Annotated in this window: 50 protein-coding genes and 1 riboswitch (2 of these 51 cut by a window edge); of the genes, 20 read left to right on the top strand and 30 right to left on the bottom strand. The window is 55.9% G+C overall.

Annotated features, from left to right (window positions below):
• The 6 genes in view from paaF to paaA are tightly spaced (at most 12 nt apart) and all read right to left on the bottom strand, a layout consistent with a single transcriptional unit that may run on beyond the window.
• A protein-coding gene (gene paaF, locus AC2FAK_RS08595) for a 2,3-dehydroadipyl-CoA hydratase PaaF (RefSeq protein WP_013096757.1) crosses the window boundary here: on the bottom strand, nucleotides 1–350 show its 5' end (the start). It extends 418 nt beyond the left edge of the window; the window shows 350 of its 768 coding nt (coding positions 1–350); its start codon is at nucleotides 348–350; the stop codon falls past the left edge of the window.
• The gene (paaE, locus tag AC2FAK_RS08590) at nucleotides 347–1417 is read right to left on the bottom strand and encodes a 1,2-phenylacetyl-CoA epoxidase subunit PaaE (RefSeq protein WP_095454751.1); all 1071 of its coding nucleotides are present in this window, start codon (nucleotides 1415–1417) and stop codon (nucleotides 347–349) included. Before paaE ends, paaF begins: the two co-directional genes overlap by 4 nt.
• 7 nt (nucleotides 1418–1424) lie before the next feature.
• Nucleotides 1425–1922, bottom strand: a complete 498-nt coding sequence (paaD, locus tag AC2FAK_RS08585) for a 1,2-phenylacetyl-CoA epoxidase subunit PaaD (protein ID WP_013096759.1) — start codon at nucleotides 1920–1922, stop codon at nucleotides 1425–1427.
• Between the two features lie 11 nt (nucleotides 1923–1933).
• A complete protein-coding gene (gene paaC / locus AC2FAK_RS08580) occupies nucleotides 1934–2680 on the bottom strand; it encodes a 1,2-phenylacetyl-CoA epoxidase subunit PaaC (protein ID WP_023621630.1) in 747 nt (248 codons plus the stop codon).
• An 8-nt stretch (nucleotides 2681–2688) separates the two neighbouring features.
• The gene (gene paaB, locus AC2FAK_RS08575) at nucleotides 2689–2976 is read right to left on the bottom strand and encodes a 1,2-phenylacetyl-CoA epoxidase subunit PaaB (RefSeq protein WP_003857353.1); all 288 of its coding nucleotides are present in this window, start codon (nucleotides 2974–2976) and stop codon (nucleotides 2689–2691) included.
• A gap of 12 nt (nucleotides 2977–2988) precedes the next feature.
• A complete protein-coding gene (gene paaA / locus AC2FAK_RS08570; protein ID WP_094084503.1) occupies nucleotides 2989–3918 on the bottom strand; it encodes a 1,2-phenylacetyl-CoA epoxidase subunit PaaA in 930 nt (309 codons plus the stop codon).
• Between the two features lie 284 nt (nucleotides 3919–4202).
• Here paaA and paaZ point away from each other — a divergent pair, with 284 nt between their 5' ends.
• The 5 genes from paaZ (at nucleotide 4203) to AC2FAK_RS08545 (ending at nucleotide 11019) form a co-directional block, all read left to right on the top strand.
• Nucleotides 4203–6242, top strand: a complete 2040-nt coding sequence (paaZ, locus tag AC2FAK_RS08565) for a phenylacetic acid degradation bifunctional protein PaaZ (protein ID WP_095454752.1) — start codon at nucleotides 4203–4205, stop codon at nucleotides 6240–6242.
• Nucleotides 6243–6453: 211 nt separating this feature from the next.
• Nucleotides 6454–6936, top strand: a complete 483-nt coding sequence (locus AC2FAK_RS08560) for an Hcp family type VI secretion system effector (RefSeq protein ID WP_013096763.1) — start codon at nucleotides 6454–6456, stop codon at nucleotides 6934–6936.
• A 32-nt stretch (nucleotides 6937–6968) separates the two neighbouring features.
• Nucleotides 6969–7364, top strand: coding sequence for a hypothetical protein (locus tag AC2FAK_RS08555; protein ID WP_095454753.1), 396 nt, complete (start codon nucleotides 6969–6971; stop codon nucleotides 7362–7364).
• A gap of 156 nt (nucleotides 7365–7520) precedes the next feature.
• Nucleotides 7521–9797, top strand: a complete 2277-nt coding sequence (gene tynA / locus AC2FAK_RS08550) for a primary-amine oxidase (protein ID WP_095454754.1) — start codon at nucleotides 7521–7523, stop codon at nucleotides 9795–9797.
• A 115-nt stretch (nucleotides 9798–9912) separates the two neighbouring features.
• Nucleotides 9913–11019 carry a GGDEF domain-containing protein gene (locus tag AC2FAK_RS08545; RefSeq protein WP_094084498.1) on the top strand — a complete coding sequence of 369 codons (1107 nt, stop codon included), beginning with the start codon at nucleotides 9913–9915 and terminating at the stop codon, nucleotides 11017–11019.
• A 99-nt stretch (nucleotides 11020–11118) separates the two neighbouring features.
• Here the strand turns inward: AC2FAK_RS08545 and AC2FAK_RS08540 are convergent, their stop codons facing one another.
• Nucleotides 11119–12618 (bottom strand): aldehyde dehydrogenase family protein, encoded by a 1500-nt coding sequence (locus AC2FAK_RS08540; RefSeq protein WP_094084316.1) that lies wholly within the window; start codon nucleotides 12616–12618, stop codon nucleotides 11119–11121.
• A 241-nt stretch (nucleotides 12619–12859) separates the two neighbouring features.
• Here AC2FAK_RS08540 and feaR point away from each other — a divergent pair, with 241 nt between their 5' ends.
• On the top strand, nucleotides 12860–13768 hold the full coding sequence (gene feaR, locus AC2FAK_RS08535) for a transcriptional regulator FeaR (RefSeq protein WP_095454755.1): 909 nt from the start codon (nucleotides 12860–12862) through the stop codon (nucleotides 13766–13768).
• Here the strand turns inward: feaR and AC2FAK_RS08530 are convergent, their stop codons facing one another.
• From AC2FAK_RS08530 to AC2FAK_RS08520, 3 genes are read right to left on the bottom strand one after another with little or no spacing between them, the layout of a single operon-like run.
• On the bottom strand, nucleotides 13769–14086 hold the full coding sequence (locus tag AC2FAK_RS08530; protein ID WP_028028066.1) for a YdbL family probable chaperone protein: 318 nt from the start codon (nucleotides 14084–14086) through the stop codon (nucleotides 13769–13771).
• A 7-nt stretch (nucleotides 14087–14093) separates the two neighbouring features.
• Nucleotides 14094–14285, bottom strand: coding sequence for a YnbE family lipoprotein (locus tag AC2FAK_RS08525; protein WP_020688201.1), 192 nt, complete (start codon nucleotides 14283–14285; stop codon nucleotides 14094–14096).
• Nucleotides 14282–16921 carry a YdbH family protein gene (locus AC2FAK_RS08520; protein WP_020688202.1) on the bottom strand — a complete coding sequence of 880 codons (2640 nt, stop codon included), beginning with the start codon at nucleotides 16919–16921 and terminating at the stop codon, nucleotides 14282–14284. Before AC2FAK_RS08520 ends, AC2FAK_RS08525 begins: the two co-directional genes overlap by 4 nt.
• Before the next feature lie 210 nt (nucleotides 16922–17131).
• Here AC2FAK_RS08520 and AC2FAK_RS08515 point away from each other — a divergent pair, with 210 nt between their 5' ends.
• Nucleotides 17132–18121, top strand: coding sequence for a 2-hydroxyacid dehydrogenase (locus AC2FAK_RS08515; RefSeq protein WP_095454756.1), 990 nt, complete (start codon nucleotides 17132–17134; stop codon nucleotides 18119–18121).
• A 39-nt stretch (nucleotides 18122–18160) separates the two neighbouring features.
• Here AC2FAK_RS08515 and AC2FAK_RS08510 read toward each other — a convergent pair whose 3' ends face one another.
• The 5 genes from AC2FAK_RS08510 to dcp form a co-directional block, all read right to left on the bottom strand.
• A complete protein-coding gene (locus AC2FAK_RS08510; protein WP_095454757.1) occupies nucleotides 18161–19369 on the bottom strand; it encodes an MFS transporter in 1209 nt (402 codons plus the stop codon).
• Between the two features lie 200 nt (nucleotides 19370–19569).
• Complete coding sequence (locus tag AC2FAK_RS08505; protein ID WP_095454758.1) at nucleotides 19570–22152, bottom strand: bifunctional diguanylate cyclase/phosphodiesterase; 2583 nt, start codon at nucleotides 22150–22152, stop codon at nucleotides 19570–19572.
• Between the two features lie 210 nt (nucleotides 22153–22362).
• Complete coding sequence (asd, locus tag AC2FAK_RS08500; RefSeq protein ID WP_095439394.1) at nucleotides 22363–23481, bottom strand: aspartate-semialdehyde dehydrogenase; 1119 nt, start codon at nucleotides 23479–23481, stop codon at nucleotides 22363–22365.
• A 324-nt stretch (nucleotides 23482–23805) separates the two neighbouring features.
• A complete protein-coding gene (locus AC2FAK_RS08495) occupies nucleotides 23806–24615 on the bottom strand; it encodes a DUF6694 family lipoprotein (RefSeq protein WP_095454759.1) in 810 nt (269 codons plus the stop codon).
• Nucleotides 24616–24838: 223 nt separating this feature from the next.
• Entirely contained in the window at nucleotides 24839–26872 is a 2034-nt protein-coding gene (gene dcp, locus AC2FAK_RS08490) for a peptidyl-dipeptidase Dcp (RefSeq protein ID WP_095454760.1), read from the bottom strand.
• 143 nt (nucleotides 26873–27015) lie between these two features.
• Here dcp and ydfG point away from each other — a divergent pair, with 143 nt between their 5' ends.
• Together ydfG and AC2FAK_RS08480 are read left to right on the top strand one after the other, a co-directional pair.
• The gene (ydfG, locus tag AC2FAK_RS08485; protein ID WP_095454761.1) at nucleotides 27016–27762 is read left to right on the top strand and encodes a bifunctional NADP-dependent 3-hydroxy acid dehydrogenase/3-hydroxypropionate dehydrogenase YdfG; all 747 of its coding nucleotides are present in this window, start codon (nucleotides 27016–27018) and stop codon (nucleotides 27760–27762) included.
• A gap of 91 nt (nucleotides 27763–27853) precedes the next feature.
• Entirely contained in the window at nucleotides 27854–28540 is a 687-nt protein-coding gene (locus AC2FAK_RS08480; RefSeq protein ID WP_095454762.1) for a GntR family transcriptional regulator, read from the top strand.
• 32 nt (nucleotides 28541–28572) lie between these two features.
• Here AC2FAK_RS08480 and AC2FAK_RS08475 read toward each other — a convergent pair whose 3' ends face one another.
• Complete coding sequence (locus tag AC2FAK_RS08475) at nucleotides 28573–29004, bottom strand: universal stress protein (RefSeq protein ID WP_048972389.1); 432 nt, start codon at nucleotides 29002–29004, stop codon at nucleotides 28573–28575.
• Between the two features lie 289 nt (nucleotides 29005–29293).
• Between AC2FAK_RS08475 and ydfZ the strand changes: the two genes are divergently transcribed.
• A complete protein-coding gene (ydfZ, locus tag AC2FAK_RS08470; RefSeq protein ID WP_013096785.1) occupies nucleotides 29294–29497 on the top strand; it encodes a putative selenium delivery protein YdfZ in 204 nt (67 codons plus the stop codon).
• 42 nt (nucleotides 29498–29539) lie between these two features.
• On the opposite strand, the gene AC2FAK_RS08465 is transcribed toward ydfZ, so the two are convergent.
• The 6 genes from AC2FAK_RS08465 to rspA all read right to left on the bottom strand — a co-directional run bounded on the left by AC2FAK_RS08465 (nucleotide 29540) and on the right by rspA (nucleotide 37904).
• The gene (locus AC2FAK_RS08465) at nucleotides 29540–31003 is read right to left on the bottom strand and encodes a mannitol dehydrogenase family protein (RefSeq protein WP_062856903.1); all 1464 of its coding nucleotides are present in this window, start codon (nucleotides 31001–31003) and stop codon (nucleotides 29540–29542) included.
• 224 nt (nucleotides 31004–31227) lie between these two features.
• Nucleotides 31228–32766 (bottom strand): MFS transporter, encoded by a 1539-nt coding sequence (locus tag AC2FAK_RS08460; protein WP_038419307.1) that lies wholly within the window; start codon nucleotides 32764–32766, stop codon nucleotides 31228–31230.
• Nucleotides 32767–32793: 27 nt separating this feature from the next.
• On the bottom strand, nucleotides 32794–34200 hold the full coding sequence (uxaC, locus tag AC2FAK_RS08455; RefSeq protein WP_095454763.1) for a glucuronate isomerase: 1407 nt from the start codon (nucleotides 34198–34200) through the stop codon (nucleotides 32794–32796).
• A complete protein-coding gene (locus tag AC2FAK_RS08450) occupies nucleotides 34197–35582 on the bottom strand; it encodes an MFS transporter (RefSeq protein WP_095454764.1) in 1386 nt (461 codons plus the stop codon). Before AC2FAK_RS08450 ends, uxaC begins: the two co-directional genes overlap by 4 nt.
• A 73-nt stretch (nucleotides 35583–35655) precedes the next feature.
• Complete coding sequence (locus AC2FAK_RS08445) at nucleotides 35656–36675, bottom strand: Zn-dependent oxidoreductase (protein ID WP_013096790.1); 1020 nt, start codon at nucleotides 36673–36675, stop codon at nucleotides 35656–35658.
• Between the two features lie 14 nt (nucleotides 36676–36689).
• On the bottom strand, nucleotides 36690–37904 hold the full coding sequence (gene rspA / locus AC2FAK_RS08440) for a starvation-sensing protein RspA (RefSeq protein ID WP_013096791.1): 1215 nt from the start codon (nucleotides 37902–37904) through the stop codon (nucleotides 36690–36692).
• Nucleotides 37905–38194: 290 nt separating this feature from the next.
• Here rspA and AC2FAK_RS08435 point away from each other — a divergent pair, with 290 nt between their 5' ends.
• Entirely contained in the window at nucleotides 38195–38533 is a 339-nt protein-coding gene (locus AC2FAK_RS08435; RefSeq protein ID WP_013096793.1) for a DUF1283 family protein, read from the top strand.
• Nucleotides 38533–39090: a spermidine N1-acetyltransferase gene (gene speG, locus AC2FAK_RS08430; protein WP_013096794.1), complete on the top strand. Its 558-nt coding sequence runs from the start codon at nucleotides 38533–38535 to the stop codon at nucleotides 39088–39090. The genes AC2FAK_RS08435 and speG overlap by 1 nt, the downstream gene beginning before the upstream one ends.
• Nucleotides 39091–39107: 17 nt before the next feature.
• On the opposite strand, the gene AC2FAK_RS08425 is transcribed toward speG, so the two are convergent.
• Complete coding sequence (locus AC2FAK_RS08425; RefSeq protein ID WP_014831730.1) at nucleotides 39108–39818, bottom strand: YnfC family lipoprotein; 711 nt, start codon at nucleotides 39816–39818, stop codon at nucleotides 39108–39110.
• Nucleotides 39819–40065: 247 nt separating this feature from the next.
• On the opposite strand from AC2FAK_RS08425, the gene AC2FAK_RS08420 reads away from it, so the two are divergent.
• The 7 genes from AC2FAK_RS08420 to dmsD all read left to right on the top strand — a co-directional run bounded on the left by AC2FAK_RS08420 (nucleotide 40066) and on the right by dmsD (nucleotide 46452).
• On the top strand, nucleotides 40066–40548 hold the full coding sequence (locus tag AC2FAK_RS08420; protein WP_095454765.1) for an Hcp family type VI secretion system effector: 483 nt from the start codon (nucleotides 40066–40068) through the stop codon (nucleotides 40546–40548).
• Nucleotides 40545–41024: a DUF2778 domain-containing protein gene (locus AC2FAK_RS08415; protein ID WP_095454766.1), complete on the top strand. Its 480-nt coding sequence runs from the start codon at nucleotides 40545–40547 to the stop codon at nucleotides 41022–41024. Before AC2FAK_RS08420 ends, AC2FAK_RS08415 begins: the two co-directional genes overlap by 4 nt.
• A gap of 410 nt (nucleotides 41025–41434) precedes the next feature.
• Nucleotides 41435–41725 (top strand): DUF1161 domain-containing protein, encoded by a 291-nt coding sequence (locus AC2FAK_RS08410; RefSeq protein ID WP_095454767.1) that lies wholly within the window; start codon nucleotides 41435–41437, stop codon nucleotides 41723–41725.
• 147 nt (nucleotides 41726–41872) lie between these two features.
• Complete coding sequence (gene ynfE, locus AC2FAK_RS08405) at nucleotides 41873–44311, top strand: selenate/tellurate reductase subunit YnfE (RefSeq protein WP_095454768.1); 2439 nt, start codon at nucleotides 41873–41875, stop codon at nucleotides 44309–44311.
• A 10-nt stretch (nucleotides 44312–44321) separates the two neighbouring features.
• A complete protein-coding gene (gene dmsB, locus AC2FAK_RS08400; RefSeq protein ID WP_029882994.1) occupies nucleotides 44322–44939 on the top strand; it encodes a dimethylsulfoxide reductase iron-sulfur subunit DmsB in 618 nt (205 codons plus the stop codon).
• 1 nt (nucleotide 44940) lies between these two features.
• The gene (locus tag AC2FAK_RS08395) at nucleotides 44941–45795 is read left to right on the top strand and encodes a dimethyl sulfoxide reductase anchor subunit family protein (protein WP_013096799.1); all 855 of its coding nucleotides are present in this window, start codon (nucleotides 44941–44943) and stop codon (nucleotides 45793–45795) included.
• A 42-nt stretch (nucleotides 45796–45837) separates the two neighbouring features.
• Nucleotides 45838–46452 (top strand): Tat proofreading chaperone DmsD, encoded by a 615-nt coding sequence (gene dmsD / locus AC2FAK_RS08390; RefSeq protein ID WP_058682371.1) that lies wholly within the window; start codon nucleotides 45838–45840, stop codon nucleotides 46450–46452.
• 14 nt (nucleotides 46453–46466) lie between these two features.
• On the opposite strand, the gene atzF is transcribed toward dmsD, so the two are convergent.
• The 7 genes from atzF to AC2FAK_RS08355 all read right to left on the bottom strand — a co-directional run bounded on the left by atzF (nucleotide 46467) and on the right by AC2FAK_RS08355 (nucleotide 56043).
• Complete coding sequence (gene atzF, locus AC2FAK_RS08385; protein ID WP_095454769.1) at nucleotides 46467–48266, bottom strand: allophanate hydrolase; 1800 nt, start codon at nucleotides 48264–48266, stop codon at nucleotides 46467–46469.
• Nucleotides 48263–51865 (bottom strand): urea carboxylase, encoded by a 3603-nt coding sequence (uca, locus tag AC2FAK_RS08380; RefSeq protein ID WP_095454770.1) that lies wholly within the window; start codon nucleotides 51863–51865, stop codon nucleotides 48263–48265. The genes atzF and uca overlap by 4 nt, the downstream gene beginning before the upstream one ends.
• Nucleotides 51866–52016: 151 nt before the next feature.
• Nucleotides 52017–52649, bottom strand: coding sequence for an urea amidolyase associated protein UAAP2 (locus AC2FAK_RS08375; RefSeq protein WP_095454771.1), 633 nt, complete (start codon nucleotides 52647–52649; stop codon nucleotides 52017–52019).
• A 10-nt stretch (nucleotides 52650–52659) separates the two neighbouring features.
• On the bottom strand, nucleotides 52660–53367 hold the full coding sequence (locus AC2FAK_RS08370) for an urea amidolyase associated protein UAAP1 (RefSeq protein ID WP_095454853.1): 708 nt from the start codon (nucleotides 53365–53367) through the stop codon (nucleotides 52660–52662).
• An 11-nt stretch (nucleotides 53368–53378) separates the two neighbouring features.
• Nucleotides 53379–54155, bottom strand: coding sequence for an ABC transporter ATP-binding protein (locus AC2FAK_RS08365; protein ID WP_095454772.1), 777 nt, complete (start codon nucleotides 54153–54155; stop codon nucleotides 53379–53381).
• Nucleotides 54152–54967: an ABC transporter permease gene (locus AC2FAK_RS08360; protein WP_095454773.1), complete on the bottom strand. Its 816-nt coding sequence runs from the start codon at nucleotides 54965–54967 to the stop codon at nucleotides 54152–54154. The genes AC2FAK_RS08365 and AC2FAK_RS08360 overlap by 4 nt, the downstream gene beginning before the upstream one ends.
• A 17-nt stretch (nucleotides 54968–54984) precedes the next feature.
• Nucleotides 54985–56043, bottom strand: coding sequence for a putative urea ABC transporter substrate-binding protein (locus AC2FAK_RS08355; RefSeq protein WP_061772588.1), 1059 nt, complete (start codon nucleotides 56041–56043; stop codon nucleotides 54985–54987).
• A gap of 58 nt (nucleotides 56044–56101) precedes the next feature.
• Nucleotides 56102–56200, bottom strand: a riboswitch (guanidine-I (ykkC/yxkD leader).
• 226 nt (nucleotides 56201–56426) lie between these two features.
• On the opposite strand from AC2FAK_RS08355, the gene AC2FAK_RS08350 reads away from it, so the two are divergent.
• Nucleotides 56427–57671 carry the 5' portion of an SIR2 family protein gene (locus AC2FAK_RS08350; RefSeq protein ID WP_095454774.1) on the top strand. The gene runs 714 nt beyond the window's last position, so only the first 1245 of its 1959 coding nucleotides appear in the window; the start codon lies at nucleotides 56427–56429; the stop codon falls past the right edge of the window.

Here is a 57671-nt window from a genome sequence, read left to right as displayed (position 1 = left end):
ACTACGTCGCACAGCAGGGCCAGCTCGCAGCCAGCCCCGAGTGCAAAACCGTTCACGGCGGCAATCAGCGGCTTATTGAAGGCATCTATCCGCTTCCACAGCTGGGGACGACTATCGTTCAGGGTGGCAGGCAGATCTTTTTCTGCCATTTCGTTGAGATCGGCTCCGGCCGCAAAGCAGCGCTCGCTGCCGTAAATCACACAGGCAGAGAGAGTGTTATCGCTTGCCGCCGCCTCCAGCTGTTCTGCAAGCTGTGTCAGCAGCGCATTGTTAAGGGCGTTGCGTGCCGCTGGCCGGTTGAGCGTGAGTTGCAGCACGCGGTCATAACGGGTGACCAGAAGTTCGCTCATGCGATCCCCTTAGCGTCAAAGTCGACGACCACGTCGGCGGTTAGCGGCAACGCCTGACAGCTCAGCACATACCCGGCGGCCAGTTCGTCCGGCTCCAGGCTGTAGTTGGTCGCCATGTCCACCTTGCCGCGCAGCACTTTGCATTTACAGGTGGCGCAGACGCCTCCCTTACAGGCATACGGCAGATCCGCCCCCTGGCGCAGGGCGGCATCAAGAATGCTCTCGTCGTCCGCCGTGAGGACGATCTCGCGGTCACGTCCGTCCTGGCGCACGATCACCTTCTGGCCTTCCGCCTGCACGCTCACCGCACGCTTAACGGCCGTGCCCGGCGTATTGAACCGCTCAAGGTGAATGGATTTTTCGGCCATTCCCAGCGCTTTTAAGGTCGCTTCAGCCTCGTCCATCATCGCGGCCGGGCCGCAGATAAAGGCCTCGTCGTACTGGCGGAAGTTGATCAGCGTTTTTGCCAGCGCCTGCAGCTTTTCACCGTCGATACGGCCGTAAAGCAGGTCGCTGTCCAGCCGCTCCTGGCTGAAGATGGCAACCAGCTGCAACCGCTGCGGGTATTTATCCTTCAGGTCCGCCAGCGCCTGACGGAACATCATGCTCTGGCTGCTGCGGTTGCCGTAGATCAGGGTGAAGTGGCTGTTCGGTTCGGCGGCCAGCGTGGCGGATAAAATCGCCAACATCGGGGTGATGCCGGAGCCTGCGGCAATCGCCAGATAGTGACCTTCCCGTTCAGGCTGTGGCTGATAGCCAAAATGCCCCTGGGGAACCATCACCTCCAGCGTCATGCCCGGTTTGATCTCATCCCGGGCGTAACGAGAGAAACGTCCACCTTCAATGGCTTTAACCGCGACGCTGATCTCCCCCGGCGCGCTACTCCGGCAGATGGAGTAACAGCGGCGCAGTTCGTCTGCACCCAGTCTGGTTTTCAGGGTCAGGTGTTGGCCGGGACGAAAGCGGTAAGCCTCCTGCAACGCCTGCGGAACCGCGAAGGTGATGGTCACCGCATCGCGGGTTTCGGGTTCTACTTTTGCCACTGTTAATGAATGAAACGTTGTCATGGCAACCTCAAATACATTTGAAATAGTCGAAGGGTTCGCGGCAGGTATTACAGCGATACAGCGCCTTACAGGCCGTAGAACCAAACTCACTGATAAGCGAGGTGTCGGTGCTGGCGCAGCGCGGGCAGCTCACCTCAGCGGGAACGTGGGCATGACAGCTGTGCCCCACGGGTGGGCTGATGCCATACGCGCGCAGACGTTCACGCGCATCGGCGGTCATCCAGTCGGTCGTCCAGGCGGGTTCCAGCTGCAGCACAATGTGCACCGGCGTATAACCGTGCGCCGTCAGGGTGTCGCGGATGGCGCCAAGCAGGTGTTCCGTCGCCGGGCAGCCTGAATAGGTTGGCGTAAAGCCAATCACCCAGCCTTCGCCCTGCGCGGTGACGCTACGCACCATGCCTAAATCGGTGATGGTGAGCACCGGCACTTCCGGGTCCGGGATCTGGCTTAACAGGGACCAGATGTGCGGAACCTGTGGGGGGGCGATGTCGACAAGACGTTGCATGGCGTTCTCCATTACCACTGCTGACCGGGATACGCGCGCTGGAGATACTGCATCTCTGCCAGCATCGGGCCCAGATGCTCGGTATGCAGCCCGCGTTTTCCGCCGGTACGATAGGCCGTCTCATCGGGCACGCGCAGGGTGGCTTCCCGCAGTCCGGCAAACACTTCGTGTTCCCACGGCTGGCGCAGGGTGCGCGGATCAACCGCAACGCCGGACTCAATCAGTTCAAGCTCAACGTCATCCGCCTCGAACAACTCGGCCGTAAAGCGCCACAGGTTGTCGATGGCCTGCTGCATTTTTTGCGACGAGATTTCGGTGCCGTCTCCCAGGCGCACCAGCCAGCCGCGGCTAAAGCGCAGGTGGTAACGCGCCTCTTTAATCGCCTTGGCGGCGATGGCGGCAAGCTGGCTGTCGCTGCTGTGGATCAGCCGCTCGTAGAGGGCAACATTCCACGCGTCCATCAGGTACTGGCGGGCGATCGTGTCGGCGAAGTTGCCGTTCGGCTGTTCTGCCAACAGTAAATTGTGAAACTGACGCTCATCGCGGCCGAAGGCCAGGGTGTCTTCATCGCCCTGACCTTCCCGCTCTGCCGCGCAGGCGAGGAAGTTGCGCGCCTGCCCCAGCAGATCGAGACCGATGTTGGCGAGCGCAAGGTCGATTTCCAGCTCCGGCGCGTGTCCGCACCAGGCTCCCAGGCGCTGCGAGAGCACCAGACCGTTGTCGCCCAGACGCAGGGCATATGCAGATACTGTTTTCATCCCTGACCTCACATATGCTCGATGCCATCAGGGATGGTGTAAAACGTCGGGTGGCGATAGACCTTGCTTTCCGCCGGGTCGAAGAACTCGCCGCTCTCTTCCGGCTGAGAGGCAACGATCTCGCTCGCCTTCACCACCCAGATCGAGCAACCTTCGCTGCGGCGAGTATAGGCGTCCCGCGCGTTTTCCAGCGCCATGCGATCGTCAGCGGCATGCAGACTGCCAACATGGCGGTGGGATAACCCTTGTTTGCTGCGTACGAACACTTCGTACAGCGGCCAGTAGACATTGCTCATCGTGATTTCCTCTTATGCGGCCTGACGGGCGCGTTGTTTTTCTGCGTGCGCCAGTGCGCCTTCACGCACCCACTCCCCCTCTTCCCAGGCTTTGCGCTTGGCGGCCAGGCGTTCGTGGTTGCAGATCCCGCGTCCGTTGATCACCTCGTCAAACTCCTGCCAGTCAATCTCACCGAAGCGGTAGTGGCCGGTTTCCTCGTCAAAGCGCAGGTCGGGATCGGGTACCGTCATCCCCAGCATCTCCACCTGCGGGATGGTGTTGTCGACGAAGCGCTGACGCAGTTCGTCATTGCCAAAGCGTTTAATTTTCCAGGCGAGACTGCGGGCGCTGTTCGGCGAGTTGTCGTCGTTTGGTCCGAACATCATCAGGGCGGGCCACCAGAAACGGTTGATGGCATCCTGCAGCATCTGCCGCTGGGCGTCGCTCCCCTGCGCCAGCGCCATGCAGGCTTCAAACCCCTGACGCTGGTGGAAGCTCTCTTCTTTACAGATTTTCACCATCGCGCGGGCGTACGGCCCGTAAGAGGTCCGGCACAGCGCCACCTGATTGACGATGGCGGCACCGTCCACCAGCCAGCCGATTACACCGATATCGGCCCAACTCAGCGTCGGATAGTTAAAGATGGAGGAGTATTTCATCTTGCCGTCGAGCATTTTTTGGTAGATGTCTTCCCGCGCGCAGCCCAGCGTTTCAGCCGCGCTGTAGAGATAGAGCCCGTGCCCGGCTTCGTCCTGCACTTTCGCCAGCAGGATCGCTTTGCGGCGTAGCGTCGGGGCGCGGGTGATCCAGTTCCCTTCCGGCAGCATGCCGACAATTTCAGAGTGGGCGTGCTGACCAATCTGGCGGATCAACGTCTTGCGATAGGCTTCCGGCATCCAGTCCTGAGGCTCAATCGCCGTCTCCTGCGCTATGCGCTGCTCAAAGCGTTGTTCTTGCGTCACGTCATCACCTTTATGATTCGTTAGTTTGCAACTTAAAGCGTAATTGTGAATCACTTTGTTTTTTAAAAGTTACACAAAGGTTAAATATACCCCCAAGAAATGTTTCCTGATTTTGTGATGTCGCTCGCAGGGCTTTTGCGCAAAGTCCGCCACATCAGGGCTACAACCGCCACACATCTTCCCTTGAGATCACATTGTTAACAATTCATTAAAACTCAGCTTGATTTTTATGATTCATGATCAAACTATTGATAGTGAAATAACGAAACATGTGGAGATAAGAGATGCAGCAGTTAGCCAGTTTCTTGTCCGGTGTCTGGCAGTCTGGCCGGGGCCGCGAACGTACTATTCATCACGCCATCAGCGGTGAAGCGCTCTGGAGCGTGACCAGCGAAGGGCTGGACATGGCGGCGGCACGTCGCTATGCCATTACGCATGGCGGTGAAGCCCTCCACGCCATGACCTTTATCGAACGCGCGGCAATGCTGAAAGCGGTGGCGAAGCACCTGCTCAGCCTGAAAGAGACGTTTTATGCTCTATCAGCCCAGACCGGCGCGACAAAGGGCGACAGCTGGGTAGATATTGAAGGTGGGATTGGCACGCTGTTCACCTATGCCAGTCTGGGGAGCCGTGAATTACCGGACGACACGCTGTGGCCCGAGGACGAACTGATCCCGCTCTCGAAAGAAGGCGGCTTTGCGGCGCGCCATGTGCTGACGTCAAAATCGGGCGTGGCGGTGCATATTAACGCCTTCAACTTCCCCTGCTGGGGAATGCTGGAAAAACTCTCCCCCACGTGGCTTGCCGGGATGCCGGCGATCATCAAACCCGCTACCGCCACCGCGCAGGTGACGCAGGCGATGGTGAAAGCGATCGTGGAGAGCGGTCTGGTGCCGGACGGCGCCATCAGCCTGATCTGCGGCGGTGCGGGCGATCTGCTGGACCATCTCGACAGCCAGGATGTGGTGACGTTTACCGGCTCCGCCAGCACCGGCCAGACCCTGCGTGTTCACCCGAATATTGTGGCAAACGCGATCCCGTTCACCATGGAAGCCGACTCCCTGAACTGCTGCGTGCTGGGAGAAGACGTGACGCCGGAACAGCCCGAGTTCGCCCTGTTCATTCGCGAGATTGTACGTGAGATGACCGCCAAGGCCGGACAGAAATGTACCGCCATCCGCCGCATTATCGTGCCGCAACACCAGATTGACGCGGTAAGTCAGGCGCTGATCGCCCGGCTGGAAAAGGTGGTGGTGGGCGACCCGGCGCAGGAAGGCGTGAAAATGGGTTCCCTGGTCAATAGCGAACAGCGTGCGGACGTGCAGGAGAAGGTGGATCAGCTTGTGGCCGCAGGCTGCCAGGTTCGCCTGGGCGGAAAAGCCGACCTGCAGGCCGCCGGAGCGTTTTACCCGCCAACCCTGCTCTTTTGCCCGCAGCCGGATGAAACCCCGGCGGTGCACGCCACCGAAGCGTTCGGCCCGGTGGCGACTCTCATGCCATATCGCCACGCAGACCATGCGATGCAGCTTGCCCGCGCGGGCGGCGGTAGCCTGGCCGGGACGCTGGTCACGGCGGATCCCGCGCTGGCCCGCCAGTTCATTTCTGGTGCAGCGCGGGCACACGGTCGCATTCAGATCCTCAACGAAGAGTCAGCAAAAGAGTCTACCGGCCACGGTTCTCCGCTTCCGCAGCTTGTGCACGGCGGTCCCGGACGTGCAGGCGGCGGCGAGGAGCTGGGTGGCCTGCGTGCGGTCAAACACTATATGCAGCGCACCGCCATTCAGGGCAGCCCGACCATGCTGGCTGCCATCGGCAAACAGTGGGTACGCGGCGCGACGGTGCATGAAGATCGCGTTCATCCGTTCCGCAAATACTTCGAGGAATTGCAGCCGGGCGACAGCCTGCTGACGCCGCGCCGAACCCTGACGGAAGCCGATATCGTTAACTTTGCCTGCCTGAGCGGGGATCATTTCTATGCTCACATGGACAAAATTGGCGCAGCGGAGTCGATCTTTGGCGAGCGGGTGGTACACGGTTACTTCCTGATTTCCGCTGCCGCCGGGCTGTTTGTTGATGCAGGTGTGGGGCCAGTAATTGCCAACTACGGCATGGAAAACCTGCGCTTTATCGAGCCGGTGAAACCGGGCGATACCATTCAGGTGCGGCTGACCTGCAAACGTAAAACCCTGAAGAAACAGCGTACGGCGGATGAAAAACCCACCGGCGTGGTCGAATGGGCGGTTGAGATTTTCAATCAGCACCAGCAGGCGGTAGCGCTGTACTCCATTCTGACGCTGGTGGCTCGCCAGCAGGGTGATTTTTAAGGCTGTTACCCGTGCGGGTTTAATCAGTTAATCACACTAAAAAAGAGGGGAAAACACGGACTGGATGGCTTTGGGTAACACATCATCCAGTCCGCATAGCCTGGCTAATTTACATCCAGAAACATTAAGAAAATTGACCACATACTTAGCATGGTTATTATCCCTTGCGGGAATTTTCCCCCAACTAAATTACATGGATGATGAGTAGACTATGGCAATTCCTGTATATCTTTTCTTAACTGACGACGGCGGTGCAAAAATCACCGGCTCGGTAGATGTTCATGATCGTGAAGGGAGCATAGAAGTTACTGGCTTTACGCATAACCTCCGGCTGCCAACAGATGCTTTAACGGGAAAAATCACTGGTAAACGTAACCATGCCCCCATCGTTTTTCAAAAGGAGATTGATTCCTCTTCCCCTTATCTGATGAAAGCTGTTGCGACTGGGCAAACACTAAAAACGGCGGAATTCAAATGGTATCGCATAAACGATGCCGGACAGGAAGTGGAATATTACAATATGCATCTCGATAATATTCGCGTCGTTTCCGTTACGCCCTTAATGCATGACACGAAGGATCAAACGAAAGAAAAACACAATCATCTTGAAGTTGTGGAACTGCGCTACGACAAGATTACCTGGACGTATTGCGACGGTAATTTGCGTTTCGCAGATAGCTGGGCAGAGCGTTAATTATGCGTTATGGATAAGAGCAGGAATAGATTATGCGCGACGGTCGGGTTTTTAACTGGCGAGTCGGGGTGATGGTTTTCATTCTCCTGGGCTTCATCTTGTACCCTTTTCGCGATCTTTTCACCGTGTATGAAAACCTGCAGGGAAAAATGAAGGTTAATGAGCAATTAAATTTGTATATCACGCGGGTAGAGGCAAGTTCATTATCCAAAGATACGTTTCACTTTTATCTCTATGATGCGAGAAAAAGCCCCGAAGCGTTTATGTCTCATATTAAGGACATTAAGCCTGTTATGGTCACCAATGATGATAAAGCCACCGCGACCGTAAAAGACTGTGAAATTTATCTCCACGTTCGTGGCAATGTTTACTCGTTCAACACGGTTGGGTACGACGTACATATACATCTCGATAGATCACCCTACTGATCATCAACGCTATTTACCGGGGATGTGATTTACCCCCGCACTTTTTTAACCTGGCAAGACTGACAAATAACCTGGCAGATGCAGGCAAACGCTTTTTTCACGCGCCTGTCAGGATAAGACTCACAACACAATAAACACAACAAGATGAGGTCTACGATGAGAAGCAATTCTTCATTTTCTGCCCGTAGAACGGCACTTGCTCTGGCCGTTGCGCTCTGCTGTGCCTGGCAATCTCCCGTTTTCGCTCACGGCAGTGAGGCGCATATGGTCCCAATGGACAAAACGCTGGCAGATTTTGGCGCAGAGGTACAATGGGATGATTACGCACAGATGTTCACCATCGCGAAAGACGGTGCGTTCGTAAAGGTTAAGCCAGGCGCTAACACCGCCATCGTTAACGGCAAACCCCTTGCGCTGTCGGTGCCGGTGGTGATGAAAGACAACAAGGCCTTTATCTCGGACACCTTTATCAACGACGTCTTCCAGTCCGGCCTCGACCAGACGTTCCAGGTTGAGAAACGCCCCCATCCGCTAAATGCGTTAACGGAGGATGAGATTAAGCAAGCCGTGGCCATCGTCAAAGCCTCAAAGGATTTTAAACCGAACACCCGCTTCACCCAGATTGCCCTGGCCGAGCCCGAGAAAGCCAAAGTGTGGGACTTTGTGCTGAACGGTACGGCGGTGGATGCCCCGCGTCAGGCGAATATCACCATGCTGGATGGCAAACATGTCATCGAAAGTCGTGTAGACCTGAAGGATAAGAAAATCCTGCGCTGGGAGGCCATAAAGGATGCGCACGGCATGGTGCTGCTGGATGATTTCACCACCGTGCAGCAAATCATCAACGAGAGCCCGGAATTTGCTGAGGTGCTGAAACAACGCGGCATCAGCGATACGAAGAACGTGATCACGACCCCGCTGACCGTCGGCTATTTTGACGGCAAAGACGGGCTGAAGCAGGAAGACCGTCTGCTGAAGGTGGTGAGCTACCTGGATGTGGGCGACGGTAACTACTGGGCACACCCGATTGAGAATCTGGTGGCGGTGGTTGATCTCGAACAGAAGAAGATCCAGAAAATTGAAGAAGGCACGGTTGTTCCGGTGCCCATGACTCGGCGTCCGTATGATGGCCGTGACCGCATCGAAACACCGAAAAAACCGCTTGAGATCATCGAACCGGAAGGCAAGAACTACACCATTACCGGCGACATGGTGCACTGGCAGAACTGGGATTTCCACCTGAGCCTGGACTCCCGCGTGGGGCCGATGATCTCGACCGTCACGTACAACGACAACGGTAAGAAACGCCAGGTCATGTATCAGGGTTCCCTGGGCGGGATGATCGTCCCTTACGGCGATCCGGATGTGGGCTGGTACTTTAAAGCCTATCTCGATTCGGGCGACTACGGCATGGGCACCCTGACCTCCCCGCTGGTGCGCGGCAAAGATGTGCCGTCCAACGCCGTGATGCTTAATGAAACCATCCCGGATTACACCGGTACGCCGATGGAGATCCCACGTGCCATCGCCATTTTCGAGCGCTACGCCGGGCCTGAATATAAGCATCAGGAGATGGGCAAGCCAAACGTCAGCACCGAACGCCGTGAGCTGGTGGTGCGCTGGGTAAGCACCGTTGGCAACTACGATTACATCTTCGACTGGGTATTCCACGAAAACGGCACCATCGGCATTGATGCCGGAGCCACCGGGATTGAAGCCGTGAAAGGCGTGCAGGCCAAAACGATGCATGACGCCACTGCCAAAGACGACACCCGATACGGCACCTTAATCGATCACAACATCGTCGGTACCACCCACCAGCACATCTATAACTTCCGTCTCGATATGGATGTGGATGGCATCAACAACAAACTGGTGGCGATGGATCCGCAGGTGAAACCGAACACGGCTGGCGGCCCGCGTACCAGTACCATGCAGGTCAATCAGTACGATATCGATACCGAACAGCAGGCGGCGCAGAAATTCGATCCGGGTACCATTCGCCTGCTGAGCAACACCCGCAAAGAGAACCGTATGGGGAACCCGGTCTCGTACCAGATCATCCCTTACGCGGGTGGCACGCACCCGGTAGCCACGGGCGCGAAGTTTGCACCGGACGAGTGGATCTACCATCGCCTGAGCTTTATGGATAAACAGCTGTGGGTGACGCGTTACCATCCTGACGAAATGTACCCGGAAGGGAAATTCCCGAACCGCTCCACGCACGATACGGGGCTGGGTCAGTACAGCAAAGACAATGAGTCACTCACTAATCAGGACGATGTGGTCTGGATGACCACCGGAACCACGCACGTTGCTCGCGCGGAAGAGTGGCCCATCATGCCAACGGAATGGGTGCATACGTTGCTTAAGCCGTGGAACTTCTTTGACGAAACGCCAACGCTTGGCAGAAAAAAAGACGAACAGAAATAATCACCGACCGGGCGTAATGCCCGGTTTTTTTTGCCTTTCATTTTGATGATTCATCCAGCCTGCTTATAGTTAGTGGTATCTCACCTTCACGCCCCTGGACGGGAAAACAACCTTTATGGAAAAAAGAAAAAACCTCACCCCCGAACGCGCCACCTGGCCAACACGTCAGGCCATGGTGCACCACGGGCTGGCGATGAACCTGCCCTGGCTGGCCTTTGTTAACGTCAGCTTTGCCCTGATGATCCTGCTGCGCCACGTCCTGCTGGAAAACAGCGTTTTCCTGTATCCCGGTTCACAGCATCTGACCCGGGTTGTCGATGCCTCGATGCTGGGCATCATTATACTGTCTGCCGCATTAATTCTGATGGCCTGGCGCCGTATCGCCGGGATAAGCGTTGTGCTGTTTGTCTGCAGTGCCTTCTGGTCGATGTGCAGTTACTGGTTCATTACCGCCCTGCACCTTCCCCACGTCTGGCCGCTGTGCGTGATTTTATTGCTCTCCGGTTTGACGGCGCTCTATTTTTACCCGGAGGGATTACTCTCGTTTGTGCTCCCGCTCTGGCTCACCCTGCCGGTCGCCAGCTGGGTGCTGAATGATGGCCTTAATCTTCGCTTTGTCACCATCTGGAGCGTATTCACGCTGATTATGCTTTGCGGGCGGTTTATCCTGTTAAGCTGGTTTGACGAGGCCTGGCGGCGGAATCAGCAAAACCAGCTGTTAATCTCCAGGCTCGATGCGCTAGCGCACCAGGATCCCCTCACCAAAACCGCCAACCGCCGGATGATGGAAGTGGTGCTGGAGAATGCCGTTGAGCAGAATAAAGCCTTCTCGCTGATCATGCTGGATATCGATTATTTCAAGCTTTACAACGATACCTACGGACATCAGGCCGGTGACGACTGTCTGACACGCGTGGCGCAGGTGCTGAAGCAGGCCGTGCGCACCCCGGACGATGTGGTGTCACGCTACGGCGGAGAAGAATTTGTGGTGATCCTGTTTAATTGCCCGGAGAACGTTGCACAGCAGGTTGCCCGCCGCATTCAGGACGGCCTGCGCGCGGCGGCGATACCGCACGGTGCGTCCAAAGTCAGTGAGCATGTGACCGTCAGCATGGGGATTGCAGGAATTGCACCGGGCCTGGCGGGCCCGGAACTGATCGCCCGCGCCGATGCGGCGCTGTACCGCGCGAAAGAGGCCGGGCGGGATCGGTGGTCGCTGTAAAACTAGCCCGCCAGGGCCTGATGCCCTCACCCTGACCCTCTCCCACGGGAGAGGGAACAAACACTAAAAAGGCAACCTCCCGGTTGCCTTTTGCTTTTATTAATAGCGCACGCACACCGATTTGGTTTCACACCAGCCGTCCAGCCAGTCCGGGCCGAAGTCGCGTCCGGTGCCGGACTGCTTCATGCCGCCGAACGGCAGGTTGGCGTCAATCAGCGTATGGCTGTTCACCCAGACGGTGCCCGCCTGCAATCTGTCGGTATACTCCAGCGCCTTACTGATATTCTGCGTCCAGACGCTGGCGGTCAGGCCATATTCGGTATCGTTGGCAAGGGTTAACGCCTCTTCGCCGTCGGCTACGCGTACCAGGTTGACCACCGGGCCGAACACCTCTTCGCGGGTCAGCCGGAGTCCCGGATCCGGGTTGACCACCAGCGTCGGCGAGATGTAATACCCTTTGCCTTCCGGGCCAGGGTTACCGGTGATCAGCTCCGCATTGCGCGATTTCGCTTCATCCAGGAAGGTCTGCACCTTGTCGCAGTGAGCGCGGGACACCAGCGGGTTGATAAACGCCTCCGGCGACATGCCCGGCCCCACGCTCAGGGATTTCACCGCCTGCTCAAACCCGCTGACCAGCGTGTCAAAAAGCGGCGCTTCTATATAGATACGCGAGCTCGCGGCGCAGACCTGACCCTGATTAAGGAAGCTGCCGGTCATCAACCCCTCAATTACCCACGCCGGATCGGCGTCTTTCAGCACGATAGCCGGGTTTTTGCCGCCCAGCTCCAGCGTCACGCCGGTCAGCGTGTCCGCCGCCGCGCGGGCAATCTGTTTCCCCGTCGCCGTGGAGCCGGTGAAGCTCACTTTGGCAATATGCGGATGCGAGGTCAGCGCGGCACCGCACACCGCGCCGCTTCCGGTCACCACGTTAAACACACCGTCAGGGATACCGGCTTCGCTCGCCAGTTCCGCCACCCGCAGCATGGTCAACGGCGTGGTTTCTGACGGCTTAATGACGATAGAGCAACCCGCTGCCAGCGCAGGCATCACCTTCCACATGCCGATCATCAGCGGGAAGTTCCACGGCACAATCCCGGCCACCACGCCCACTGGCTCTTTACGCGTCCACGCCTGATAGCGTGCGCCTTGCGGCAAGGGAATGGAGAGATCGAGCGTTTTGCCGGTTATTTTGGTGGTCAGCCCGGCGGTATAGCGCATCCAGTTCAGGGTGCAACCCACTTCAAAAAGACGGGAAATATTGATGGATTTCCCCTGCTCCAGCGTTTCAAGCTGGGCCAGCTCCTCGCTGTGCTGCTCCACCAGGTCGGCAAAGTGCAGCAGGATGCGCTCGCGCTCTGCCGGTAATTTCCCGGCCCAGGTGCGGGCGACAAAGGCTCGCCAGCCGGACATCACCGCGCGGTCGACATCATCTACGCTGGCATCTGCCGTAGAGGCTATAACCTCCCCGGTGGCAGGGTTATAAATATTCAACCGTTTTTCACTCTCCGACGCGGCCTGCCGCCCCTCAATCCACAGCCCGTGATGTCGGTCCAGAAACTGCTGTACGCCTGGCTGGATGGCGACCTGTGATTCAGACATAGGGTACTCCTTCGTTATTATTCGCAGGGTGTTACTGCAGTCTAAGAGGCCTTTCGCATTCCCGCTTTTGTCTGTGTGACATTCGCTTTGCCACCTGTGACAGGTGCCGCAATTCGTGATAATTCCGCCTTATAACGCTGTTACCGGTGAGTGTTCTTTCCTATAGTCAGCCTCATGACTCTGACAAAACGCAACACAAATGCAACAATGCGTAAACATTGATGGCGCAGCGAGATAAACGATGGCATGTGTAAGCGAACAGGAACGGTATCAGCAGTGGCTGGCGCAAATTAACCATGTCTGCGGGCGCTTTAACGCGCGTCCTTTAGAGGGGGAATTCTTCGGCGAGCTGGAAACCAGCTACGCCCGAAGCCTGAAGTTAAGCACCGTCACCGCAGGCGGGGTTAACCTGTTCCGCTCCCGTCAGGAGATCGCTCAGAGCAATGATGCCTGGTTTTATACCGTGTTCCAGCTTGAAGGCAGCGCGCAGATTGAGCAGGACGATCGCCGCGCGGTGCTGAACGCCGGCGACATTACGCTTCTTGATGCCGCTCGTCCTTGCTCCATCAACTGGCAGCAAAAATCCCGTCAGATTTCCCTGCTGGTTCCCCGTCAGATTATTGAGCAGCAGTGTCGTTTTCAGGAGGTAAGCTGCGCCCTCGCGCTCTCCCGCTCGTTGCCAACCGTACAGCTAAGCCATCGCCTGCTACTGGAGAGCATGGGAAATGCCAACCTGAGTGACCGGGAGAGCGAAGCCGCGCTGGAAGCGATGATCTGCCTCCTCCGCCCGGCGTTTCAGCAGCGCGACGCGGTGCAGCCGCGTAAGGAGCGCCAGTTCAGGAACGTTCTGTCACTGATTGATGACCATATTCAGTCGGAATCCCTGCGTCCGGAATGGATTGCCGCAGAGAGCGGCATGTCGGTGCGCAGCCTGTACCGCATGTTTGCCGATAAGGGGCTGGTGGTGGCGCAGTACATCAAAAATCGTCGGCTGGATCTGTGCGCGCAGGTGTTGCGCTCCGGCAGCGACGAGGAAAAGCTGGCGGGAATTGGCTACAGCTGGGGGTTTGCCGACCATAGCCATTTTTCAACGGCGTTTAAGCAGCGTTTTGGCGTCTCACCGGGCGAGTACCGCAAGCGCTTTCGCTGATTACTTCTTCAGCCATTTTCCGTTAATGCCCTTCACGTATTCTCCCGGCTGCGCGCGGGCCACCAGCTTTTGCCCGGCCATCTTCGCCACTTCATCAACCGGCAGGTTATTGCTGTCCGCCAGCTTCTGGTAGCTTTCCGTACGCGCCGCGTTGATGCGGCTCACCAGCGCCAGCGTTTCGGGGTCTTGTTTCACCGGGGCAAGATACCCGCTCAGGGTTTCCCCGACACGCCCCTGCGCCCGGGCCTCGTTTAAGGTCAGGGTTGCCGCCTGCACGTTCATGCCCAGCGCCAGTAACATCAGAGCTAATCGTTTCATGGCGTCCTCAGAACAGATCGCTGCGCGATTTCAGCAGGGTTTCAACGTCTTTATCGACTTTAATGTGGATCTCATGTTCGATTTTGACGTTCATATTGATGGTGATCGGCTCCTTCGGCGCAGCGACTTCAATGCGCGGCGTACAGCCGGTCAAGAGCGCGGCAACGGCGACGGTGAGTACACCAGCCCTCATTTTCATTGTTGTTCCTCACTTTCCTTGCCAGTCGAACTGCGGATACCAGGTAGCGCCGCGTGTTGCTCAAACCAGGTTTGTAGATTGTCTCCAAAGCGCAGGCTACGCCAGAGAGTAAAAACGTTCTCGTCATGGGTGTAGTTAAGATTTACGGAACTGCTTTTGCCATCAACCCGGCTGGTGCCTTTGAGGGTCGCCTGCATGGTTAATTCACCCAGATTATCTAAATTGAGTCTTGTCCACGATTGTGAAATTTCCATATAGCGGAGCCAGTTAATCGCCGCTCCTGCAACCATATTATCGTTGACGATGGCATCAGCGGTGTCTTTATCAATACGCAGCGTCATCGGCCCCGGGTTGGTTAGCCAGCCATCTTTAATGATCCATTTTTCATTGTCCAGCCAGAACGGTAGCGCCCCGCTTACCGGGCCAGACAGGGCAAACTGCTTCGGATTAATGGCGCTGATCAGCTCGCTGGAGGAGATGTTGTCCACGCGCAGCAGCGCCGGGTCATGCTGCGGCATTCTGAGCTGCTGCATGGTGATTTTCCCGCCGAGGGTCTCCACCTTGACGTTGGTCAGCAGCAGTGGGTTTTCCTCGCTCCACGGATAGTCACCCTGCAGGTCTGCGGTGATGTTGCGCGCGGTCACCAGGTTTTCCACTTCGCCAATGCGCAGCGTGACGGGGCCGCGCGTGCCCAACGACCAGGTACCCTCGCTAAAACGGAACGGCAGCACAAAATCCACACCGTTGATCTGGTTGTCTGGCATCCAGGCGCTACCGGATTTCAGTACACCGTGGCCGCCAGCCTCAAAGCCCTGATCGGCAGCGGCAGAGAAGGCCACCTGCGCATAGAGCTCACCGTCGCGCAGCGTCATTTTCCAGTCTGGCGGGATCAGTGGCTGGAACACGGTAAGGGATTGTTTTGGCCACCAGGCCTGACCGCGAAGGCGTTCCCCGTCCCAGCGACCGTTGACCTGCACCGGGCCGATGGCCTCGGCATGCAGATCGCCTTTAAACTGGAATATCGTCGGGTCTGTTCCGTCAACGCTGAAGGTCAGCACCGACGGGGGCAACACGCTGCCGCCCGCAAAACGGGTCTCTCCGGCATTGAGCGACAGCGCACCGCTAAATGTCGGCGTGACAGGGTCACGAACCCAGCGTACCGGTTTATCCAGCACCAGACGCGGTTTACTGACTTCCATGGTGCCGTACTGCAGCTTGTCAAAGCCGGTTGAGAGCGCGGTCAGCTCGATGAGCTTGTCGCGCCATTCGCCTTTCCCGGCCACATCCCAGCGCGCGTTCATTGGCGTAAAGCCACCTTTGCCCCAGTAACGCCACTGCCAGAGGCCGTTATCGGGTAAAAAGTCGTTGGCCTGGCCGTCCAGGTGGAGTTCAAAATCCCCCATCTCGTTCTCATGGGCGCGCAGAATCGCCTGCAGACGACCATCCACGCCCTTTTGCGTGAGCTTCACGCCCGCCAGCGGCCAGCGAATTTCGTCGATATCCAGCGAATCAATAATGCGCCCGCGCGAACGCAGGAGCGCGCCCGGCTCAAAGGCAAGCTGCGGATCGTTCAGGCTGCCGGTCAGTCTGGCCGGGAGTCTGGCGTAAAGCACCAGATCGTCCTGTTTGGCCTCGCCGCTCAGGTGAAGCGGCATGTCGCTGTTTTCCAGGCTGAGCCTGCCCGGCCCGAGATTCAGCACGGCGTTACCTTTCCCGGCATCGCCCTGAGTCAGAACATTGAGGCGTCCGGTAAAGGTGGCTTTTTCCAGCCCCTGCTGCCAGTTATCCACCCGGAGACCCACGCGGCCGCTCATCGGCATGCCGGACAGGTTCCAGTTCCAGCGTCCGTCGCTGATATTCAGCTGTTGTGCCGTGATCTGCCACGGTAAATCGAGCAGCGGATCGGGGTTGTCCCGCGCCATCACCAGCAGTTGCCCCTGATTCTCCTCCCAGTCCAGGTCGGCATCGACCAGCGAGGTGAGCTGTGGCACGTTAAAAGTCGCGACCGCATGGCCTTTCACTGGCACGCCATCCGGCACCAGCGGCAGGGTAAACTCACCCACCAGTTTTACGGGCGGCACCTGGCCGGGGAGTTGTACATCAAGCTGACTGACCGAGAGAGTCTGGCCGCGTAGCTGCCCTTTGAAACTGACCTGCTCACCGTTGTAGGTCACCGCCTGTACCGCAGGCGTCAGTGAGGCATGCAGTTCCCCTTCCCACTGTTGCCAGGGAGACAGGGTAAGACGGCGGATAGTGAGCCAGGTATTAGGCAGCACCGACTGCCATTGTGCCAGGGTTTTTGGCGCAACGGTTGAGGGGGCAGACTGGGGAATTTTACTGAGGCACACCGTGTTAAGTTCAAGCGCACCAATATCCAGATTCCAGCGGCTGGGGTGCGACAGCGTGGCGTTTTCAACCCTGGCAATCTCGCAATCCTCAACCAGATAGCGCAGATTGGGGATCACCAGCGCGTGACGGGTCAGTTTGGGGCTTTCCTCAAAGGCGATACGTGTACCGACAGGCAACCAGATACCGGCGAGGGTCGGTACCCACTGGGCGAGCGTCATCAGCAGCGTCAGCGGCAATAAAATCAACAGCAATAAGAGCGCAATCGCGGCTTTGTATTTACCCTTCATGGGCAGTTAATATCCTGATTTAGCGAGAGAATTAAGCCGACAGTGCCGATCATTGTCGCATGTTTAGTCAATCAGTTGAAGTAAATGCCAGTTTTAAGAATAGATGCTCTAAAATAATTGATAGAACTTATTGATTTAAATAATATTTTAGAAATTGTAAGATTATTTTAATCATGCTAACGTGGATGTAAAATCACTGGAGAAAGTCTTATGAAACTCGCGATATATAGCACAAAGCAGTACGACAAAAAGTATCTGCAACATGTTAACGAGGCTTACGGGTTCGATCTTGAATTTTTCGACTTTCTGCTGACCGAAAAAACCGCTAAAACGGCGCACGGCTGTGAAGGCGTCTGCATCTTCGTGAACGATGACGGTAGTCGTCCGGTACTGGAAGAGCTGAAAAAGCACGGCGTAAAGTATATCGCCCTGCGCTGCGCGGGCTTCAATAACGTCGATCTTGATGCGGCGAAAGAGCTGGGGCTGAAGGTGGTTCGCGTTCCGGCCTACTCCCCGGAAGCGGTCGCGGAACATGCTGTGGGTATGATGATGTCCCTGAACCGTCGTATTCACCGCGCTTATCAGCGTACCCGAGATGCGAACTTCTCGCTGGAAGGACTGACCGGCTTTACCATGTACGGTAAAACCGCAGGCGTGATCGGTACCGGTAAAATCGGCGTGGCCGCCCTGCGTATTCTGAAAGGCTTTGGTATGCGCCTGCTGGCGTTTGACCCGTACCCAAGCGCCGCCGCGCTGGAGCTGGGCGTGGAATATGTCGATCTCCCGACCCTGTTTTCCCAGTCGGATGTGATCTCCCTGCACTGCCCGCTCACACCGGAAAACTACCACCTGTTGAATCAGACCGCGTTTGAGCAGATGAAAGACGGCGTGATGATCATTAACACCAGCCGCGGCGGGCTGATTGACTCTCAGGCGGCGATTGAAGCGTTGAAAACCCAGAAAATTGGCGCGCTGGGGATGGACGTGTATGAGAACGAACGCGATCTGTTCTTTGAAGACAAGTCTAACGACGTCATTCAGGACGACGTGTTCCGTCGCCTGTCAGCCTGCCATAACGTGCTGTTTACCGGGCACCAGGCGTTCCTGACCGCAGAGGCGCTGATCAGCATTTCCGAAACCACGCTGGGGAATTTACAGCAGCTGGAAAACGGCGAAGCGTGTCCTAACGAGATAGTCTAAGCCTGGCATGCCGGGTGGCGGTTGCGCCCGGCACATACGCTACGCCCCGTCCGGGGCGTTATCGGTCTGCCAGGTCCGGTTCGGGAAACGCCACCAGAGCAGGACCGCCGCCAGGGCAATAGCGCTCAGCACACTGAAGGCCGTCGCAAAAGAGTAGTGTCCGGCGATCGTCCCGGTTAAGGCAGGGCTCATCGATGCGCCAACCCCCTGCATCAGCATGACCACGCTCTGCCCGGCATTAACGTGCCCGCTCCCACGCAAAAGCACCACGATAAATGACGGCACCACCACGCCCAGGATCCCGGCGGCAAGACCATCAAGAATTTGTACCGGGATCATCATAAACGGTGCATCGGTAGACGCAGCCAGCGCCGCGCGTACCGGCATGATTAACAGCGCCAGCATGATTAAACGCCAGTAGCCATAGCGTTCGATTCGCCTGGAGGCCAGGATAGCCACCGGGATCATCACCGCCTGCGAAATAATCACCGTCGCCGCAGCAAACACGCCGGGATTAACGCTGGCCGGTGCGGCAGCGACCCGCATGCTGAGCATCGGCAACAGGGCCGCATTCGCCAGATGGAACAACAGCAGCGTCAGTCCGGTCACGAACAGGGCTCTGTTTTTCATCAGTACCGCAAAACCCGGCACCGGCTGATGTTCTGACGCGTTCAGGCCGCGCGCCGCCTCGTTGTCGATATCCTTGTTGCGTATCGCCAGCAGCGAACAGAGCGTTAACAGCGTTGTACAGGTCATCAGCAGGAAGATGCCCCCAATGCCCCAGTACCACGCAATGCACCCGGCGATCAGTGCCGTGAGGAAATTTCCACCGTGATTGAACGCCTCATTTTTGCCCATCTGCGCGCTAAACCCGCTCTGCCCCGTCAGCCCCAGGGTGATCCCGGTGATAAGCGGCCCCACGAACGCCGCGCAGATCCCGGTGACAATTTGCGAGAGCGCGACAACGCCACTCTGCTGGCTAAACCAGAGCAGCAGCGTACTCAGGGTGATCAGCAAACAGAGCAGCGCCAGAACGGAACGTTTGTTTTTGGTGGTGTCGGTGATGAACCCCGCCGGCAGCGTGGCCAGAAGTCCTGCCAGACCTCCGGCGGTCATCAGCAAGCCGATGTCATCCGGCGTCCAGTGCCGCTGCGTCAGGAAGATACCGAGAAAAGGGCCGAGACCGTCACGGACGTCAGCGATAAAAAAACTCGTCAGGCACAACGCCCGCAGTGAACGAAGAGACATACTTCCTGCCTTTTGTCGGGATGGCTGGCTCGGTTAGCGGCGGCCTGAATCTCAAGTTCGCCCGGAAATCAAAACGTTGAGCCGAGTTTATCAGCCAGACGTCAGAGCGAAAACTACGCGATTTGATTACAGGCACGCCGGGTAACGCTGCGCTTACCCGGCCTACCGGATCAGCAGGCCCAGGCAAGCAGCATGTACCCTTAATAAATTACGTGGTTGGTTTTTAGATTTAAATCTGCAATCGCCGCCGGTTTGCCGAGTAAATATCCCTGGACTTCGTCACACTTATTTTTCTTCAGGAAAGACAATTGTTCTACGGTTTCGACACCTTCTGCTGTGACCTCCATGGAATAGGCTTTACCCAGATCGATGATCTTCTCGACCACCGACTGGTTCTGTGTCGAATCCCCTAAAGAAAAAATAAAGCTTTTATCGAGCTTTAAGCCATCAAACTGGAACTTCCGCAGATAGCTCAGAGAGGCATAGCCGGTACCGAAATCATCAATCAGAATACGCACCCCCATTTTTTTCAGGGCCATCATGGTCTGCAACGTTTTCTCTGGATTAGAGAGCGTGACATTTTCAGTCACCTCTATTTCCAGCCGGGTAGGCTCAAGCCCGGTTTCATCAAGAATAGCTTTTATTCTTTCGGCGAGATCGCTTGCCTGGAATTCAATGGCTGAAATATTGACTGAAACCGAAAGCCCCGGCAGTTTTTCATGCGTCTCTGTACAGGCCTTACGAATGACCCAGTTGCTGAGGTTGATGATGAGCCCCGTTTCTTCAGCGAGTGGAATAAACTGATCGGGCATCATGTTTCCGCGTTCAGGATGCTGCCAGCGAACCAGGGCTTCTACGGCGTCGATGCGAGAATGTCTGAGGTTATAACGCGGCTGATAAACCAGATAGAGCTGGTCTTCCCGAATTGCGGTCTTCAGCGCTAATTCCAGCTTTCTGCGCTCGGTCAGCTTTTCCGACATATCCTCACGATAATAGACCCATCGGTTTCGACCGGATTGTTTAGCCTGATAAAGCGCAATATCAGCATAGCGTAAAAGGTCGTTTGCACTGGTACTGTCCTGGGGAGCCAGAGCAATGCCCATGCTGACGCCGATGGTCACATCATTGCCATCAATGGTGAACGGGCGGTTGAGTTCTTGCACGATGCGATGACACACCTCTTCTATGTGGTCCAGGTGCCGGGTGTTGTCGAGAAGCAGCATAAATTCGTCCCCGCCCTGTCGTGCGACAAAATCACCGCGACGAACACATTGTTTAAGCCGTAAGGCAACCTCGCCAAGCAGGGCATCGCCCGTTGAGTGGCCGAAAATATCATTCACGGGTTTAAACTTGTCCAAATCAAGGCAAATCATGGCAAAGGGAGAATTGTGGATATCCTCTTTAGCCAACTGTCCTGTGAGGAACTCCTTAATATGATACCGGTTGGGAAGGCCCGTTAATTCGTCATGGCGTGACAGGAATTCAACACGTTTGGTGGCTTCCACTTCCAGAGAAACATCCGATGCCGCCCCCCGTAAAACCACCGTGCCATCAGGCTGAGCAGAGAATTTTGCCAGAAGTGTGCAGTACGAAGTCGACCGTTGAGCGTTAGTGTATGGGCAGTTCTTAAATTCAAAGCGCCCCGATAACTCACGCCGCCTGACGCACGTATTTAATAAACCGTTTGTCGAAGGAAAAAGCGCATCCAGCTTGCGTCCCAGCCACTGACTCTCGTCATAGCCCGTGACAGTCGTAAAACGCCCTGATAGCCAGGTGATCGTTAACGATAAATCCGTTTCCCAGAACCAGTCACTGGTGGTTTCACTGACATCCCTGAAGCGTTTTTCACTGGTAATCAGATTTAACCGAGCCTGCTCAAGGAGAAAGATATTTTCGTCATGAATTTTTGCCTTATGCAAAATATGACGCATCAGGATCGCCGTCAGCGCGAGGGTCAGAAGGACAGACAGAATGAGCAAGGGTAAAAAATAAATGATCAATGCCTGGCCGGGGTTTTCTGTGTCCCAGATAATGTGGACTGGGCCATTCTGGGTACGTAACGTCAATGCTGTCAGACTATCTGTCTCAGCAAGGGCGTCAGAAGAGACCGCGCGGACGTTTTCGATCCCTGCATCGTGCCCAATCGCAAGCAGTTTCTTAGCCGTTAAGGTGTCGATAAACAGCATGGTGGAAGGCTTACCCGGCAACGGCTGCACGCTGGTATCATCTCCCGTCGTTATCCATGCCGCAGAAACTATGGCGGGGACGGAATGGATAAGCGTGAGCATGGAGACCGGCAGACCATTTTTACTGCCCGTCTCACGGAGTAAATGGTCTATGGTGGATTGATCTAACCAGCGTTCCAGCTCTTCGTGCTTCAGTTTCCCGTCAAGCACGCTGTAACGGGTGGTTCCCTCCGGGGACAGCACAAACACGCCTTCGTAGCCAAAGTTATCATACAGAGACTTGCCCAGATTCTGCTTATCCCATGCCCAGTTCAGGTCAGTTTTTTGATGAAGATGTTTGTAAGCATCTCCCCACTCAGCATTGTCTTTCAAATGGCTGCGCATGTTTTCCTGGCGGGCGTCTAATGCTTGCCTTAACAAAAACTCGTCATGTTTATCGCTGATTTTATTAACATTGTTTTTAATGATCAGCAATGACACTATCGCTGCAATAAAAATACCTATCAACAAGGTAACAATATAGGTAAACGTTTTATTTATCAGTCCTTTAGAATGCTCGCTATCCGTAAAGCCAGGGGTCTTCTGAGGTATGGTCATTCTTCGCCTTCTTAACTGCTATTACGTCATTTTTGTGCTATCCACAGTTATCGGCAAAAAAACACAAATTTTTATAGCGAAGCCTCCTGAAGCTTAACATTGTTTATTTTTTTAACTCAGATCAAATTATTCCGCATTAACGCGCATAAAAAACCGGACTGTCCGCCCGGTTCTGTTTTCAGCTAATAATGAACAACAGGTCTAAACCCATTATATTCTGTTAAGCAAAATATTAAGCATGCGGCGTAATGGTTCCGCTGCCCCCCATAATAGTTGATCCCCCACGGTCAATACCGAATAAACAGGTTCATTATTTAGCGCCATTTTTTTATAACGCCCTACGCCAACCTTAAGCGTGCCGCTAATATGTGTGGGAGTAAGCTGGCTGACGCTGGCTTCTTTATTATTAGGGACGTATTTTACCCAAGGGTGAGCGTCGCTTACCCTTTTAGCAAATTCAGCTTCATCCACTTCGCGTTTGAGTTTCATTGTAATGGCCGCACTATGGCACCTGATTACACCAACACGAATGCACAGACCATTAACCGGGATGGTGCCTTTTTTCAGGCCAAGGATTTTATTTGTTTCTGCTTCTCCCTTCCACTCTTCGCGGCTATTGCCATCCCCCAGGTCGCTATCAATCCAGGGAATGATGCTCCCCATCAGCGGCGCGCCAAAATTCTCAACAGGCAAGTCACTGCTGTTAATCAGTTCGCTGACTTTATTGACCAGAGGAAGCACCGAGCCTGCGTTTTCCAGCTCATCGGGGGTTAAATTTCGGGTGACAAATGCACTTTGGGCGATCAACTCGCGAACATGCTTTGCACCCGCACCCGACGCCGACTGATAGGTCATCACGCTCATCCATTCAATGAGATCGGCCTTGATCAAACCGGCGAGCCCCATCAGGCTTAAGGTGATTGAACAGTTTCCGCCTACAAAAAGTTTACCGCCCTTTTTGATGGAATCATCGATATTTTCACGGTTCACAGGATCCAGGATGATACAGGCTCTTTCGTCCATTCGCAGCGTTGATGCGGCATCGATCCAGTAACCTTCCCAACCATGATCAATTAATGACTGATACATCGATTTTGTATATTCACCGCCCTGGCAGGTAATGATGATATCCATTTCCGCCAGCGCATCCAGTGAATACGCATCTTTAAGTACCGAACGGACACCATTAATGACAGGCCCAGGTGCCCCAACAGAAGACGTACTAAAAAAACTGGCTGCAATATCATTAAAATCATTTTCTTCGAGCATGCGTTGCAGCAATACTGACCCAACCATACCGCGCCAACCAACAATGCCAACCTGCTTCACGGGTTTACCTCAATGACGTTACAAAAGTGTTAAGAGAGGTAAAGTTTATAACCCGTTAAATCCCGCGCGTCATTCTTTATTTTACTCGTTTTTGCAATAATAAGAATGTTTAATAAGGGGTTAGCGAAACTGATGAATATTGTGTTTGTGTTCAAGTCAAAAAAAATAGATATCTTTAATTAGGCTGTTTAAAACGATTTTATGCCCCTCGGAAACATAAAGTCATAGTTATCAGCGAAGCCGATGCCCACACCGATGCGCCGTTTGCAACGCCACCTTTCCTCAACGTATAAAAAACCCGCCGGTTGGCGGGTCGGTTAGTCTTTAAAGATCAGAGATTTTTTTCTTCAACTCTTCAAGCCTGCTGTTATCTTCCTCAGTGAACATTGTTGCATCATACAACATCTGATTATCAGTACCGTCCACTCTTACGAGTGTCACAGTCAAAACAGCGTCTTTTGGGGCATAAAGTACACCCCATTCAGAATTCTTAGGGGGGGCAATAGCCCATGTGGCTTCTTCATTTGGCTTAAGCCCCTCAGGAATATCATAGAAAAAATTACTTACCAGCCATGGTACTGAGTATCCCTCGCTTGCCATCACTCCGTGCAGGTACGCTCTGGAGATAACGGTATCAGTATTATTTTTAACAACCAGTCTAATTACGGGTTGTGGCTTACCGTCTTGCTCAGGCTCCATGGTAAATCTGGATGATAAAACCTGGATTTTCATCAACTCTTTTTTAGCCACGTCGGCGTCAGCTTTTTTCTGTTCCAGCGCTTTGATTTCCTGAGTCATCTTTTCTTTTAACTTCATCTCTCTCTCAGCAGTGACTTGCTGTGCGTAAGAGATTATTTCTTCACCCGTCTTACCAGACAGGCTTTCGCGCATCTTTTTGCTTATCTCTTCGTTATCATTATTTGAAGTGGAACGCATCAGGTCAGCCATATTGATGTTACTGAATGCCACAACCTTTAAGGCGCTATCGAATTCCTCCCGTTTATTTTCCGGAAGTGAATCTCTGACTTTGGCTATCGAGGATTTCATTGCAGCATCAGTTGAAGAATCAATTTTGGGTTTATCGCACCCAACGAGTAAGCAAGAAAGTAATAACACACCAACAATTTTCTTCATGTTCCTGTTCCATCAGTAAAAAATTAAGATTAATCCTACCAGAGTTTGACCACACGACAAAATCTACTTGTGCATGTTATTGGAAATTTGTTGCATACCAGACGAAACCCTCAGCTTTAGCTGCTTCGCCAGTGCGGAGCAAAATTAGAGGCGTTTTCGAGAAGAGAAATTGGATAAAAAAAACCGGGCTTCCGCCCGGTCCTGTTTAAGCCAAAAAATGACGCTACTCGCTCAGCCCGCGATTCTCCAGCATCGGCTCAATCTTCGGATCGTGCCCGCGCCAGTTTCGGTACAGTTCAGCTAAATCCGTGCTGTTCCCGCGCGACAGAATCGCCTCACGGAATTTTTGCCCATTCTCGCGGGTTAAACCGCCCTGCTCGACAAACCACTGATAGCCATCGTCCGCCAGCATCTGCGTCCACAGGTAGGCGTAATAACCTGCCGCATAGCCGCCGCCGAAGATATGCGCGAAGTAGCTGCTGCGATAACGTGGCGGTACGGCGGGCAGATCCAGCCCCACTTTTTCCAACGCTGCTTTTTCAAATTCCTCTACGCTCGAAACGGCCTCACGAATGCCGTGCCAGTTCATGTCCAGCAGCGCGGCGCTGAGCGTTTCCGTCATGTCATAGCCTTTATTGAAATGCGTTGCGTTGAGCATGCTTTCGCGCAGCGCGTCCGGCATCGGTTCGCCGGTCTCGTAATGGCGGGCATAGTGGGTAAATACCTGCGGGTGGCTGGCCCAGTGCTCATTGATTTGCGACGGGAACTCAACAAAATCACGCGGGGTATTGGTCCCGGACAGCGTGGCGTAGCGCTGACTGGCAAACAGGCCGTGCAGCGTATGACCAAATTCGTGGAACAGGGTTATTACATCATCCCAGGAGAGCAGCGCGGCGCCTCCGTGGCTGGGTTTTTGATAGTTACACACGTTGTAGATAACCGGACGGGAGGCAAATTCATATGATTGCTCGACGAAATTCCCCATCCACGCTCCGCCCTGTTTCGAATCGCGGGCGAAGAAATCGCCGTAGAACAGCGCCATGCCTTCTCCGGTGTGGTCGAAAATTTCCCACACGCGGACGTCCGGGTGATACACCGGAATATCGAAGCGCTCGACGAAGCGGATGCCAAACAGCTGGCTGGCCGTCCAGAATACGCCATCATGCAGTACGTTATTGAGCGCAAAATACGGCTTAATTTGCGACTCATCCAGGGCATATTTCGCCTGACGCACGCGCTCGGCATAAAAGGCCCAGTCCCAGGCCTGCACGGTGAAGCCGCCCTGCTCATCATCAATGACTTTCTGGATATCGGCCTGTTCCTGCACCGCACGGGTGCGCGCCGCAGGGACAATTCCACGCATAAAGGTCAGTGCGGCCTCCGGCGTTTTTGCCATCTGGTCGGCGATGCTCCAGCTCGCAAAGTCGTCAAAGCCCAAAAGCTGCGCCTGGCGCGCACGCAATGCCGTGAGACGAAGGATCAGCTCGCGGGTATCATTTTCATCGCCTTTCTGCGTACGCAGCCAGCCTGCGTTGAACAGGTTTTCACGGGTCTGTCGATTGCGAAGCAGTGAAAGCGCAGGTTGTTGGGTGGTGTTCAGGAGGGGGATTAGCCAGCGATCCTTCAGCCCTTTATCGGCGGCGGCCTGAGCAGCCGTGGCGATCTCCTCTGCGCTTAACCCCTCAAGCTGGTGAACATAATCCACCACCAGCCCGCCCGCCTTATCTGCGGCCAGCAGTCGCTGGTTGAACTGGCTAATCAGTGAGGCGACTTGTGTGTTCAGGTCTTTCAGTTCAGCTTTTTCAGCGTCGTTCAGTCGCGCCCCGGCCAGCACGAAGCGCTGGTGCGTCACCTCGACCAGTCGGCGGGACTCAGCATCCAGCCCCTCACGATCCTGCCAGACGCTCTCCACGCGGGAGAATAACGTGTCGTTGAGCCAGATATCATTGGCCAGCGCGGCCAGCTCGGTTGAGAGCTGTTCTTCCAGCTCCTGTAAGCGGGCATTGGTGTGCGCCGACGTCATGGCAAAGAAAATACTGCTGACGCGCGCGAGCATGGCACCGCTTTTCTCCAGCGCCAGTACCGTATTATCGAAATCGGGTGCTGCCGTTTGCGCGACGATGGCGTCAATATCTGCCCGCTTCTGGCGTATGGCCTCATCAAATGCCGGGCGATAGTGGCTGTCGTTGATTTCATCAAAACGCGGGGCCTGATAAGGCAGCAGGCTAATGTCAAAAAAAGGGTTACGGGTTGACATCTTTTACTCCTGATAACGGTTAACTTTCCCAGAGTAGGCCAGGCCGCCATTGACCGCAATGCGGTCATACAAATGATGCCTTAACGCACCCTCTCAGGGCGTGCTATGTTAGTACAACACAAAAAGCGTTGAGGAACAGTGAGATGATTATTTTAGTTACCGGGGCAACGGCAGGTTTTGGTGAATGCATCACGCGTCGCTTCGTCGCCAACGGCCATAAGGTGATTGCCACCGGCCGCCGTCAGGAGCGTCTGCAGGAGCTGAAAGAAGAGTTGGGTGACAATATCCTGACCGCGCAGCTTGATGTGCGCAACCGCGCCGCCATTGAAGAGATGATTGCCAACCTCCCCGCGCAGTGGCGTGCCATTGACGTGCTGGTCAACAACGCCGGTCTGGCGCTGGGTATGGAGCCCGCGCACAAAGCCAGCGTGGAAGACTGGGAAAACATGATCGACACCAACAACAAAGGGCTGGTGTATATGACCCGCGCCGTGCTGCCAGGCATGGTGGAGCGCAATCGCGGCCACATTATCAATATCGGCTCGACCGCCGGAAGCTGGCCGTATGCGGGCGGCAACGTCTATGGTGCGACAAAAGCGTTCGTGCGTCAGTTCAGCCTGAACCTGCGTACCGATCTGCACGGCACCGCCATTCGCGTCACGGATATCGAGCCGGGCCTGGTGGGCGGTACCGAGTTCTCCAACGTGCGTTTCAAAGGCGATGACGCGAAAGCAGATAAAACCTACGAAAATGCCAACGCGCTTTCGCCGGAAGATGTCACCGAAGCGGTCTGGTGGGTCGCGACGTTGCCAAACCACGTCAATATCAACACCGTAGAGATGATGCCTGTCAGCCAGAGCTTTGCCGGACTTAACGTCCATCGAGGCTGACTCTGCCCTTCCCGGCCTGCGGGCCGGGTCTGTATCAGGGTATAAAAGAATGGTAGTATGTTCAGGCTAACTCTCTGAGAAATGACAACTCATGGCCGCTGAATCGCAACTCAATCCCACCCAGCCCGTTAACCAGCAAATCTATCGCATATTACGACGTGATATTGTGCATTGCCTGATCCCGCCTGGTACCCCGCTTTCAGAAAAAGAGGTATCCGTGCGTTTTGACGTTTCCCGTCAGCCCGTACGTGAGGCGTTTATCAAGCTTGCTGAAAACGGCCTGATTCAGATCCGCCCGCAGCGCGGCAGCTATGTGAATAAAATATCGCTTTCTCAGGTCCGTAACGGCTGTTTTGTCCGTCAGGCCATTGAGTGCGCGGTGGCCCGGCGTGCGGCCACGCTGATGAATGACAACCAGTGTTACTGGCTGGAGCAAAACCTGCATCAGCAGCGTATTGCCATCGACCGCAAACAGCTTAACGACTTCTTTCAGCTCGATGATGAGTTTCACCAGAAGCTGGCGCAAATTGCCGATTGTCAGCTGGCCTGGGATACCATTGAAAACATTAAAGCCACGATCGACCGTGTGCGTTATATGAGCCTCGACCACGTCTCTCCGCCGGAAATGTTGCTCCGACAGCATCATGATATTTTTAGCGCGCTGGAAAAACGCGACCCTGACGGTGTGGAAAAAGCGATGACTGTCCATCTGCAGGAGATCAGCGAATCCGTGCAGCTTATTCGGCAGGAAAACAGCGAGTGGTTTAGCGAAGATTAAATTCGCCGCACCCTTTCGGCGCGGCGGAGAGATTAGCGTACAACCAGGACCGGAATAGTGGCGTAGCGCAGGATAGATTCCGCATTTGAACCCAGCAGATGCGTGGTAATAGTCGGGTTTTTTGAACCGATAACAATCACCTCATATTCCCCTTCTTTGCTCATCCTGATAATTTCATCGCGCACGTTGCCGAAACGCACCTCACAATGAATGTCCTCCGGAGAGAGATCGAAGAGACGCGTTAACTCCTTCATCTTTTTGCTGGATTCCGCGGTCATATACTCTTCAAACTTCCTGATATCTGCATTGAATCCGCGCAGTAACGAGCGGCTGCTGTTGGGCAGAATGTTGACCAGGGTAATCGATGCGCCTTCAGCCTTCGCCAGGTTGGCCGCGTGCCGCACCGCTTTATCGCTTAAATTCATTTCAAACACATCAACAGGCATCAAGATTTTCTTATACATAAGCCTGACTCCTTATTTTCAGGAAACGTTATTTACTGCATCCAGAGTGCCATCAGGAATATAAACCAGACTTAAACGCTCACTGGTTGAAATTATCAATTAAAGAAAATAACTGTCCGCTTTGTAAATTACCGTCGTGAACCGTCATCGCCCTGCCGAAATGAAGAAAAAAGTGTGAGTTTGATCAAAAACAAAAAAAAGATGTCCAGAGAGGCGTATTTATAGTGCCCCGTGGACGGCACAACCTGAAATAGCGCCGTAACGGATGTGTTAGCGAGGAGAAAATACCATGATGACTTACGACCGTAACCGTAATGCAATTACCACCGGCAGCCGCGTAATGATTAACGGCACCGGGCATACCGGGGTAATTAAAGCGATCCACAGCGAGGGACTGGATGCCGCGCAGGTACGTCGCAGCAAAACGGTGGAAGTGGAAGGATGTGAAGGTAAGTTCGAACCGATTGAACTGATTCGCCTGGGTATGCACTAACAGGTGCGACGTCATGCCGCCGCGAACGGCGGCATGACTGAATTACAGCTGTGCCGCGTACTGCGCAACCGTGGCTTTCGCGCCCTTTTGCAGAAGGGTCTGATACGCCGTCATGACCGCCTCCACAAAGCACGTGTCGTGCGGCAGTTCCTTACCGAAGATGGCTTCAATGCCCAGCAGGGCTTTCACCCGACTTTCCCCTTCCGCACTCCCGTTGACCGCGGCCTGAATCACCGCCAGCTGAGGATCGCTCACGTCGATGGTGTTCCCCTGTTCATCCACCCCGCCGACATAGCGCATCCAGCCCGCCACACCCAGCGCCAGCAGTGGGAAAGGTTTCTGATGCACCAGGTGCCAGCGCACGGAATCGAGCATACGCTGCGGAAGTTTCTGGCTGCCGTCCATCGCGATTTGCCAGGTCCGGTGGCGCAGGGCCGGGTTGCTGTAGCGCGCTATCAGCAGATCGGCATAGTGGCCTAAATCAACCCCTTTTACTTTCAGCGTCGGCGCCTGCTCTTTCAGCATCAGCGCGTGGGCGGCACGACGGTAGTGTTCATCTTCCATACAGTCGTTAATGTGCTGATAACCCGCCAGATAGCCAAGGTAGGCCAGGAAAGAATGGCTGCCGTTGAGCATACGCAGCTTCATCTCTTCAAACGGAATAACGTCGGCCACCAGCTCCGCCCCCGCCTTTTCCCACTGCGGACGTCCGGCGACAAAGTTATCTTCAATCACCCACTGACGGAACGGCTCGCAGGCCACGCCCGCCGGATCGCGTACGCCAGTAAGCTGTTCGATTTTATCCAGCGTTTCCGGCGTCACCGCAGGCACAATACGATCCACCATGGTTGACGGGAAGGTGACGTTGGCCTCAATCCACGCGGCCAGCTCCGCGTCGACCGCGCGGGCATAGGCGCAGGTGACATTGCGCATAACGTGGCCGTTCTCCGGCATGTTGTCACAGGACATAACGCTAAAGGCAGGCAGCCCCGCCGCTTTGCGTCGCGCCAGCGCTTCAACCACTACACCCGGCGCAGATTTAGGCTGATGCGGGTTTTGCAGGTCGGCCGCAATCAATGGGTGATCGAGCATCAGTTTGCCCGTGGCCGGTGAGTGGCAGTAGCCTTTTTCGGTGATGGTGAGCGACACAATCGCCACCTGCGGCTCACACATCGCCGCCAGTACGGCCTCCAGCCCGTCAACCTGCGCGTGCAGCGCATTTTTGACCACACCGACGACCCGTGATGTCCACGCGTCCGCCGACATTTCGGCCACGGTATAGAGGTTATCCTGCGCGTTCAGATCGGCAATCTGCTGTTCGCCACCAATCAGGTTCACTTCTGTGTAACCCCAGTCGCTGCCGTGTTCAGCGGCCAGAATATCGGCGTACACCGCCTGGTGTGCACGGTGGAACGCGCCAAACCCTAAATGAACAATGCGTGCCTGGAGGCTGCCGCGATCGTACTGAGGCAGCGTCGCTTTCGCCTGTAATAATCGGTTTTCCATGGTTGAGACTCGTTTAATTAATGAAGCTGAGTTCTGCGACCGCACGGTGGCGCGCGGCCGCGCATGTTGACTACACCAGCCAGAATGGCAGTAACCCCCTGGTGCCTTGCCCACCACCATACGGGTTATGTTCAGCGGAACATTGATTTACATTAACTTTGCGCTAACTGGTGTGATATCAAAATTAAGTTGTGTGACATCTTTCAAAAAGATATATACCAACGTCACACAAGATTACGCGCCGGTTCTGCGCCTGAACGGCCAGCGGGCTCACGGCACAGCCTGTCGTAGGAATACCCCGTCAAATCTTCCACCACACGGCGTGCTTCGGCGGAAACCAGCTGGGGAGAACCGTTTGCTTTCAGGCGGTCCAGTTCATCCACGAAGATCTTGTGCGTACGCTTGTTCAGATGGAACGTTAATGCCTGCCACAACGCCAGGATGAGTAAGCCCGCAGTACCGATGAACATCAACATTGCGATGGTATGAATGGCCTCCTCCGGCTGTGTCTGGCTGCCCTTCACAAAGCCGCCATTCTGTAACAGCAGCCCCACAATAAAGGTGGCGATAGCCACGGTCGTTTTGCGGGAGAAGGTCATCACCGCCGCGAACAGCCCCTCGCGACGCTGGCGGCTAACCATCTCGTCAATATCGGGGATGAACGGGAAAACGTTCCACGGCGTAAACTCCAGCACACAGCGACCGACCTGATATAACCCGGCCAGAACAACCAGCGTCGCGACGGTATTAAGTGCCGGAATTTGATACACAGCGAAAAAGCCGCCCAGGCAGAGCATCATCAGCGAGTAGGCAAACACATACAGCTTCGACGGCCCGAATTTAATGATCCCCACTCCCGCAATCAGCGTGACAGGCAGGCCGACGATACTCATCGACAGCAGTGTGCCGGCAAGCGACGAAGAGACATTCAGGCAGTAAACACAGAAGAAGACAAATACGGTGTTGTAGACATCTTTCCCGGTAAACGACAGCAGGTAGATGGCAAGGTGTTTTCTGAAGGCCCGGATTTTCAGCGTTGAACCATACTCTTTAAAGAGGCGACCAAAGGCAGCCAGCTTTTGCGTCAGCGTTCGGGGCGCCGTGCTTGTTTCAAGCTCGGCCAGCATCTCCGGGGTTAACTCGCGTTCCCAGGTCACCTTCCACGAGATAAAGACGCAAACCATAAACAGGACGGCAAAAATAACGCCGTTAATCAGATAAGCATGGGCGCTGTTTTCCCCAAAATAGCCAATCAGCAGCCCCGGAATGAACGTCGCCAGGAAGGTACCGGACGCAGAAAGGAACATGCGACAGGTAGAAAGTTTGGTGCGCTGGTTAAAGTCTTTTGTCATTTCCGATGGCAGCGTTTCCCAGGGGATCAATACCATCGCGGCGATAATTTCAAACGCCAGATAGACCGCGAGATAGAAACCGTAGGTCATGCCATCAAGCCACAGTAACGCATAGACCAGCATTAACGGCGCGCCGATCAGCAAAAAGAAGCGTCGACGACCAAATTTTTTACCAAAATAATTTTTGTAAAAATGATCGGTGAAACTTCCCATAAACAGACTGACAATGGCATCGACAATACGCGCGATGGCGACAATGGAGGCTGCCTCAACCGGCGATAGCCCAACGAATGTCGTATAGAAAAATAACAGCCAGGCGCCGATCACGGTAAATGCACCGCCACCCATAATATCCGTTAGTCCGTAGCCGATACTAACCGGAATGGTAATTTTTTTAGCCGCACGAGACATATTTCATCCCCACTTGATGAAGTGAATTTAAAATTTGAAATAATTCTTAGCGTTGTCGTGGCAAATATTTTTAATCATCCGCGTGAGAATATCGTTATTATCCGGAACTTCTCCCCGCTCCACCCAACCGCCGATCATATTGCATAGAATGCGGCGAAAATAATCGTGGCGGGTATAGGAGACCAGGCTACGCGAGTCGGTCAGCATGCCGACAAAATTCATTAACAACCCCTGATCTGCCAGGCTGTTGAGCTGGTTTTCCATCCCGCGACGGGTGTCGTTAAACCACCAGCCGGAGCCGAATTGCATCGGTGATTTCACTCCCAGTTCTGCACTCTGAAAATTGGCGATCGTCGTCGCGACAATATCGTTGTAGCTGGGGTTGAGGTTATACAGAATGGTTTTCGGCAGCGCGTCTGCAAGGGCCATGGCATCCAGCAGCTGATTAATATTCGCAGCAAGATTGACCTGATCCGTCAGTGAATCAAACCCGGTATTTATGCCCAGGGCACGGTACATGCGGGTATTATTATTGCGTATCGCACCGAAGTGTATCTGCATGGCCCAGTCATGCTGTCGGTAATAACGCGCCAGCATGATAAAAATAGCACTGTCAAGAATCGCGCTATCCCGCGCGTTGAGATGTTCACCCTGCCGTTTACGGACAAATATCGATTCCACGATACTGTCATCCGCAGCCTGATAATGGATCTCCACAGGGCCATGATCCGAAATACGGCACCCCATGTCATGGAACCAGGCAATACGCTCGCCGAGCGCAGCAGCAAAATCGCTAAAGGCGTGAATGGACCGCCCCGTCAGCTCCGCTAATCGATCGGTAAAGTCGGCGAACTGATGCGCATCCGGCGTAAAAAAGTCATCCGGGCGGAATGTCGGTAATACCTTGACGTTGAATGTTGCGTCCTCGCGCAATAACTGATGGTAACGCAGGTCATCCAGCGGGGCATCTGTGGTACAAATGACCTCCACCTTTGAGCGTTTAATCAGTTCGCGGGGCGTAAAATCAGGCTGTTGTAATAAACGATTACAGCGCTCCATTATTTCACGCCAGTTATGGCTGCCCAGCGGTTCATCACAGGAAAAATAGTGATGCAGTTCTAAATGCGTCCAGTGATAGAGCGGATTGCCATAACTGGCGTCGACCGTTTCAGCCCACGCCGCAAATTTTTCTTCCGCGGTGGCGCTGCCCGTAATGTATTTTTCATCTATACCGTTGGCGCGCATAGCGCGCCATTTGTAGTGATCGCCTGCAAGCCAAAGCTCGGTAATGTTCTCCAGCGGTTTATTTTCGAAAATATCCTTCGCAACCAGATGACAGTGATAGTCAATTATCGGCAATTCTTTCGCGACGTCGCGATATAACGCAACGCCCCTGGCGTTGCTAATCATAAAGTTATCATTAATGAAACTCATAGCAGCGCTCCATATTTGCGTGACTCACCAGCCTTATCGTTCAGCGCCTGTGGTTCAGCCGCGTCTTGTGCCGCGCTCAAATCACGGTCGCGCACTTCCGGCATGAAAATGGCTGAAACCAGACCAATCACGGAATAGGCAATCAGCATCGCGACAATCGGCCACCAGGAGCCGGTCATGTTGCAGAAGATCCCCGCCAGCACCGGACCAAAGCCCACCGCCACCAGACCGCCCGCCTCTTTGGAGATGGCCATGCGGGTAAAGCGATTACGCGAGCCAAACATCTCCGCCATGGTGATGTTTTCCAGCGCGAACAGCCCCAGCACCGCGAAGTTATGAATGACAATAATCGAGAGCATAATGACGCCCGGCGCATAGCTTTTATCGACGATAATCGACAGCATCGGGTACGCCAGAATGATGGCGGAAACGTTGAGGAGGATATACGGCAGACGGCGACCGACTTTGTCCGACAGCCAGCCCAGCAGCGGGATAGAGATAAACCCGAGGATTGAACTTATCATCAGCGCATCGGTGGGGATCGCTTTATCAAACAGCAGCGTCTGTACCAGATATCCGGCAAGGAACGTCTGGATCAGACCGGAGTTACCCGCCTGACCAAAACGCAGCCCGGTGGCCAGCCAGAAGGATTTGCTTTTCACCATCGCCCCAAGGGAGGTATCCAGCTTCGCCACCGGTACGGCAGCTTCAGCGTCGTTCACTTTTTCGAATACCGGGCTCTCTTTCAGGTTCATACGCAGCCAGATGGCAAAGATCATCACGACGACGCTGGCCAGGAACGGCACGCGCCAGCCCCATGCCACCAGTTCTTCACGATCGAGAGCAAAGAACATCACCGCCCAGATCGCCGTGGCACTCAGGGTTCCGCAGTTGGTCCCCATCGCCACCAGCGAGGAGATGATCCCGCGTTTGCCCTTTGGCGCATACTCGGCCAGCATGGTTCCCGCACCGGAGATTTCTGCCCCGGCACCCAGCCCCTGAATAATGCGCAGCGTCACCAGCAGAACCGGAGCAAAAATGCCAATCTGGCCGTAGGTCGGCAACACGCCAATCAGGGTGGTACAGATCCCCATCATGGTGATGGTAATAAACAGCACCTTTTTACGACCGATCCGGTCGCCCATTCTGCCGAAGATAAAGGCGCCGACGATGCGCGCAATATAGCCTGCGCCGTAGGTCCCCATCGCCAGGATCAGCGCCATGGCCGCGGACTGTTCAGGGAAAAAGATCTCATGGAAGACCAGCGCGGCCCCCAGCGAGTAGAGCTGAAAATCCATAAACTCCAGCGCGGTACCCAGCCAGCCGGATACGGCAGCTTTCACCAGATCTGAAGTCGTTCTTTGAGGTTGTGCTTGAGTCATAATGGCTATCTCTGCAAGGTAAGATGCGTACCACTCAGAGCCTGTCTGCGCAGGCTCTTTACCGCGTAAATTATTATTGGTCGAAGGTGAGCAAGACTTTGCAGCACTGCCGCTGGTCTTTCTCAAACAGTTCGATGGCGTCTGTCACGTGGTGGTAGTCAAAGGTGTGGGTAATCAGTTTTTCAGGATCGATCAGCCCCTTTTCCAGCCAGTCGATCACGACCGGGAATTTGTTGGCATTCAGGCGCGAGGAGAATATCGACAGCTCTTTGCCGGTGATCCCCTGCTGAACAATCTGGCTCGGATCGCTGGAAAAGCCCATCAGCACGATACGTGCCGCCGGGGAAGCCAGGGTTATCGCTTCCTGCAGAATCGACGGATGACAGGCGGCATCAATGATTAACGTCGGTTTGATGCCTTTTTCTTCCAGCGCCTTATGCAAATCAAGATTACCGTTGTTCAGGACCCAGTCCGCGCCGCTGCGTTGCGCCATCGCCAGCCGTTCATCAATGCGGTCGACGACAATCACCTGCCTGACGTTGTAGACACCTTTCAGCGCCTGCACGGTTACCAGCCCCATCGGGCCCGCGCCGTACACCAGGGCGATATCCTGTTCCGTCGGTTTTGCCTGCCCGGTGACGTTGGCGGCAATGGTAAAGGGCTCGACCATCACGGCGTGTTTATCGGGAATGGCGTCCGGGATGGGCCACGCATTTTTCGCCGGTACCACGGCGTATTCCGCAAAACCGCCGTCGCGATGCACGCCGAGCACGACCAGGGAGGTACACACGTTCGGTTTACCCACCGAGCACGGATAGCAGTGCCCGCAGCTGATCACCGGATCAACGGAAACCCGCTGCCCCAGGCGTCCGGGGTCAACGCCCTCGCCCGTGGCGTCAATCACACCAAAAAATTCGTGCCCGATAACGCGCGGATATTTCGCGAAGGGGTTATGTCCGCGATAGATATGGCTGTCGGAGCCGCAGATCCCGGCAAGTTTAATGCTGACGCGCACTTCCCCTGCCCCCGGTTGCGGGAGTGGACGCTCTTCAATCACCAGCTGGTTGGGCTGTTGGATCACTACGCTTTTCATCGTTCGCTCCTCGTTTACCAGTTCCACAGCGTGCCGTCTTCAAGACGAGCCACAGGCAGGTAGGCCGGATCGTACGGGTATTTCGCGGCCAGCTTTTCGTCGAACTCAATACCCAGACCCGGCTTATCGCCCGGGTGCATATAGCCGTTGTCGAAGCGCCAGTTGTGCGGGAAGACTTCAAGCATCTGTTCGGAATAGCCCATATATTCCTGCACGCCGAAATTTGGCACCCACAGGTCGAAGTGCAGCGCGGCAGCATGGCAAATCGGCGACAGATCGGACGGGCCGTGTGACCCGGTCCGCACCTGGTAGAGCGAGGCAAAGTCTGCAATACGACGCATGCCGGTGATCCCGCCTGCATGGGTAATGGTGGCGCGAATGTAGTCGATAAGCTGCTCTTCAATCAGCTGTTTGCAATCCCAGATGCTGTTAAAGACTTCACCCACAGCAATCGGCGTGACGGTGTGCTGGCGGATCAGGCGGAAGCACGCCTGGTTTTCAGCAGGCGTAGGATCTTCCATCCAGAACATGCGGAATTCTTCGATGCTCTTACCGAAACGCGCTGCTTCAATCGGCGTCAGGCGGTGGTGCATGTCATGCAGCAGATGTTCGTTGAAGCCAAATTTACTGCGCACCGCGTCAAACAGCTTCGGCGTGAAGTCGAGGTATTTCTCGGTGGACCACAGCTGCTCTTCCGGCCAGTCCCCTTTGGTGGCAGGCTCATACGCCAGCCCTTTTCCTTTGGACATGCCGTAGGTGGTTTTCATTCCCGGCACGCCGCACTGGACGCGGATCGCCTTGAAGCCCATCTCTTTATGACGGGCGTAATCTTCCAGCACGTCGTCAATGGTGTGCCCGGTGGTGTGGCAATAGACCATCACGCCTTCGCGGGAGGCACCGCCCAGCAGCTGGTAAAGCGGCATATTGGCGGCTTTGGCTTTGATATCCCACAGCGCCATATCCACGGCGGAGATTGCCGACATGGTGACCGGGCCGCGACGCCAGTACGCGCCTTTATAGAAAAACTGCCAGATATCCTCGATGCGGTGCGCATCGCGGCCAATCAGCTGCGGGCAGAGGTGGTCTTTCAGGTAAGAGGCGACGGAGAGTTCGCGTCCGTTTAGTGTGGCATCGCCAAGACCGACGATGCCTTCATCGGTCGTAATTTTAAGGGTGACAAAGTTACGCCCCGGGCAGGTGACAAATACTTCAGCCCCGACAATCTTCATAATTCCTTTCCTTACATCGCATGTTGTGATGCAGGAAATTTACGCAACTGAGCTACTACCATACAAGTATAACGATCAAAATATCCGCGACAGATCACATATTCAGGGGTTGAGGTACACGCCCGCTATTTTCTGTCTGATTCACTTCAGGTGAGGATTTATTTAACCAACATGCCTGATGATACGTTTACTTCTCCATACCCGCGCCGCGGGTATGCCGTCATTTCTGTTTGGTGTAGAATCTGAACAGGGTAACGTGATGATCTGCACCGATTCAAAAAGGAAACGCTATGAGTACATTAAGCAAACGCCTTTGTCTGACCGCCGCACTGGCGCTGTCAACGCTCGCCTTCGCTGCTACGGCTACCGCCGAAACCAGCAAACTCATTATTGAGTCTGGCGATAGCGCGCAGAGCCGCCAGAATGCCGCAATGGACAAAGAACAATGGAATGACACCCGCAGCCTTCGTCAGAAGGTGAACAAGCGTGCTGAGAAAGAGTGGGACAAAGAAGATGTCGCCTTTGACGCACGTGATAAGTGTCAGCAAAGCGCGAACGTTAATGCCTACTGGGAGCCAAACACCCTGCGCTGCCTGGATCGTCGAACGGGTCGTACGGTAGCACCGTAATGCCGGGTCTTGAGGTTAAACTGCGTCCGCTGGAGCGCGAAGATTTGCGCTTCGTCCACCAGCTCGACAACAACGCCAGCGTGATGCGCTACTGGTTTGAAGAGCCGTACGAGGCGTTTGTCGAGCTGTCCGATCTGTACGATAAACACATTCACGATCAAAGCGAACGCCGCTTTGTGGTGGAATGTGAAGGCGAAAAAGCCGGGCTGGTTGAGCTGGTGGAGATCAACCACGTGCATCGCCGGGCGGAATTCCAGATCATTATCTCCCCGGAGCATCAGGGTAAAGGCCTGGCCTCACGGGCGGCGAAGCTGGCGATGGACTACGGATTCAATGTTCTTAATCTGTACAAGCTCTATCTCATCGTCGATAAAGAGAACGAAAAAGCGATCCATATCTACCGTAAGCTGGGCTTTATGGTGGAAGGCGAGCTAATCCACGAGTTCTTTATCAACGGGGAATACCGCAACACCATTCGCATGTGCATTTTCCAGCACCAGCATCTGGCCGGACACAAACCGTCTGGTGCCAGCCTGCTGAAACCTACCGCGCAGTAACCTGCGCGGCTTTACTCTCAGTAGTATTCAATGGTGTTTTTTATGCTGTACTTGCGCTCAACCGCGGGTTTCACGCTGTCGTCGGTGATGGTCAGGTCGCAGCTCACCGGGTTATTGTGCCGGTCGTAATCGCAGCTCTGCTTCACATTCCCCAGCGGTTTGTCATTCAGTAAACTCACGGCCGAGTAATCCATTCTTTTGCGCAGATCCTTCGAGGGTGTCGACTGTACGGATAAGTGCTGATCCCCGGAAACGGTGGTTTTACCGAGCGGGTAGCCGTCCGCGTCATAGCGATACTTTACTTCCATCTCTTTACCGTGCGCCGCGACCACAAATCCGTTGTCATCGGTATCCCACGTCACACCGGCAGACGGCAGCTCGGCCAGCTGGCATTTGCCCTGCAGTTTCACTTTTCGCTGCTGGGTTTCTGCATCGATGTAGTAGTTGGCATCCAGCACCAGCGCGACGCCGGTATTCGCTTCAAGATCGTGCAGCTCAAGCGTATCAAAGCACCCTTCTGTCGACATCGTCCCGGTCACCCGTTTGGAGACCTCGCCCTTGTCGTTAAACAGCGTCTGGGTAAAGTCTTTGACCGGGCCGCGCAGCGGGTCAAAATCAAACTCATTCGAAAAACTCGCCATCTCAGGCGTGAACGACAGCGGCGCGGAATTGTTGTCGCACCCCACCAGTGTCGCGGCCAGTAGCGTTATCGCTGCGTATTTCTTCACATCATTTACCGATTCAGGGAGATTATTCCCAATCATATTAGCAAATACATAGAGTTAACGAATAGTGATTCGTTTTTCTTCGTTTCACACCAGACGGTGATGTGACTTATAGTAAATTCCAATAGCGCGTCAGAAATGTATAACCTCCTGAAATATATGTAATTTCAATAACATTTTTTGCCTACTACAACTGTAATTCAGGATATTAACTGACCCTTCTTTTTAACAACGAGAATGGGGTTTCAAAATGGCAATTCCTGCATACCTTTGGCTAAAGGACGATGGCGGAGCAGATATACAGGGCGCTGTTGATGTACAGGATCGTGAAGGAAGTATCGAAATTTTAGGCTTCGGACACGGCCTGCATCTACCCACCGACAGCTTAACGGGAAAGATAACAGGCACGCGCGTGCATAGCGCTCTGGTTTTTGAGAAGGAATTCGACAGCTCAAGCCCTTACCTCTATAAAGCCGTAGCAAAGGGGCAGACGTTTAAAAGTGCGGAGTTCAAATGGTACAAGATTAACGACGCTGGCCAGGAAGTCGAATACTTCAACATGTTACTGGAAAACGTCAAAGTTGTCGCAATATGCCCTCTTATGCATGACATAAAAAACCCGGCTACTGAAAAGCATAATCATCTCGAAAGCATCTCATTGCGTTATGAAAAAATAACATGGAGACACTGTGACGGTAACATTATTTTCTCAGATGAGTGGAAAGACAGATGATTCGATGCACTTTTCATTTAAGTGGAGGACAATTGTCAACATTAAGTTGTCCAGGTCTGGGATTTTTTCCTGCATATTCCGGAAATGCTGGACCGAACAGAAATAATCCCGACGCAGTTGCGATTCCGAAAGTCGGTCCATTACCACCGGGGTTGTATTACATCGTTACCCGGCCACGAGGGGGATTAAAAGCACGCTGGAAAGACACCATCAAAGAGCTTGAAAGTGGCTCCAACCGTGACTTTTGGTTTGCTCTTTATCGTGCAGATGAACATATTGATGACATTACATTTATTGATAACGTAGAGCGTGGTTCTTTCCGCTTGCACCCCGCTGGGCAGTCTGGGATCAGTAACGGATGCATTACATTGCCAAACCATGCGCACTACACAATCTTAATGCATGCTTTGTTAGCTTCGGGAGCGATGATGATCACATCTGAATTAAAAGCCCTTGGTACAATACAGGTATATTAATGAGCGCAAAAAAAAGAGCATTCACCTGGATAGTCGAAACCATGATGCTGTTTGTCATATATTCCGCGTTGTGCTATTTCCTTCCAGACATTGAACTTTACCATTTCTACACAAGTCATTTCGGTTTTGTTACCGAACTGACTTGGAATGAAAACTATACGCTAATACTGTTTATTCTCTCGTTTTTCTTTAACGCCCTGTTGATATATCTGTGGGCTTTAAAAAAGGGAATATAATTATTGGGCGGTGATAATGCCGCCTTTTTTTGTCGCACGAATATTATTTTCTTCCATCGGCATGAAGCCATAAATTTAAACAAATTATAAGAAAATTCAGAATGTGCAGCCAAAAACAATTACTTACATAAACTCTGCTAACATTAATCTACACACAGAGAAAAGGAGCTACAGATGAAACGGTTACCCTGGATTACCGCCCTGCTGTTAATGAGTGCCTCTACCGCCGCGCTGGCGGCACCGGATTCCTGCGAACGCGTAAAAAGCGACATTCAGCAGAAAATCATCAACAACGGCGTGCCGGAATCTGGCTTTACGCTGAACATCGTACCCAACGATCAGGCCGATCGTCCGGATGCGCAGGTTGTTGGGCATTGTGCCAATGATACCTTCAAAATTTTGTACACTCGCACAGGCAGCGGTGCTGCTGGCGCGCAGGAGAGTCCGCAAGGCGAACCGCAGTGATTTTTAACCACTTTCCTTGCGCCAATCCCCCTTGAATTGATGAGGATTAATATTTAATACCTCCAAATAAGTAACACTCACCCCCATCATTAGCCCGGTTGTAATCACGGGCGAAAATAATAGTCAATTAAAATGATGGGGTGAGTCATGTCCGATGTCGAACATCACGGTGGAATTAGCCGCCGAACACTCGTTAAGTCCACCGCGATAGGTTCTCTGGCGCTTGCCGCCGGTGGTATCTCGTTGCCGTTTGGATTGAAAAGCGCCGCTGCTGCGGTGCAAAACGCCGTACAGCCTGCTGAAGATAAAGTGGTCTGGGGAGCCTGCTCGGTGAACTGCGGCAGCCGCTGCGCGCTGCGCCTGCATGTCCGTGACGACGAAGTTTACTGGGTGGAAACGGATAATACCGGGGAGGATATCTACGGCAATCATCAGGTGCGTGCCTGTCTTCGCGGACGCTCCATCCGCCGTCGCATTAATCACCCTGACCGCCTTAACTACCCGATGAAGCGCGTGGGCAAACGCGGTGAAGGTAAATTTGAGCGCATCTCCTGGGATGAAGCGCTGGATACCCTGACCCGCAGCCTGAAAAATGTAGTGGAAAAATACGGCAACGAAGCGGTGTACATTAACTACTCCTCCGGCATTGTCGGCGGCAATATCACCCGCTCTTCCCCTTACGCCTCGCTGGTGGCGCGCCTGATGAACTGTTACGGCGGCTTCCTGAGCCACTATGGCACCTACAGTACCGCGCAAATTTCCTGCGCGATGCCGTACACCTACGGCAGCAACGATGGCAACAGCACCTCCGACATTGAAAACACTAAACTGGTGGTGATGTTCGGCAATAATCCGGCGGAAACGCGTATGAGCGGCGGCGGGATCACCTACTACCTCGAACAGGCGCGTGAACGCTCAAATGCGCGAATGATCGTCATCGACCCGCGTTATACCGACACCGCTGCCGGACGTGAAGATGAATGGATCCCGATTCGCCCGGGTACCGATGCCGCGCTGGTAGCCGGACTTGCATGGGTATTAATCAACGAAAATCTGGTTGACCAGCCGTTCCTCGATAAATACTGCGTTGGCTATGACGAAAAAACGCTGCCGGAAGGCGCGCCTGCTAATGGGCACTACAAAGCGTATATTCTCGGCCAGGGCGACGATAATACGCCAAAAACCCCGGAGTGGGCTTCGCGCATCACCGGTATTCCGGCGGATCGCATCGTCAAGCTGGCGCGCGAGATTGGCTCGGCAAAACCCGCCTATATTTGCCAGGGCTGGGGACCGCAGCGCCAGGCCAACGGTGAACTGACGTCGCGCGCCATCGCCATGCTGCCGATCTTAACCGGCAATGTGGGTATCAACGGCGGTAACAGCGGCGCGCGCGAATCGACCTATACCATCACCATCGAACGGATGCCGCTGCCGGAAAACCCGGTAAAAACGCAGATCTCCTGCTTTAGCTGGACGGATGCCATCGCCCGCGGCCCGGAAATGACCGCCCTGCGCGACGGCGTGCGTGGCAAGGATAAGCTGGATGTGCCGATCAAGTTCATCTGGAACTATGCCGGTAACACCATCATCAACCAGCACTCCGACATCAACAAAACCCACGATATTCTGCAGGACGAAAGCAAGTGCGAAACCATCGTGGTGATCGACAACTTTATGACCTCTTCGGCGAAATACGCCGACATCCTGCTGCCGGACCTCATGACCGTCGAGCAGGAAGACATCATTCCGAACGATTATGCGGGCAACATGGGCTATCTGATTTTCCTGCAGCCCGTCACCGCGCCGAAGTTTGAGCGTAAGCCCATCTACTGGATCATGAGCGAAGTGGCGAAACGCCTCGGGCCGGATATCCATCAGAAATTCACCGAGGGCCGGACACAGTCGCAGTGGCTGCAGTATTTGTACGCCAAAATGCTGGCGAAAGATCCGCAGCTTCCGTCCTATGACGAACTGAAAAAAATGGGCATTTATAAGCGCAAAGATCCCAACGGACACTTCGTGGCGTATAAAAAATTCCGCGATGATCCGGATGCCCATCCGCTCAAAACCCCGTCAGGCAAGATTGAAATCTACTCCAGCAAGCTGGCAGAGATTGCCGCCACCTGGGAGCTGGAAAAAGATGAAACCATCAGCCCGCTGCCGGTGTACGCCTCAACGTTTGACGGCTGGGATGCCCCGGAACGTAAAACATACCCGCTGCAGCTGTTTGGCTTCCACTTCAAGGCGCGCACCCACTCCAGCTACGGCAACGTAGATGTGCTTAAAGCCGCCTGTCGTCAGGAGGTATGGCTCAATCCGGTTGATGCGGCACAACGCGGTATTCAAAACGGCGATATGGTGCGCGTGTTTAACGACCGCGGCGAAATGCGCATTGCCGCGAAAGTCACCCCGCGCATCATGCCCGGCGTCAGCGCGATGGGCCAGGGGGCCTGGCACGACGCCAACATGAACGGTGATCGGATCGACCACGGCTCATGCATCAACACGTTGACCACCCATCGCCCGTCACCGCTGGCGAAAGGCAACCCGCAGCACACCAATCTGGTGCAGATCGAGAAGGCGTAAGGAGTAACCGATGACAACCCAGTATGGATTTTTTATTGACTCCAGCCGTTGCACCGGGTGCAAAACCTGCGAGCTGGCCTGCAAGGATTACAAAGACCTGACCCCGGACGTCAGCTTCCGCCGGATCTACGAATACGCGGGCGGCGACTGGCAGGAGGATAACGGCGTCTGGCATCAGAACGTCTTTGCCTATTACCTGTCGATTGCCTGTAACCACTGTGAAGATCCGGCCTGCACCAAAGTGTGCCCGAGCGGGGCAATGCACAAGCGTGACGACGGGTTTGTGGTAGTGAATGAAGATGTCTGCATCGGCTGCCGCTACTGCCATATGGCCTGTCCGTACGGTGCGCCGCAGTACAACGCTGCCAAAGGCCACATGACCAAGTGCGACGGCTGCCACGACCGCGTCGCAGAGGGCAAAAAGCCGATTTGCGTGGAGTCCTGTCCGCTGCGCGCGCTGGACTTCGGCCCGATTGACGAGTTGCGTAAAAAACACGGCCAGCTTGCGGCCGTCGCGCCACTGCCGTCCGCGCACTTCACCAAGCCAAGCATTGTGATTAAACCTAACGCCAACAGCCGCCCGACGGGAGATACCACCGGCTATCTGGCAAACCCGAAGGAGGTGTGAGATGGGAAGTGGATGGCATGAATGGCCGCTGGTGATCTTCACCGTTTTTGGGCAGTGCGTGGCCGGGGCGTTGCTCGTCAGCGGTCTGGCATGGATGAGAGAGAGTGACGAGGCGGTCAAAGCCCGCATCGTGCGCAGCATGTTCTTTTTATGGCTGGTCATGGGCGTTGGCTTTATCGCATCGGTGATGCACCTGGGCTCCCCGCTCAGGGCGTTTAACTCCCTGAACCGTGTTGGCGCGTCGGCGCTCAGCAACGAGATCGCGGCAGGCTCGGTCTTCTTTGCCGTCGGTGGCTTCTGGTGGCTGGTGTCGGTTATCGGTAAAATGCCGCCCGCGTTGGGTAAAGTATGGATGGTGGTGAGCCAGATCCTGGGGATTGTGTTTGTCTGGGCCATGACCCGCGTGTATCAGATCGATACGGTTCCGACCTGGTACACCGGCTACACCACGCTGGCCTTTTTCCTGACGATGGCGCTGGGCGGCCCGCTGTTTGCCGCCCTGCTGCTTCGCGCTGCTGGCACCGCCTTCAGAGGCACGTGTGCCGCATCGGTGAGCGTACTGGCGCTGCTGCTGAGCGTGGCGGTGATTGTGCTGCAGAGTAACGAACTGGCGACGCTACACAGCTCCGTACAACAGGCCAGCGCCCTGCTGCCGGACTATGGCGCATGGCAAGTTGGCCGTATCATACTGGTCGCCGCCGGATTAGGCTGCTGGCTGTGCCCGCTCATCCGGCGCCAGGAGCCGAAAACCCTTGCGCTCTTTGCAGGCCTGGCGCTGGTTGTCGTGGGTGAACTGATTGGCCGCGGTCTGTTCTATGGTCTGCACATGACGGTAGGTATGGCAATTGCCGGTTAACACAGGCGCGCGGGTTCGCCCGCGCGAGCAAGGAAGGTTGTAATGATAGATGTCTCACAGCGTGAAGCGTTCGCGTTCAGCGCCCGGGTACTGGGCGCATTGTTTTATTATTCACCCGACAGCGAGCACGTTGCGCCGCTGGTCAACGCCCTGACCGCTGGCGACTGGGTTACGGACTGGCCGCTGCCGCAGGCGGCGCTGCAGCCCATCGCCGACACCTTTACGGTACCTGCCGATGAGCCCGTCACCGACGCCTGGCAACGGCTGTTTATTGGCCCCTATGCGCTGCCCGCACCGCCGTGGGGTTCCGTATGGCTGGATCGTGAATCCGTGCTGTTTGGGGATTCAACCCTCGCACTGCGTCAGTGGATGCGGGAAAACCAGATTGCCTTTGAGATGCAGCAGAACGAACCGGAAGATCATTTTGGTACGTTGCTGCTGCTGGCCGCGTGGCTCACTGAGAACGGACGCGAGACGGAACGCGACCAGCTTCTGGCGTGGCACCTGCTGCCGTGGAGCACCCGTTTTCTCTCCGTGTTTGTTGAAAACGCCGGGCACCCGTTCTATACCGCACTGGGAAAACTCGCGCAGCTGACGCTTGCGGACTGGCAATCTACCTTACTGATCCCGGTCGCAGAAAAACCGCTCTACCGTTAACCGCGCTGGCTTGCTCACGGATGCTGAGCAAGCCAGGCTCGCCAGCCACCGAATCGCGTAATCTCCTGTGCTCCCTCTAATCCAGCCTCCTCGCAGATAAACCCGGTCAGCCAGCGCCCGTCCTGGAGTTCGATTTTCCCCAGGCCCAGCGGTGCAGGGATCCCGGCCAGAAACGATCCCACTTCGCTGTGCGGTAGCGCCCACACCTCAACGGCTATTGCGGAACCCTGTTCTGTTGCCCGCACCATGCCTGGCCGTTTGCCGTCTGCCAGGGCAAAGAGCCGATAATGCGGGGCGCTGGTGGTGGCTTCTACATACGTCGCCCCGCGCTGGCGCAGTTGATGATTCAACGCCAGCCCGTCCAGGTGCGCCCCGCACACCACCAGGTGCAGGCGATCATCGGTGGCGGTTGAAGCGGGTGCGTCCTCTTGTATCTCGCGCTCTCCGGGCAGAGGTAATTTTTGGTGACGTTGTAACGCATCGGCCAGACTGAGCAGATACTGGTCGGTAAACGCGCGGCCAAACAGCGTTATGCCGGAAGGCAAGCCGTTGGCCATAAACCCTGCCGGGACCGCCACGGCAGCGTAATCAAGCAGGTTCATAAAGTTGGTGTAAAGCCCAAGCTCAGAGTTGCGTTTGACCGGTTCCTCCGCCAGCTCGGCCAGACTCACCGGGCGCGGATAAGTGGGAGTTAACACGCATTCAAGCCCCGCCAGTATGGCATCGCACTCGCTTTTATAGGCCTGAAGCTGGTACTGCGCTTCAAACGCCGCTACCGCACTCATGGCAGGCGCTTTTTGCAGCACATTGCGGATCACCGGCAGCACCGCGTCCGGCTGTTGCTCAATCAACGCGCCCGCCACGTGGTAGCGCTCGGCCACCCACGGGCCGTCATAGAGCAGTTTTGCTGCCGCCAGGAACGGCGAAAAGTCGATGGTCACCGGCACGCCGCCAAGGGCGATCAGCCTCTCCTTTGCGGTGTGATACAGCGCCTCGCTCTCTGCGCAGCCGAGAAACTCCAGCGTGTCCGGCACGCCAAAGCGAAAACCGGCTGCCGGTACGCCAAATGCCTGCGCTCCGTTCCAGGACGGGTTAGCACGGCTGTAGTCATCGTGCGCGTCTTTCGTCGCCGTCAGCGCCAGCAGTTGGCTGGCCTCCGCTGCCGTGCTGGTGAAGAACGTTACGCAGTCCAGCGTGCGGCAGGCGGGCACCACGCCCGCTGTCGAGATCAGCCCTTTGGTCGCCTTCAGCCCGACCAGATTATTGAGAGAGGCCGGAACGCGCCCGCTCCCGGCGGTATCGGTGCCCAGAGCAAAGCTCGCCAGCCCCAGCGCCACAGCCAGCGACGAGCCCGCGCTTGAGCCACCGGACGGATACTCCGGATGCACACTGTTGCGACACGCACCAAATGGTGAGCGCGTGCCGTTTAAGCCGGTCGCGAACTGGTCGAGATTGGTTTTCCCCAGCGGGACCGCCCCCAGCGCGATCAGCTGCGACACTATCGTCGCATCCTGCTCTGCCCGGTACGCAAAGGCCGGACAGGCGGCGGTGGTCTCAATACCCGCCAGATCGATATTGTCTTTAATGGCAAACGGCACGCCATAGAGCGGCAACGACGCCGGATCCACGCCGTCCAGCGCGGCCAGATACGGCTCCAGCTCGTCGGGCGTGAGAAGATAAATAAAGGCGTTAAATTCCGGGTTCAGCGCCAGCGCGCGCTCGCGCAGGGCGAGAAGCACCGCGCGCGGATTAAGCTGACCGGAACGGTATGCCTGCGTCAGAACATCAAGGCGTAAATCAAAAAGGTGCTTCATGCTGTTTTCTCCAGGACCACCACACACTGACCCGCGCGCACCGATGAACCCGGCTGCACGCGCACCTGGCTGACCACCCCGTCCTGGGTTGCGACCAGCGGGATCTCCATCTTCATGGACTCCAGCACCACCAGCACATCGCCTTCGCGCACGGTGTTGCCGACTTCAACGTTCACCTGCCACAGGTTGCCCGACACCGGGCTGTCAATCCCGGCCTGTCCGGGTGCCAGCGGCGCGTCTTCGCCATCCGTTACCAGCACCTCGCTGCTGTCAAAATGGGCCTGACCGTTGGCGGCCCAGCGCTCACGCTCGGCGTCAAACGCGGCCTGCTGATGCGCGCGGAATGCCTCAATCTCCGGCGCCTCGTCGGCCAGGAATTGCTGATACTCCGCCAGCTTCAGCGTGGTGTGTTCGATGCGCAGCGGATAACGCCCCAGCGGGAAATCCCGGCGGATGGTGAGCAACTCTTCGGCAGAGACCGGATAAAAGCGGATCTGGTCGAAGAAGCGCAGTAGCCAGGGCTTGCCGTCAAAATCCTCCACGGCGTGATAGCGATTCCACATCTGTAGCGTGCGTCCGACAAACTGATACCCGCCCGGCCCCTCCATGCCGTAGACGCAAAGGTAGGCCCCGCCAATACCCACCGAGTTTTCCGCCGTCCAGGTGCGTGCCGGGTTGTATTTGGTGGTCACCAGACGATGACGCGGATCGAGCGGTGTAGCGACCGGCGCGCCCAGGTAGACATCTCCCAGCCCCATCACCAGATAGCGGGCGTCGAACACCGTTTTATAGACCTCGTCGATATTCGCCAGATCGTTGATACGACGGATAAACTCCAGGTTGCTCGGACACCATGGCGCATCCCGGCGCACGGTGGTCATGTATTTGTCGATGGCCTTCTGGCACGCCGGATCGTCCCAGGAGAGCGGCAGCCAGACCACGCGCGACGGCACGTCCAGCGACGCCTGCCCGCATACGTCCTGCCACAGCCCGGCCACCGTCTCCAGCAGCGCTTCCAGACTCAGCGTTTCCGGCTGATAGTGAATCTGCAGGGAGCGGATCCCAGGCGTGAGGTCGATAATCCCCGTCAGGGCGCGCGTTTCCAGCGCCTGCATCAGCGCGTGGGCGCGAAAACGCAACACCAGATCCAGTTCGGGGTCGCCTATCTCCAGCAGCAGATGGGTATCACCGGATAACCTCGCCACCAGCCGTTTATCGTCCTCCCCCACCTCCAGCACCACCGGCGAGCTCAGCCCGACAGGTTGCCACGGCATGACCTGCGGCGTCAGGCTGACGATTTGCGCTGCCTGCCCCTGCGCCAGCCGTCGGGCGGTGGAAACGTCCACCGGCATAAAGCGCACTTTATCGCCCGCTTTCAGCTGGCCAACCGCGTGTAAATCCGCCTCAATGACGGTGACCGGGCAGACAAATCCCCCCAGGCTTGGGCCGTCGGGGCCGAGGATCACCGGCATATCGCCGGTGAAATCCACCGCGCCAATGGCGTACGGGTTATCGTGGATGTTCGACGGGTGCAGCCCCGCTTCGCCGCCGCTGTCGCGTACCCATTCCGGTTTCGGGCCGATCAGACGCACGCCCGTGCGGCTGGAGTTAAAATGTACCTCCCACTCGGTGGCAAAAAAGGTCGCCATATAGCCCGGCGTAAAATACTCCGGCGCACCATGCGGACCGTAAATCACCCGCAGCTCACGCACCCCATCCAGGCTGGTGCGCAAGGCCTGCGGCAGCTCGCCGTCCGCGACAGGTTCGGTCAATGGGGACAGATGCAGCACGTCACCTGTGCGCAGTGCTCGTCCGGCGTGACCGCCAAACTGCCCGAGGGTAAAGGTGCTTTTGCTGCCCAGATAATCCGGCACCTCAAACCCGCCGCGCAGGCAGAGATAGCTGCGCACGCCGTCCCCCTGAATCTCACCCATACGCAGCGTGCTTCCCGCCCGGACGCGGAAAACGCGGTTGTTTGCCAGCGGCTCGCCGTCCAGCGTCAGCGCGATGGCTGCGCCGGTCACCGCCAGCTGCGCGTCGCAGTTGAATTTCAGCGTCGGGCCGCTGAGGGTGATCTCCAGCGCGGCGGCCCCCTCCTCATTGCCCAGCAGACGGTTGCCGAGACGCAGCGCCAGGCTGTCCATCGGCCCGGAGGGCGGCACCCCGACGGCCCAGTAGCCCGTGCGCCCCGGATAATCCTGCACCGTGGTTTGCGTCCCGGCGCTGAGCACCTCCAGCGTGAAGGCCTGATACTCCAGCGTCTCTAAACAGCGGGTCCACGGCTCGCCACGGGCGAACGGCGGGAAGGTTAAAATCTGCTGCAAATAGCTGCGGTTGGTTTCCACGCCGTAGAGACGCGTCTCTCCCAGCGCGGTGTGCAGGACGCGGATCGCCGCCTCGCGCGTAGGCTGCCAGGCGATGATTTTTGCCAGCATCGGGTCAAAAAACGGCGGTACGTCGCAGCCGGACTCCACCCAGCTGTCGATGCGCAATGTGCGACGGTCGTTTTCCGGGAACACCACTTCGGTGAGTAGCCCTGGCGACGGCTGGAACTGACGGCCCGGATCTTCGGCGTAGACCCGCGCCTGAATGGCGTGTCCTTGTGGTTGCAGGCTGGCGCGCAGCTCCGCCAGCGGCGGCAGCGTTCCGGCCGCCAGGTCAATCATCCAGCGAACCAGGTCAACACCCCACACCTGCTCGGTGACGCCGTGCTCTACCTGCAGACGGGTGTTCACTTCAAGGAAGTAAAAGCGGGCCGCGTCGCTGTCGTAGACAAACTCCACGGTACCCGCGCTGCGGTATTTGACCGCCTGGCCGAGTTTTATCGCCGCCTCGCACAGCGCGGCCTCCATGCCGTCCGGCAGGTTAGGCGCGGGCGTCTCTTCCAGCACCTTCTGGTTACGCCGCTGTACCGAGCAGTCGCGCACGCCGAGGGCAATCACCTCGCCTTTGCCGTCACCAAACAGCTGGACTTCCAGGTGACGCGCCCGCTCAATGTATTTTTCGATAAACACGCCCGCGTCGCTAAAGTTATTCTTGCCCAGGCGCACCACGGCATCGAAGGCGTCGCGCAGCTCTTCCGCGTGGTAACAGACGCGCATGCCGATCCCGCCCCCGCCCGCGGTGCTTTTCAGCATTACCGGGTAGCCCACTTCCGCCGCAGCGTGAACGGCCTCATCGACGTTAGCCAGCAGTCCGGTGCCTTCGAGCATCGGCACGCCGTGCGCTTTCGCCAGCGCGCGGGCGGTATGTTTCAGGCCAAACAGGCGCAGCTGCTCAGGCGTGGGGCCGACAAACGCAATGCCTGCGGCTTCGCAGGCTTCGGCAAATGCGGCGTTTTCCGACAGAAAACCGTAGCCCGGATGAATGGCCTGCGCACCGCTGGCTCTGGCGGCCGCGATGATCTTTTCGCTCACCAGATAGGTGTTCGCCGCCGGGCCCTCGCCCAGGCTCAGCGCCTCATCCGCTTCCCGGATATGCAGGCTGCTGAGATCGGCTTCGGAGTAGACTGCCACGCCGCGGATGTTCATGGCGCTCAGGGTGCGCAGAATGCGGCAGGCAATCGCCCCGCGGTTTGCAATCAGGAGTGTCGTCAACATAGGTCAGACTCAATCGTGGCGGGTCGTCCCGCCGAAAATCGGCTCACCCATGGTCGTCCATGGGGAAAAAGCGGTTACGGCAGAATGCGTCCGGCGCGGACTGCAAACAGGCGATAAATGGCCTGGCGCAGGCGCTGCCAGCGAGTGGGTGTCAGTTCCATACCAGTACCTCCGCTGGCGTCGGGTTCCAGCCGTTGCACGGGTTGTTAAGCTGCGGACAGTTGGAGATCAGCACGATGACGTTGCACTCGGCGCGCAGCTCGACATATTTCCCCGGCGCGGAGATACCGTCCTCAAAGGTCAGCCCGCCCTGCGGAGTCACCGGCACGTTCATGAAGAAGTTAATATTGGCGGCAATATCGCGCTTTTGCAGGCGGCCATCGTGCAGGCAGGCGCAGAGGAAGTTATCCCGGCAGTTGTGCATATGGCGTTTATCGAGAGCATAGCGCACGGTGTTGCTCTCCTGCGCGCAGGCGCCGCCGAGGGTATCGTGACGCCCGCAGGTATCTGCCACGATGGTCAGCAGCGGGTTACCGAGGTTGGAGTACAGCACGCTGCCGTGGGTGAGATAAGCGTTGTTCTGGCGGCGCAGCGTGCGCTGTGCGTCGTAGCGCTCACGCGGGTTGTCCGCATTGTAAAACAGCGTGTCCACCGCCTGGTTGCCCTCCAGGTCGAGCAGGCGTAGCGTCTGGCCTTTCTTCACTTCAAACAGATACGGTTCCCCCGCCGGGATAACGTGGCGGAAGCTGGCGTGCTGGGGATGTTTTTCGCTGGCAACGGTCATACACGGCTCCTTACAGGGCGAAAAGTTGAGTGTTAGTGATGGCGCGTTCGTTTTCCGGGCGCGTCAGGAGGGCGTTAATCGCCCCCTCTTCATCCTCCGCCTGCCGCCAGCTCAGTTGTACCGGGCGCGGGGCGTACTCCCGGGAGGGATCCATCGGGTGCGGTAGCGCGGTCATGACAATCAGCGTGTCCATCGGCGCGAACAGCTCAACGTAGCTGCCCGGCTGCGAATGTTCGCTGTGGAAGCGGAACTGGCCGTTGTCCTCCACGGTGACCTTGCTGAAGAAATTGACCACCATCAGCAGATCTTCCAGGTTGAGATCCCACTTGCCCATCTCCACCAGCAGGTTGTCCGTACCGTTACGGTAGAAACCGTTGCGCAGCTCCTGATAACGCCCCTGACCGTATTTTTCCGCCACTTCGGCGGCATTCAGCACGCCGCCAAACGGGTCGTGCCAGCCGCAGGTGTCGGCGGTAATGCCCGCCAGCACGCGGCCCATGTCGGAGTAAAAGCAGTGTCCGGCGGTCAGGCGCGCGGTGTGCTGGCCTTTCAGCGTGTCGGGCAGGTTCAGCCGCTCGCTTTTCTCGTGCGGGTTGAGCATCAGCAGGCTGACGTTGGCACCGCCTTCCGCATCTGTCATGCGCAGGATCTGCCCGCGCTTGAGGACAAACGAGAGGTGTCCCCCGCCGGGAAGCGTCTCTTCACGTAAAATCGTCATGGTATTCACTGTTACCCCCTTAAGGCATAAACGTTGTCGGGCGTGGTTCCGCTCAGGGCGGAGAGCCGCGTCTCGTTGAGCGGAATGTCGTAGGTGATGCGCGCGCCGTAGGCATTCGGTGCCTGCGGGTCGAGGCGCACTTTGTCGAACACCAGCAGCCGGGTGCCGAGGTTGAAGCCTTCAGACAGATCGTGGGTGACCATAAAGACGGTCATGCGGGTTTCGCCCCACAGCTGCAGCAACAGGGCGTGCATGTCTTTTCTAATCCCCGGATCCAGCGCGCCAAACGGCTCATCGAGCAGCAGCACGCGCGGCTGCATGATGAATGCCTGAGCAATGGCCAGGCGCTGCTGCATGCCGCCGGAGAGCTGGGCGGGATATTTATCCAGCGCGTGCCCGAGGCCGACTTTTTCCAGCATCTCCGCCGACCGCTCACGCACGGCGCGTTTTTTGGCCCCAAACAGCCGCCCGAACAGCGGCGATTGCGGCAGTTCAAGACCAATGGCGACGTTATCCAGCACGCTGAGGTGCGGGAAAACGGAGTAGCGCTGAAACACCACGCCGCGGCTGCTGTCCGGCTCGGCGCGCAGCGGTTTGCCATCGAGGGTGATCACTCCCCGGCTGGGTGCTTCCTGACCAAGCAGCAGGCGCAGGAAGGTGGATTTTCCGCAGCCGGACGCCCCCACCATTGAGCAGAACTCGCCCTCTTTCACCTGCAGGTTCAGGCGTTCCAGCACCACATGGTCGCCGTACTCCTGCCAGATATTGTTGATGTTGATAAAGCTCATGCCTTCCCTCCTTCCGCCCAGGGAAAACAGGTTTTATGCAGCTGACGCAGAGCGAGATCCATCAGCCACGCCAGCAGGGTGATCCACAGGACGTACGGGATAATCACATCCATCGCCATGTAGCGCCGTACGAGGAAAATGCGGTATCCCAGCCCTGCGGTAGAGGAGATAGCCTCCGCCGAGATAAGAAACAGCCATGCCGACCCGAGCAGCAGGCGCAGCGAAGTCAGCAGCCTGGAGAGCAGTTGCGGAAGCGCCACGCGCAGCACCAGCGTCCAGCTACTGGCCCCCAGCGTCTGGGCTTTGATGAGGATCTCCGGTGGGATTTCACAGGCGCGGTGCTCCAGATCGCGCGCCAGCATCGGGGTGATGCCGATGACAATCAGCATCACCTTCGACAGCTCATCCAGCCCGAAAACGATAAACAGCACCGGGAGTATTGCCAGCGGCGGGATCATCGACAGCACCGTCATCAGCGGCGAGAGCGATGCACGCCACAGCGGAAACACGCCCGAGGTAACGCCAATGCACAGGCCGATCAGTGAGGCGATCGCCAGCCCCGCCAGCAGACGCGCGAGGCTCACCAGGGTATCGATCCAGAACAGGTATTCACCGCTGCGTTTATCCGGGGTCAACGCCATCCGGGATAGCGCGTCCAGCATTTGTTGCAGGCCGGGCAGCAGCTTGTCCTGCGGGTTGGCCTCCAGTCTCACCGCCGAGCCAAAAAAGTAGGCGGCCAGCAGCAGGACAAAAGGCAGCATCACGAGCATCAGCCGCATGCCGGGAGTGGGATGGCGATTAATTTGTCGCATGGAGACTCCGTCCGTTATCACAGCGTGCCGGCAGCGGCCATTTTCACGAAGCTGTCGTCAAAGCGCAGTTTCACGTTGCTGGCATCGCCCACCGTGACATTGCCCGGGAAGCGCATACCGATAAAATCGGCGCTCTGCGCGCCCTCGCCCAGCAGCCCTTTGTCGAACGAGAACGACGCCACGCGCTGCATGGTTTTCGCCAGATCCGGCGACGTGACAAACGCCATGTTGTCCTGCGGGGTATAGAACAGATGGGTGGTTTTGAGCTGCGACTGATACCCGGCGAGATCGGTCCCGGAGGCGGCGGCCATCGCATTCAGCGCGCCGGCATCCTGCGCTTTCATCAGCCCCATCATCTCGTACCAGGCGCCAGTGAGCGCTTTGCCCAACGCCGGGTTGTCTTTCAGGGTCCCGGTGTTGACCACCATCATGTCGATAAGCTCACCCGGTACCTGCGAGGAGCTGAACACTTCGGTGGTGTTTGGCGTGCCTTTGATGACGGAGAGTTGCGGGTTCCACGCCACCGCAGCCTGAACGCTGGCGGTCCCGAACGCAGAGACAATATCTGCGTCCGAGGTATTCACCACGGTGACGTCTTTCTCCGCCAGCCCGGCTTTTTCCAGACCGCGCACCAGCAGATAGTGGGACACGGAGAGCTCAGGCAGGTAAACCTTCATCCCTTTCAGATCTTTCAGGGTTTTGCCCTTACCTTTCATCACTACTCCGTCGTTGCCTTCCGAGTAGCTACCGAGGATCAGCGCTGTGGTGTCCACCCCGCCCGCGGCCGGTATGGTCAGCGCATCCATATTGGTCATGGTGCAGCCGTCAAACTGCCCTGCGGTATACTGGTTGATGGATTCGATATAGTCGTTGAGCTGCACGACATTGATTTTGATGCCGTATTTGCTGGCCCATTTATCGATGATTTTGCTACTGCTGATGGTGCCCCAGGGCATCCACCCGGCGTAGATGGTCCAGCAGACGTTGAACTCTTTTTTCACAGCAGCGAACGTGGGGAGACTGACCAGCATTGCCAGCGACAGTACAAGGGAGCGGAGTAATGGCGTTTTTTTCATGCTTGACCTCTGAGTGGCACAAAATTAGGGGGGCAGCGCGACACCGTCTGGTGCTGCTGTCTCCCGGGCTTTTGTCCCGCCGTGTAACCTCTCAGAGGTCGCCAGCTCTTGGACCAGCCATTCACCGTGGTGAACCGGAACCCTAGCCAGCTATTGTTCAAATTGTGGTGTGCTGCCCTTTCACGGTTGATTAAGCAAGGGGTGTGCCAGGATGGTTTTGCTTTGTTTTTTAGTAGGTTGTGGATTGCTGCGGGTTGGGTTTCACTGTTTTGGGGAGCGGGTTTGGGGGGTGTGCACTGCGGTGGGGCGTTTTGGGGCGGCGATTTGAATTGCCGGATAAATTAATGCATTAATAATATTTCTGCGTGGACGAAGGAAAAACGATGGAGATGGACGACTGGTGGTTTGGCTGGAAGGGTTTCACTCCCGAACGCCCCTGTCCTGGCAAAGTTGTGTTGATGGTTGGCGCGGGGATCTCCATTGATTCCCCTTCGCGACTCCCGGGAGGATACGAACTCACGGAAGCCCTGCTTGACCACTTGCTTGACAGCAACGCGGCTGACGAAATTAAAACGGTATTTGGTCAATGTGAGCAGTGGATGGGGCGAAGCCTGCCACGTCTGGAGCATGTTCTAGATAAAGCGTTTGAACCTTCAACCATTGAAGGCGTCGAGCGTAGCGGTGCCGCCCGGGAACTGCTACGTATCTTTTCCCAACGTCCCCCAAATGCGAATCATCATCTGATTGCCGATTACCTGATTAAGCACCGTGGCTGGTGTATCACCACAAATTTTGATGACTGTATCGAGCAGGCTGGTTGTCATCAGATCCCTGTGCATGTGATTGACCCCGCAACCAAAACTCTGGACATCCTGCACCGGGAGTACGGTGAAGACTGGGGTATCATCAAAGTGCACGGCACAATAGAACACGGCTGTTCAGGACTTGGCGCAACACTTGCCGACCTGGAGCACGGGCTACCCGAAGCCTTCAAAAAAATTCTCGAACAGGTAACAAATCAGGCCGATTTAATGGTTGTCGCAGGCTACAGTGGTACCGACCATTTCGACATTAATCACTGGATCCGCGATCGCTGGAATGGGAAGCGCTCGACGCGATTAGTCTGGATTGACCACCGCCCCAGCGTTGAAGAAGAGTTCTGGCGACTCAAAGAACATGAAAATCGCGAGCCGAGAGTCTACTGGCAAGGCGCTTTCGGCGGTATGAAGATTCAGCACGGACCCACGTTAGCATTACTGTCATCCCTGCTGGGGATCCCTCGTAAAACGGTTAAAGATACCGAAGAGAATGGCGACTGGTGGCGTACGGCCCTGGCAGAGTATTACTCCCCTACCAAGAAAGAAAAGCACCTTACCGGCACTCGTCTGGCCAGCTCTATCGGTCTTGGCCAACTAGCCGAGGAACAGCTCCGTTATTTGAAACGCCAACTGGAAGACGACGATATGTTGGTGCCTTTCGAAGCAGAGATTTACTACTCCCGTGGGTTTATTGCCGGGGCGTTATGGTTACAAAACTATCTAAAATCATCGCACGAAAAAAACAGAAAAGTGAACGGCACCGCCCTGATCCGTGCTGAAGGAAAACCTGTAAAAGCGCTTCTGTTTTAT

This window comes from Enterobacter cloacae complex sp. 394F7, assembly GCF_057320385.1.
This window is presented reverse-complemented; position numbering and strand designations above follow the sequence as displayed.

Bases quoted from the DNA above. Each gene is read 5' to 3' on its own strand.
- paaE (WP_095454751.1), bottom strand. From the start codon at position 1,417: ATGACAACGTTTCATTCATTAACAGTGGCAAAAGTAGAACCCGAAACC.
- paaD (WP_013096759.1), bottom strand. From the start codon at position 1,922: ATGCAACGTCTTGTCGACATCGCCCCCCCACAGGTTCCGCACATCTGG.
- paaC (WP_023621630.1), bottom strand. From the start codon at position 2,680: ATGAAAACAGTATCTGCATATGCCCTGCGTCTGGGCGACAACGGTCTG.
- paaB (WP_003857353.1), bottom strand. From the start codon at position 2,976: ATGAGCAATGTCTACTGGCCGCTGTACGAAGTGTTCGTACGCAGCAAA.
- paaZ (WP_095454752.1), top strand. From the start codon at position 4,203: ATGCAGCAGTTAGCCAGTTTCTTGTCCGGTGTCTGGCAGTCTGGCCGG.
- AC2FAK_RS08560 (WP_013096763.1), top strand. From the start codon at position 6,454: ATGGCAATTCCTGTATATCTTTTCTTAACTGACGACGGCGGTGCAAAA.
- AC2FAK_RS08555 (WP_095454753.1), top strand. From the start codon at position 6,969: ATGCGCGACGGTCGGGTTTTTAACTGGCGAGTCGGGGTGATGGTTTTC.
- tynA (WP_095454754.1), top strand. From the start codon at position 7,521: ATGAGAAGCAATTCTTCATTTTCTGCCCGTAGAACGGCACTTGCTCTG.
- AC2FAK_RS08545 (WP_094084498.1), top strand. From the start codon at position 9,913: ATGGAAAAAAGAAAAAACCTCACCCCCGAACGCGCCACCTGGCCAACA.
- AC2FAK_RS08540 (WP_094084316.1), bottom strand. From the start codon at position 12,618: ATGTCTGAATCACAGGTCGCCATCCAGCCAGGCGTACAGCAGTTTCTG.
- feaR (WP_095454755.1), top strand. From the start codon at position 12,860: ATGGCATGTGTAAGCGAACAGGAACGGTATCAGCAGTGGCTGGCGCAA.
- AC2FAK_RS08530 (WP_028028066.1), bottom strand. From the start codon at position 14,086: ATGAAACGATTAGCTCTGATGTTACTGGCGCTGGGCATGAACGTGCAG.
- AC2FAK_RS08525 (WP_020688201.1), bottom strand. From the start codon at position 14,285: ATGAAAATGAGGGCTGGTGTACTCACCGTCGCCGTTGCCGCGCTCTTG.
- AC2FAK_RS08520 (WP_020688202.1), bottom strand. From the start codon at position 16,921: ATGAAGGGTAAATACAAAGCCGCGATTGCGCTCTTATTGCTGTTGATT.
- AC2FAK_RS08515 (WP_095454756.1), top strand. From the start codon at position 17,132: ATGAAACTCGCGATATATAGCACAAAGCAGTACGACAAAAAGTATCTG.
- AC2FAK_RS08510 (WP_095454757.1), bottom strand. From the start codon at position 19,369: ATGTCTCTTCGTTCACTGCGGGCGTTGTGCCTGACGAGTTTTTTTATC.
- AC2FAK_RS08505 (WP_095454758.1), bottom strand. From the start codon at position 22,152: ATGACCATACCTCAGAAGACCCCTGGCTTTACGGATAGCGAGCATTCT.
- AC2FAK_RS08495 (WP_095454759.1), bottom strand. From the start codon at position 24,615: ATGAAGAAAATTGTTGGTGTGTTATTACTTTCTTGCTTACTCGTTGGG.
- dcp (WP_095454760.1), bottom strand. From the start codon at position 26,872: ATGTCAACCCGTAACCCTTTTTTTGACATTAGCCTGCTGCCTTATCAG.
- ydfG (WP_095454761.1), top strand. From the start codon at position 27,016: ATGATTATTTTAGTTACCGGGGCAACGGCAGGTTTTGGTGAATGCATC.
- AC2FAK_RS08480 (WP_095454762.1), top strand. From the start codon at position 27,854: ATGGCCGCTGAATCGCAACTCAATCCCACCCAGCCCGTTAACCAGCAA.
- AC2FAK_RS08475 (WP_048972389.1), bottom strand. From the start codon at position 29,004: ATGTATAAGAAAATCTTGATGCCTGTTGATGTGTTTGAAATGAATTTA.
- ydfZ (WP_013096785.1), top strand. From the start codon at position 29,294: ATGATGACTTACGACCGTAACCGTAATGCAATTACCACCGGCAGCCGC.
- AC2FAK_RS08465 (WP_062856903.1), bottom strand. From the start codon at position 31,003: ATGGAAAACCGATTATTACAGGCGAAAGCGACGCTGCCTCAGTACGAT.
- AC2FAK_RS08460 (WP_038419307.1), bottom strand. From the start codon at position 32,766: ATGTCTCGTGCGGCTAAAAAAATTACCATTCCGGTTAGTATCGGCTAC.
- uxaC (WP_095454763.1), bottom strand. From the start codon at position 34,200: ATGAGTTTCATTAATGATAACTTTATGATTAGCAACGCCAGGGGCGTT.
- AC2FAK_RS08450 (WP_095454764.1), bottom strand. From the start codon at position 35,582: ATGACTCAAGCACAACCTCAAAGAACGACTTCAGATCTGGTGAAAGCT.
- AC2FAK_RS08445 (WP_013096790.1), bottom strand. From the start codon at position 36,675: ATGAAAAGCGTAGTGATCCAACAGCCCAACCAGCTGGTGATTGAAGAG.
- rspA (WP_013096791.1), bottom strand. From the start codon at position 37,904: ATGAAGATTGTCGGGGCTGAAGTATTTGTCACCTGCCCGGGGCGTAAC.
- AC2FAK_RS08435 (WP_013096793.1), top strand. From the start codon at position 38,195: ATGAGTACATTAAGCAAACGCCTTTGTCTGACCGCCGCACTGGCGCTG.
- speG (WP_013096794.1), top strand. From the start codon at position 38,533: ATGCCGGGTCTTGAGGTTAAACTGCGTCCGCTGGAGCGCGAAGATTTG.
- AC2FAK_RS08420 (WP_095454765.1), top strand. From the start codon at position 40,066: ATGGCAATTCCTGCATACCTTTGGCTAAAGGACGATGGCGGAGCAGAT.
- AC2FAK_RS08415 (WP_095454766.1), top strand. From the start codon at position 40,545: ATGATTCGATGCACTTTTCATTTAAGTGGAGGACAATTGTCAACATTA.
- AC2FAK_RS08410 (WP_095454767.1), top strand. From the start codon at position 41,435: ATGAAACGGTTACCCTGGATTACCGCCCTGCTGTTAATGAGTGCCTCT.
- ynfE (WP_095454768.1), top strand. From the start codon at position 41,873: ATGTCCGATGTCGAACATCACGGTGGAATTAGCCGCCGAACACTCGTT.
- dmsB (WP_029882994.1), top strand. From the start codon at position 44,322: ATGACAACCCAGTATGGATTTTTTATTGACTCCAGCCGTTGCACCGGG.
- AC2FAK_RS08395 (WP_013096799.1), top strand. From the start codon at position 44,941: ATGGGAAGTGGATGGCATGAATGGCCGCTGGTGATCTTCACCGTTTTT.
- dmsD (WP_058682371.1), top strand. From the start codon at position 45,838: ATGATAGATGTCTCACAGCGTGAAGCGTTCGCGTTCAGCGCCCGGGTA.
- atzF (WP_095454769.1), bottom strand. From the start codon at position 48,266: ATGAAGCACCTTTTTGATTTACGCCTTGATGTTCTGACGCAGGCATAC.
- uca (WP_095454770.1), bottom strand. From the start codon at position 51,865: ATGTTGACGACACTCCTGATTGCAAACCGCGGGGCGATTGCCTGCCGC.
- AC2FAK_RS08375 (WP_095454771.1), bottom strand. From the start codon at position 52,649: ATGACCGTTGCCAGCGAAAAACATCCCCAGCACGCCAGCTTCCGCCAC.
- AC2FAK_RS08370 (WP_095454853.1), bottom strand. From the start codon at position 53,367: ATGACGATTTTACGTGAAGAGACGCTTCCCGGCGGGGGACACCTCTCG.
- AC2FAK_RS08365 (WP_095454772.1), bottom strand. From the start codon at position 54,155: ATGAGCTTTATCAACATCAACAATATCTGGCAGGAGTACGGCGACCAT.
- AC2FAK_RS08360 (WP_095454773.1), bottom strand. From the start codon at position 54,967: ATGCGACAAATTAATCGCCATCCCACTCCCGGCATGCGGCTGATGCTC.
- AC2FAK_RS08355 (WP_061772588.1), bottom strand. From the start codon at position 56,043: ATGAAAAAAACGCCATTACTCCGCTCCCTTGTACTGTCGCTGGCAATG.